This window comes from Phocoenobacter uteri, from assembly GCF_900454895.1.
Taxonomy (GTDB): domain Bacteria; phylum Pseudomonadota; class Gammaproteobacteria; order Enterobacterales; family Pasteurellaceae; genus Phocoenobacter; species Phocoenobacter uteri.
The window spans coordinates 1,554,019-1,611,689 of the sequence record NZ_UGTA01000001.1 but is presented as its reverse complement, the minus strand read 5'-3'; the positions used below and the strand labels follow the sequence as shown (position 1 = coordinate 1,611,689).

The following is a 57,671-nucleotide window of genomic DNA, read 5'->3' as shown; positions in this document are numbered from 1 at the left end:
CAAAATCTGACCGCTTTAATAAAAGAGAACATTATATGATTTGGTATAAAGCACTTTTTTCATTTGAAGGGCGTTTGAATCGTCAAGGTTTTTGGATTGGTTTTGGACTAAATTTTGTCTTTTTATTGATAATGGCGAATATCATTATTGGCACACAGGTTCTAACCACACTGACGGTTTTACCTCTTTTGATTTCTTTTTATAGCTTACTTGCGATTATTATCAAACGTTTACACGATCGAAATCGCTCGGCAAAAGAAGTGGCTATTCTTCTTACACCAATATTATGTTATGTCGCATCATCGGCAACCGAAGGTAAAATGGCGTGGGCATTGGGCGTGGTTATGCCTGTGTTTATTTGCACCGTTTTACTCTTAGAATGGGGTTGCTTTAAGAGTTTTCCAGAAGCCAATGAATATGGCGAACAAGGGCTTTCATTTAAGTTAAAATAAATTATGACAACAAAATTAAATTATCACAAAACGCATTTCATCACGAGTGCACCGGATATCGATCATCTTCCAGAAGATACAGGGATCGAAGTGGCATTTGCAGGGCGTTCAAATGCGGGTAAATCAACGGCATTAAACGTGCTAACAAACCGAAAAAGCCTTGCAAAAACCTCAAAAACACCGGGACGAACCCAGTTAATCAACTTATTTGAAGTTGAACCAAACTGTAAAATCGTGGATTTACCGGGGTATGGTTATGCGGCAGTGCCAGAGCAGATGAAGATCAAATGGCAAAAATCACTTGGGGAATATCTGCAAAAACGTGAATGTCTAAAAGGGATCGTGATCCTAATGGATATTCGTCATCCGTTAAAAGATCTCGATCAGCAAATGATCGAATGGGCAGTGGCCTCAAATTTACCGATTTTGCTTTTTTTAACCAAAGCGGATAAATTAAATCAAAGTCAGCGTAGCAAACAGTTAAAAATGGTGCGTGAGGCAATTTTACCGTTTCAGGGTGACATTGAAGTGCAATGCTACTCCGCATTAAAACGCTTTGGCATTGATAAATTAGCAGACAAACTTAACAGCTGGTTTGCGGAAAGTGAGCTTTCTGAACCAGAAGATTTAGACGTACAAACAGAGGAATAACAAAATGTATAATCAAGCAGAATTAGATTTAGAAACCAACGAAATTATCACCAATTTATTTAATGACGGAAGCGATCCAAAGGCACTTTATATCGTGGAACACCACATTGCTCACCGTGATTTTGATAAATTAGAAAAATTAGTGATCGATATTTTTAAATTGGGTTACGAAATTGCGGATGCGGAAGAGTTTGAAGAAGAAGACGGTTCAACTATTTTCTGTTGTGATGTAGTGTCTGAAATTGAGTTAAAACCTGAATTGATCGCAAAACAACAGCAAGAAATTTTACCTTTAATTGAAAAAGCAGGTGCTGAATACGAAGGTTGGGGAACTTATTTTGAAGATCCGAACGCACCTGATGACGAAGCCGATGACGTTGAATTCTTTGATGACGACGAGGAATAATAAAAATGGATTTTATCATTCAATTATTACACATTGTTATTAGCTTTTTTAGCTTCGTACTCATTTTGCGTGCGTGGCTAGAATTTTGCCGAGTAAGCCCAAGTTTGCCGATTTCACAATCGTTGATTCGCTTAACCAAAGCAATGGTGAATCCTGTCAGTAAAGTCATTCCAAATGTGCGTGGTAACATCAATATTTCTGCAATTTTAATTGCGATCGTCATCACTGCCTTATTCTTCTTTTTCTTTGTGCAGGTTCCAATTACCGCAGCGGTTGCCGTTGGTTTATTGAGTGTAGTTAAAACCTTTGGACAAATTCTATTCTTTACAACCTTAATTCGTGCTTTAATGAGTTGGGTAACGCAAGGGAATCATCCTTTAGATTACACTATTTCACAAATTACAGAACCTGTGTTAGGGTTAATTCGTCGTTTCTTACCAAGAACGGGGATGTTAGATTTTTCAGTGATGATTTTAGCTTTTATTTTATTAGGATTAAACCAAGCGTTTTATAATATTTTTGGTTTAATTTGGGCGATAGCATAATGATAAATTTTGTGAGAAAGCGGTTATATTTCTCACAAAATTTGCAAAATTGTGTGTAAACTACCCACTTAATCAAGATTTATGCAAATTTTTGAAAAAAAGGCTTGATTAGATTTCTAAAATCAGTATGATAAGCCCTCGTTGAATAGAGATGGGGCATTAGCTCAGTTGGTAGAGCAGCGGACTTTTAATCCGTTTGTCGAAGGTTCGAATCCTTCATGCCCCACCATCTCTCTCAAACCCTATTTAGGGGCATTAGCTCAGTTGGTAGAGCAGCGGACTTTTAATCCGTTTGTCGAAGGTTCGAATCCTTCATGCCCCACCATTTTTATCCTATCGGTTTTATCCTATTAGGGGCATTAGCTCAGTTGGTAGAGCAGCGGACTTTTAATCCGTTTGTCGAAGGTTCGAATCCTTCATGCCCCACCACTTATTTTCTAAACTTACAAAAAAATCTTAAAATTATACTATTTTTTGGTATAGTTACCGCTGTTTTTTATTATTAAGATATTATTATGTTTAAAAAAATTCTCTTTGTGGTTGTTGTCTTGCTAGGAATTATATCAGCCAGCATTTATCAATATTTTCAAGTGCTTAAACAGCCTGTTCAAGCAAGTAGTTCTCCTTTTCTGATTGTTGAAAGAGGCACATCAAGTAAGCGATTAGCGGATATTTTGGTGGAGCAAAAATTATCTAAGCCCTCAATGTTACTTCCTTACATTTTACGTTTTGATCCAAAGTTTAAACGCTTTAAAGCAGGTGTATTCTCATTAGAAAAAATTTCTACCTTAGAAGATTTATTAATTCACATTAACGGTACGCAAGAAGCACAACTTTCGCTACGTTTTGTAGCTGGTAGAACCTTTAACGATTGGCAAAAAGAATGGCAAGGGGCTGAATTTTTAAAACAGACGTTAAAAAATAAATCAGAGCCTGAAATTGCAAAATTATTAGGCATTGAGCAACCAAAATTAGAAGGTTGGCTCGCACCAAATACTTACAATTACATTCCTTATTCCACTGATCTTGCTTTGTTAAAACGTCTGTATAAAAGACAAAAACGCATTTTAGATAAAGCTTGGCAAAATCGTGATAAAAATCTACCGCTTAGTACACCTTATGAAATGCTGATTTTGGCATCTATTGTGGAGAAAGAAACCGCAAAAGCGGATGAGCGTCCACAAGTTGCGTCTGTTTTTGTGAATCGTTTAAGAATAAAAATGCGATTACAAACAGATCCAACGGTAATTTATGGGATGGGCGATAAATATCACGGCAATATTACCAAGCGAGATTTACGCACGACAACAGAGTATAATACTTATCGAATTGATGGTTTACCGCCAACTCCTATCGCAATGCCGAGTGAGGAAGCAATCAATGCTGTAGCACATCCTGACACGACGCCATATTTCTACTTTGTAGCAGATGGTACAGGGGGGCATAAATTTAGTAAAACACTAAAAGAGCATAACCAAGCCGTACAAGAATATTTAAAATGGTTGAGATCAAAAAAGGATAAATAAAATGATAAAAGGAAAATTTATTGTTATTGAAGGGCTTGAGGGGGCGGGAAAAACCAATGCTCAGCAAATTGTAATGGCAAGTTTACAAGCCCACAATATTGAATTTATTACGACCCGTGAACCAGGTGGCACACCGATTGCAGAAGCTTTACGTAACCTTTGGAAAGAAGGGATTGGTGACGAACATACCACAGATAAAGCCGAATTGTTAATGCTTTATGCAGCACGCACTCAGCTTGTGGAAACCATTATTCAGCCTGCATTGGATAAAGGGATTTGGGTTGTTGGGGATCGTCACGATATGTCCACTCAAGCCTATCAAGGTGGCGGGCGTGGATTAAGTGATGATTTACTTACATCAATCAAAACCGCGATTCTTGGTGATTTTGAGCCTGTTTTAACGGTCTATCTTGACCTTGATCCTACAATCGGTTTAGAGCGTGCTAAAGGACGTGGTGAGTTGGATCGCATTGAACAACAGCATATCGACTTCTTCCATCGCACTCGCACTCGTTATTTACAGTTAACAGAGCATAACCCTAAGGCAATAGTTATCAATGCAGCACAGTCCTTAGAGCAAGTGTCTGCTGACATTAAAACTAAGTTTGAAGCGTGGTTGCAAGAGAATCATTCAATGTTATAAACAAAAAATAGCCGTAAAAATATGATGGAATGCACCTCAAAAGTTGGATACAGCTTCTGAGGTGCTTTTTTATATGGGTAAGCGGTGATATTTTATTAAGAATTTGCAAAAATCTAAAATGCCAAATAAAAATCCTTCGTTAATAATTTAAACTGTTCAGTGTATTGATTATTTTCGTCGTAAATCGTGATGAAGAAGCGGTCATTTTTTTGTGGTTTTTTACAAAAATTTTGTTTAGCAAAAGTCACCACCATTCGTTTTGGGGCTTTGGTTTGTTTGGTGGTAATTTCCCACGTTTCACAACAATAAAGGTTACAATCAGGGGCTTGTTTCATCAATTTTTGTGCCATATCAACGGGTAAAATAAAACTGATTTTTCCTTGTTCTGTCAATAATTCTGACGCTTTTTGTAACCATTGAAAATGGCTTTGAGTATGCTCTTGGGTAATCGAACGGGCTAAATCTCGCTCGTTGGAACGGCTTGCCAAGCTATGCTCAAAGTAAGGCGGATTGGATACAATTAAATCAAATTTTTGTGTTGGTTTAAATTTGAGTAAATCTTGATGTTCAATTTGAATACGAGGATGCCAAGCACAGTTTTGGACGTTTTCAATGGATTGTGCATATGCATTTGGTTCAATTTCTAAACCGATAATCTTCGCTTGTGTTTTTGTACTGCGTTGCGCCAGCATAAGGGTGATCAAGCCTGTGCCAGTGCCGATATCCAAAATGTGTTCACAGTCTTCTACATCAGCAATACAGCCAAGTAAAATGCCGTCTGTATTAACCTTCATCGCACAGCGATCTTGTGCAATAACAAATTGTTTGAATTGAAATCCATTCGCTTTTTTCATTTTATAATTGGTCTATGATTAAAAGAACTATTTTACATTAGTATTTTAATGAGCATTGAATTTTTTTATGGAAAAAATATAATGGTAAGAATGATTATCATTTTTTAAATGGAGAAAAGAATGCTGAATAAAAAGCTCATTTTGAGTATAGTTTTACCATCTACCATCTACCATCTACCATCTACCATCTACCATAGCCAAAGAGACAACGCAACTAAATAATGTGATTGTTACTGCTGGTTACGCCGATGTTTATAAGGTTAGTCCAACCAAGAATGTGATCGTTATTGAAGCGAAAGATATTCAGGGAAAAGGTTATCAAAACATTGAAGAAGTTTTAGATGATATTCCGAGTATTAACGTGGGTAAAACAGGTTTTGGGGATATTGATATTCGTGGACAAGGCGAAGACAGTGCATCTAATAATTTGCAAGTGATGTTAGACGGTGCGCCAATTACGAATTTAGTGAACCATCCAATGCAGACCAATTATAATGTTGTACCTGTGGATAATATTGAAAAAATTGAGATTATTCCTGGTGGTGGATCTATTTTATATGGTGGTGGAAGTGCTGGGGGAATAATCAATATTACGACAAATTTGAAGAATATTCACAATATTAAGAAAAATATAAAAGTGAGTATTGGTACGAATAATAGGGATATTTCAGGGCATTTTGGATATCGTTTTAATGATAAATTATCAACACAATTTTCTTATACGAGATTAGAAAAAGATCTTTATTTTAAGGATACTTATCGCCATTCTGATTATATTACCGCAGGGCTAAATTATAAATTTAACGATAATCATAATGTAAGTTTGCGATATGGTGGGCTATTTGAGAAAGGGCAATTTATAAAGCAATTAAAATATGAAACCTTGAAAAATATAGGTAAAAATTATGTGCCTGAAAACAAAAAAATTACCGTAGGGCTGGATAACAATAACCATAAAATTGAGAAAATGGTTTCTGGTTATATGAATGCGGATCGTGATATTCATTCGGTTAATGCTACTTATACAGGGTATTTTAAGAATGTAAAATACAATGTAGATACTTTTTATAGTAAAGGATTTTTTACTAATACTTATGATGATTTAGTAATGGATCACAAAACGCTGGGTATGAAGCATAAGCTAGATATTTCCTATGGAAAAAATTCTCATTTTGCGGATAGTAGTATTTTATTTGGTGTTGATTTATTTAAACAAAGTGCAAAATTAGCTTACAACGATTATAGAACATTAAGCTGGAAAGACAAAACGTATGTAATTAGACCATTATCGTTTGAATATGATAAAACAACACTAGGGCTTTATGTTTTAAATAATTTACATTATAAGCAGATTGATTTTTCACAAGGAATACGCCTAGATAGAACTTTTTGGGGCTTTGATAAAGTTGCCGCAAAAAATGAAGGCAGTGCAGTTTCTCAGCGAAATAATCTTAATACTTCATTGGGTTTAGCTTATAACTATCGTGATACAGGCAAAGTCTATATGCGATATGAACGTTCTTTCACCTCACCAGATGGTTTGCAAATCACTGATGATTTTTCAAAGCAAGATATTATGCCAACAAAAGGCGAGGACACAATTTATGATATGTTCGAGCTAGGTTGGCGAGATGAGTTTGATTTTATCACAGCAGATATTACCGCCTTTTATACATCAACAGATAATGAAATGACGAGAAATTATGTAATGGATCCTATTTTAGGCTTTGGGCGTAAAAGTATCAATATTTTAAAAACTACGCGTAAAGGAATTGAAGTTTCATTATCGGAACAATTTGGCAATCTTACTTTAGAGCAAAGTTATGCTTATCTAAAAGGCAAGAGAGAATATAATAACCGAGCTAAAGATTTCATTAAGGCGAACTCGTGGATTGATTGGACAAATGCAGGTTTAAAAAAAGTACCAAAACATAAATTAGTCTTAAAAGCAAAATACGATTTTAATGAGCAATGGTCTGCGAGTGCAAAATATAATTATTCTGGAAAATACACGAATTTTACCGATGATAAAGAGTTAGGGGGAAGCAGAGGATTAAAACCAGAAGAAGCTTTTATTAGCTCTTATTCAACCGTTGATGTAAATCTAAGCTATAAAAATCTTAAAGGACTTTCTGTTTCAGCTGGAATTAACAACTTATTTAATAAAAAATATTTTGAGTATGTTGGCGAGAAAATCTATTCCGTGATGCCGGCTGAAGAACGCTCTTATTATTTAGATGTGAAATATAGTTTTTAAATATTATTTATAAAACAGCCCCAAATATTAACTTTTTTGGGGCTGTTTTCAATATTTTTTATTTACCCAAACATTGGCTAAAACTATTCGCCAATGACATTAAATAGTCCGTGTAAGCGGTTTTACTTAGGGGGATATTACCGCCCATAGGGTCTAGTTTGCCGATGGAAACGGTTGTGCCTTTACTTAAACGTTCCACAACTTTTGGTGTGAATTGAGGCTCGGTGAATAGGCAGGTTGCTTTGTGTTCACGGATATTTTGTTGTATTTCTCGTAACGTTTTTGCCCCAGGTGCAATGCTTGGGTTAATAGTAAATGAGCCAAGTGGTTTGAGATCGTAGGCTTGTTCAAAATAACCATAGGCATCGTGGAAGGTGTAATAACCTTTGTCTTTTACGGTTGCAAGTTGTTGATGAATCGCTTTATCTGTTTCTGATAAACGATGTTTAAATTGCATTAAATTTTCCGTTAATTTTGCTTTTTTATCAGGATGTTGCGTGACTAATTTTTGGTAAATTTGCTCTGCAATAAGACCGCTTACTTTTGGTGAAAACCAAATATGCCAGTTTTCATCGTGATGATGTGCGTGTTCGTGATTATGTTCATGTGCCTCATCCGCGTGTTGATCGTGTTGATGATGTTCAGCTTCGTGCTCGTGTGCATCGTGATCTTCTTCTTTTTTAGAGTGCTCAACAAATTCTTCGATATCCTTGATATCTTCTAAGGTTAACACTTTTTCAGCGGGCAATTTTTCGATACTTTTTTCTAAAAAAGTTTCCATTTCATCGCCAATCCATACCACAAGATCGGCTGAGTTTAATTTTTGCACGTCAGAGGGTTTTAAGCTGTAATCGTGTGGCGAGGCACTGATTGGTAATAAGACTTCCGTTTCTGTTACGCCGTCTGTGATCGCATTTGCGATAAAGCCAAGTGGTTTAACGGTGGTTAACACGCTCGCTTGTGTGGTGGCTGCGATGCTAAGAATCGCGAGACTTAAGGCTGTTTTCTTAAACATTTTTATTTCCTTATATGTTGGGGCGAGTTACACACGCCCAAATAAATGATTTAGAGAATATAGGACGTATGTGATACGCCCTACTGTATAAAAAGTGGTGCGATACTATCAGATGTAAATTAAAAAGCAATAATTTTTTTATGGTTATTTTTTTAATGTAATTTCGTTATACTGCGTGCAATATTTTGAGAAGGGCTGAAAGTGCGATGAATTATAAAAATTTGCGAGAGTTTTTGGATAAGCTAGAACAAAAAGGGTTGTTAAAACGTATTACCCAAGAAGTTGATCCAAACTTAGAAATGACAGAAATTGCTGACCGAACATTACGTAAAGGCGGTGTGGCATTGTTGTTTGAAAATCCCAAAGGCTATGATATGCCGGTGCTGTGTAATTTGTTTGGCACGCCTGAACGTGTTGCATTAGGAATGGGGCAGGACGATGTGAAAGCATTGCGTGAGTTGGGTAAATTATTGGCATTTTTAAAAGAACCCGAACCACCAAGAGGCTTGAAAGGCTTAATGGGACAGCTTCCACAATGGAAACAAGTGCTGAATATGCCGAGCAAAACCATCACAAAAGCCCCTTGTCAGCAAGTGGTTTTAACAGGCGATGAGGTTGATTTATATAAATTACCGATTATGAAATGCTGGCCTGATGATGTTGCACCTTTGGTGACTTGGGGGCTGACAATCACGCAAGGACCTTACAAAAAACGTTTAAATTTAGGCATTTATCGTCAGCAATTATTGGCAAAAAATAAATTGATTATGCGTTGGCTATCTCATCGTGGCGGTGCAATTGATTTTCAAGAATGGCAAAAAGAAAATCCAGATAAGCCGTTTCCTGTATCTGTAGCATTGGGGGCTGATCCAGCCACTATTTTAGCAGCGGTGACACCTATTCCTGATACCTTGTCAGAGTATGCCTTTGCGGGTTTGTTACGTGGGCATAAAACGGAAGTGGTGAAATCAATTTCTAATGATTTAGAAGTGCCAGCCAGTGCGGAAATTGTGTTAGAAGGCTATATTGATCCAAATGAAACCGCCCTAGAAGGACCTTATGGCGATCATACGGGCTATTATAATGAGCAAGATCACTTCCCTGTGTTTACCATTACGCATTTAACAATGCGAAAAGATGCGATTTATCATTCAACCTACACGGGTCGTCCACCTGATGAACCAGCGGTACTAGGCGAAGCGTTGAACGAAGTATTTATTCCTATTTTACAAAAACAATTCCCTGAAATTGTGGATTTCTATTTACCGCCTGAGGGCTGTTCATATCGTTTGGCGGTGGTCACTATTAAGAAACAATACGCAGGACACGCAAAACGTGTGATGATGGGGGTATGGTCGTTCTTACGTCAATTTATGTACACCAAATATGTGATTGTGTGTGATGATGATGTCAATGCACGAGATTGGAAAGATGTGATTTGGGCGATAACGACTCGTTGTGACCCTGCTCGTGATACCACAATGATTGAACACACCCCGATTGACTATTTAGATTTTGCTTCCCCTGTGGCAGGACTGGGTTCAAAAATGGGGATTGATGCTACGAATAAATGGCAGGGTGAAACCGATCGTGAATGGGGAACGCCGATAGTGAAAGCTCCCAATGTGGTGAAAAAAGTGGATGAAATGTGGGAAAGTTTGGGGATTGATTAGCCATCTTTTTATCACATAATAAATGTGTAAATTCTTGATAAAATATGACCGCTATATTTACGGCTTAATAATATGTTGAACATGTTATTTTGAGTCATAGCGGTATATTTAAGTTAATCTTTACTCATCCCTCTCTCTTTATGAAAAGATTTTTATTTAATTCTTTATCAAAAAAGCCACCGTATTGGTGGCTTTGATTTATTTCTCTTATCACATTAAATGTTTATTTAGAAATCAACACGGAATCCCGCATAGTAACCGTTTTGACGTTCACGAGGATAAGCATCTACGAGTTTTTTTGTTTTAGAGTCTTTTTCCTGATAAACATTTTCAGCTTTATTTGTCGCATACTCTAAATAAACACGGATTTTTTTGTTAAATTGGTAGTGAGTACCAACAGCAAAGCCCTTATTTTTCACATCATCAGCATAGGTTGTTTGACGATAAGATGTATAAATATCCCAAGGATAAGTAATTTGATATTTCAAACCAACTTGCAATGATTTTTGTGACGTTTTATCACCTTTTTTATATTCCTTATCTGTGTTGTCTTCTTTGTGATCTTTTACATAGTTATTTTTATCATAAATGTAATCAATACCAAATTCATAATCTTTATAGGTAAACCCGAAGCCAACACCTACACTATCAGTTGTTAAAAACTCTAGTGCTTTATTATGGCCATAAACAACATTTGTTTTCATTTTTAGGTCATCAATACGTTTGTAATATAATACACCAGCTTGATATTGAGTATTGTCGAAATTTTTGCCTTCTTTTTTCTCTTTTTTGTTATATTCAATTCTTTCGGCATTTTTATCTAAGATATAATCTGCTCCAAAAGTAAATCCATTCCATGGTTCACTTTGAATATGAATTGTTTTTTTACCGGATGTATTTAAGCCATGTTGGGTACGTCCGTAAGTACGGTAGGTTTCTCCACCTGGATTTTTTTGTCCCGCACGAGTAATGCCACCAAATCCTTCGGTAAAACCGACAGTTTTAAATTTATCTGCAATAGTGGTTTGGTTACCGAATGAGATTTCACCTAAGCCTTCTTTTTTCATACCGGCATAAAGGCGATGCGTACTTACACCATCACTAAAGCTGTCATCATATTTTGTTGATGGACGAAGTTGTAATGCACCAAAAGCAGAGTAGCCATCTTCAAAATCTTGGCTCACGTTAATCCAGAATTTTGAACCATCATCAAGTAAATCATTACGACTATTTTCTAATTTTGCGAATTTAACACGTAGTGAACCGTAAACGCTGACTTTTGTACCATCATTTTCATAAACAATAGACGCATTTGCAGCACTTGCAGCCAAAGTTGCAACAGTAAGGGCAATAAGTGTTTTTGAGAGTTTTTTCATAATAAAGACCTTTTTATAGTGTAAGTTAATAGGTGTGTATAATTTACAATCTAATCGGTTGATCTTCAAAGACATTTTGTCTATTTTGTGATTATGATCACAATTTTTTGTTTGTTTTGTGAACTGGTTCACATATTTTTTTTATTTTATTGTATAGAATGCTGTTTCTATTGAGGGGGATTGATTTCCAATCTTTTTATTTATTTGTTTATTTTTTAACATTAAGTGAGAATAGTATGCGTAAAAATTTATTATCATTAGCTGTTAGTAGTGCAATTTTAGTCACAGGTTGTAGTGTGCAACCAACTCAAGTTATTCCAAGCAGTATCCAGCAATTACAGGGGAGTGGTGCATTCTCGCCAATGGTTGATGTTCAGAATAAAATTTATCAATCAAAAGATACGTATCGTGTAGAAGGGGTGATTACAGCTATTCAGCATAAAAGTTTGGGTAAAGATCTTAAAGTCGGCTTTTTTATGCAAGCACCGAGCGATAATAATCCAAAAACATCTGATGGAATTTTTGTGGAAACGACAAATTTAGATGACTTGAAAGTGGGAAATTTAGTGAGTTTACAAGCAAGAGTTGCAGAAGATTATAAATGGACGAAACTGGTTGATGTGAGTGATATCAAGGTGTTAAAAACCAACGTTGATTTACCAAAACCAGAGGTGTTACGCCTTGATTCCTCTGATATGGCACAATCGCTAGAACGCTATGAAGGGATGCTAGTCCGTGTTGAAAAAAGTTCTGATTTATTCGTGACGAAAAATTTTGGTTTTGATTATGGTGCAAAACGCAATAATTTAGCACTTTCTTATAAGCACGCTCTGTTGCATCCAAATCAATTAACTGCACCAAGCACTAAGAAAAAAATAGATAATGAAAATGCCTTAGTAGTTGAATCTTTTGAAGCAGCACCTCGTGGCGAGATCGTTTGGTATCCAACTTTTGGCGAATCAAATGGAAAAGAAAGTTCAGATAATTACATCAGAATTAACGACTTAGTTGATGGTTTGGAAGGGGTGATTGGTTATTCTTATGGGCAATATCGTTTGTATGTAACCAATGAAGCAAATTCAAAAAACTTTATTCATACCCAAGATCGTCAAGCACAGCCACAGCTTAAGAAAGGTGGTGATTTACGCATTGCGAGCTTCAATGTATTAAATTATTTTAATTCGCCATACAGCAAAGTCAAAAATCCATTACACCAAAATCGTGGTGCGAAAACAGAAGAAGAATTCAAATTACAAAGTGGCAAAATTGCGACAGCCATTGCGAATATGAATGCGGATATTGTTGGCTTAATGGAAATTGAGAATAACGGTTTTGATCAAGGTTCTGCGGTTGAGGATTTAGTTAAACAAATCAATAGTAAAATTAAAGATCCAAAAGAGCATTATGCTTATGTAAAACCAAGTGATAACAGTCAGTTTATTGGTGGGGATGCGATTTCTAATCAGTTACTTTATAAGAAAGATAAAGTGACTTTAACAAATTATCGTATTATCAAAATGCCAACACAATATGCACCAGATATGCGTTATAAAGACGGATACCGTGATAAATTCTTCTCTGGTACGGTGCATCAGCGTGATACTGTTGCGGTGACATTTAAAGTAAATAAAACAAATAAAGACTTAACTGTTGCGGTCAACCATTTAAAATCAAAAGGATCTGCGTGTTGGGAAGATGTGCAAACAGGACGCTTAGTTGATGCGGATAATCAAGGATCTTGTGAAAATCTACGTGTAGCAGGGGCTGATGTGCTAGGGCAAGAGTTAAGCAAAATTCAGGGCGCGAAAGTGATTCTTGGGGATCTAAATTCTTACGGGAATGAAGATCCGATAATGGTTTTGACAAATCGTCATAATGCACCAAAAGATCACGTGATCAAAACGTCAGCTTATACTTATATTGGTAGCCGTGATGAAGGCACGCCGTTGTATGGAAAAACAGGTAAGGTGATTGATCATTCTTATGGTTACACCAATATTGTTGCTCAGTTACACCCAAAATCATACAGCTTTTCATTTAAAAATCATATCGGTACGTTAGATTATATTTTAGTGTCTAAAGATATGTTACCAAGCGTGGTAGATGCAACGGATTGGAATATCAATGCAGGGGAGTCCACCTTGTTTGAATATGCCAATAAGTATAATTGCAAAAATAGTAAGCAATGTTCACATCGTTACTATGATATTTACCGTGCATCAGATCACGATCCTGCGGTAATGGATTTAGATACGCGTAAATTAAAATAGAAAGAGAGTTCATAACCACCAGAAATGGTAATATCCATTTTTGGTGGTTTTTTTATACTTTAAAAGCAAGGTTTTTACGTTGTAAAAAAGTAGAGGAAATAGGCAAAAGTTTAGATATTGATTAAATTCGTTAAAATTATACAAACAAAGCGTATTGCTTAATAAGAATAAAACAGTAAAATTTAACAAAAATGTTACATTTGTCTCGGTTTCCGTGATTTATTATTGAATCGCATTCTTAGAAGTGTATAATTCCGATGTTGTATGATTGTGCGGTGGGCAACCACGATTTTTTATAAAGAGGCGTTGATGTCTGCTGTAATAAACCAAAGTAAACAAACACATTATAAGGCATTAAGAACAATAGTTATTTTATTCGTATTAAGTGCTTTTTTAGTGGCTTTTTTACAAATAAAATGGCTTGTTTCTCTGATTTTAGGGGGCGGTTGTGCGATTATGCCTTATGCTGTTTTTGTCTATTGGTTTTTTAATCATTCTGCAAAAAAAACACAAAATCTGACCGCTTTCTACAAAGGCGAAGCATTAAAATGGGGTGTGGCAATAGTGTTAATTATTGTGGCATTCAAAACGTATTCTCAAATGAATTTTTTGGTGTTTTTTTTAAGTTTCTTTTTAATGCTAATGTGTAATAGTTTATTACCATTTTTTTTCAGTCTGAAACAAAATGGAATAACAAAAACGAAAACTTCTTTTATCTCAAAAGGATAGGTTATGGCTGAAAATAGTTCTGCTGGATATATTACCCACCATTTGACTTACCTTTCATCAGGTGATTCATTTTGGAGTGTAAATATAGACACGCTCTTTTTTACTGTACTATCAGGGCTGTTATTCTTATGGATTTTCCGTAAGGTAGCAAAAACTGCCACAACAGGTGTACCTGGTAAATTGCAGTGTGCAGTGGAAATCGTCGTTGAGTGGATAAATGGTATTGTGAAGGAGAACTTTCACGGTTCAACAAAAGTGGTCGCACCGCTTGCTTTAACCATTTTCTGCTGGGTGTTTATTATGAACACCATTGACTTGATCCCTGTGGATTTTTTACCACAAGTTGCTAACTTATTTGGTATTCATTATCTAAGAGCAGTTCCGACAGCCGATGTTAATGCGACTTTTGGTTTAGCTATCTGTGTATTTTTCTTAATTTTATTTTATACAGTCAAATCAAAAGGGCTAAAAGGGTCTGTGAAAGAATATACTTTGCATCCTTTTAATCATTGGGCGTTTATTCCTGTCAATTTATTACTTGAAAGTGTAACTCTAATCGCAAAACCTATTTCATTAGCGTTGCGTTTGTTCGGTAATATGTATGCAGGTGAATTGATCTTTATTTTGATCGCTTTAATGTATATGGCTGACAACATTTTCTTACAATCAGCGGGTGGTGTGTTGCAAATTATATGGGCGATTTTCCATATTCTTGTGGTAACGCTACAAGCATTCGTATTTATGATGTTAACAGTGGTGTATTTAAGTCTTGCTAATAACAAGGCTGAACATTAATTTTTTTATTTTTACTTAAACAGGGCATCGCCCTTTCAACTTAATTGGAGAAAAACTATGGAAACTGTAATTAGTGCAACTATTATTGCTTCAGCAATCATGCTTGCTTTCGCTGCATTAGGTACTGCAATTGGCTTTGGTATCTTAGGTGGTCGTTATTTAGAATCTGCTGCTCGTCAGCCAGAACTTGCGAACTCTCTAATGACTAAAATGTTTATCGTTGCGGGTCTTTTAGATGCGATTGCAATGATCGCAGTAGGTATCGGCTTGTACTTCGCATTTGCAAATCCATTTACATCATTATTGGGTTAATAACAACAACTTTTATCCCCACTAATGAAGGAGGTATGTTGTGAATATAAATGCAACATTGATAGGTCAGATGATCGCATTTTCCATCTTTGTATGGTTCTGTGTGAAATATGTATGGCCACCAATTATTTCTGCAATCGAAACACGTCAGGGCGAAATTGCCGACGCACTTGCTTCTGCTGAAAAAGCAAAACAAGAGCAAGCTGATGTGAAAGAACTTGCAGAAAAAGAAATCTTAAAAGCGAAAGAAGAAGCACAACAAATCATTGATTTAGCAAATAAACGTCGTAATGAGATTTTAGACTCTGTAACAGTAGAAGCAGAAGCTGAAAAAGCACGCATTATTGAGCAAGGTTATGCAGAAATTGAAAGTGAGCGTAAACGTGTTCAAGAAGAGCTTCGTCAGAAAGTAGCTGCACTTGCTGTTGCGGGTGCTGAGAAAATTGTGGGTCGCAATATTGATGCTGCGGCGAACAATGACATTATTGATAAATTAGTTGCAGAACTATAATAAGGAGGGGCTATGTCGGAAGTAAGTACAGTAGCTCGTCCTTATGCTAAAGCGGCTTTTGATTTTGCTTTGGAGAATGATCAGTTAGATAAATGGCAGGAGATGCTGCAATTTGTGACGCTTGTTATCGAAAATGAGCAAGTAGCAGGTTATTTAAAATCGGCATCATCACCACAGCAAATCGCAGAGATTATTATTGGGATTTGTGAAAAACAGCTTGATCAATATGGGCAAAATTTCATTCGTATTATGGCTGAAAATCAACGTTTAACGGTGTTGTCTTCAGTATTAAAAGCATTTATTCAATTGCGATCAGAGTATGAATCAGTAAAAGATATTGAGGTTATCTCTGCAACAAAATTAAGTAAAGCTAATGAAACTAAAATCGCAACGGCGATGGAAAAGCGACTTAATTGTAAAGTGCGAATTGTATCTAAGGTGTCTAAAGAGCTAATCGCAGGCGTTATCATTCGTTATGATGACATTGTGATTGATAGCAGTAGTCGTGGACAATTAGACCGCTTAGCAAATGAGTTATGCTTGTAAGAGGAATAAAATATGCAACTAAATTCAACAGAAATTAGTGAGTTAATTAAAAAACGAATTGCCAAATTTGACGTAGTAAGTGAAGCGCAAAGCACAGGTACAATCGTTTCAGTAAGTGATGGTATCATCAAAATTCACGGTCTTGCTGATGTAATGCAAGGTGAGATGATTGAGTTACCGGGCAATCGTTATGCAATCGCATTGAACTTAGAAAGAGATTCAGTGGGTGCAGTAGTAATGGGACCTTACGCAGACTTAGCTGAAGGTATGACCGTAAAATGTACGGGTCGTATCTTAGAAGTGCCAGTAGGTAAAGGTTTATTAGGTCGTGTTGTTAATACATTAGGTCAGCCAATTGATGGTAAAGGCGAAGTGGAACACGATGGTTTCTCGCCAGTTGAAGTGATTGCCCCTGGGGTAATTGAGCGTCAATCGGTAGATCAACCAGTGCAAACCGGTTATAAAGCCGTTGACTCAATGGTACCAATCGGTCGTGGACAACGTGAGTTAATTATCGGTGACCGTCAAACAGGTAAAACTGCATTAGCAATCGATGCAATCATCAACCAACGTGATTCAGGCATTAAATGTGTGTACGTTGCGATTGGTCAAAAAGCATCAACCGTAGCAAACGTTGTACGTAAATTAGAAGAACACGGTGCGTTAGCAAACACTATCGTTGTGGTTGCAAGTGCGTCAGAATCTGCTGCATTACAATACCTTGCACCTTATGCAGGTTGTGCAATGGGTGAATATTTCCGTGATCGTGGTGAAGACGCGTTAATCGTTTATGATGATTTATCAAAACAAGCAGTTGCTTATCGTCAAGTTTCACTATTATTACGTCGTCCACCAGGTCGTGAAGCATTCCCAGGTGACGTATTCTATTTACACTCTCGTTTATTAGAGCGTGCTGCTCGTGTGAATGCAGAATATGTGGAAAAATTCACTAAAGGTGAAGTAAAAGGTAAAACGGGTTCATTAACCGCGTTACCAATTATTGAAACGCAAGCTGGAGACGTATCAGCATTCGTACCAACCAACGTAATCTCAATTACTGATGGTCAGATTTTCTTAGAATCAAGTTTATTTAATGCAGGTATTCGTCCAGCGGTAAACCCAGGTATCTCGGTTTCTCGTGTAGGTAGTGCCGCACAAACCAAAGTGGTTAAGAAATTATCAGGTGGTATTCGTACCGCACTTGCACAGTATCGTGAATTAGCAGCGTTCGCACAGTTTGCCTCAGATCTTGATGAAGCAACACGTAAACAGCTTTCACACGGTCAAAAAGTAACTGAATTATTGAAACAAAAACAATATGCACCAATGTCTGTTGCACAGCTTGCGGTGGTATTATTTACTGCTGAGTTTGGTTATCTTGATGATGTAGAACTTGAACGTATTGGTTCATTTGAAGCAAGTCTTTTAGAGTATGCAGAAAGTAATTATGCAGACTTTATGAAAGAGCTAACAAAATCAGGCGATTATAACGATTCAATCAAAGATCAATTAACTGAAATTGTTGAGAGTTTCAAAAAGAACAGTTCGTGGTAAGTTAAACTTTAGCGGAGAATAAAAATGGCAGGTGCTAAAGAGATAAGAACCAAAATTGCAAGTGTTCAGAATACCCAAAAGATCACAAAAGCAATGGAAATGGTTGCTACCTCTAAAATGCGTAAAACGCAAGAGCGTATGTCTGCGTCACGTCCGTATTCAGAAATGATACGTAAAGTGATCAGCCATATTGCGAAAGGAAGCATTGGTTATAAGCACCCGTTTTTGGTTCAACGTGATGTAAAAAATGTAGGATATTTAATTGTTTCTACGGATCGTGGCTTATGTGGCGGTCTTAACATCAACTTATTTAAAGCGACTTTAGGTGAGTTAAAAGCGTGGAAAGACAAAAACGTTAGTGTTGAACTTGGTTTAGTGGGTTCAAAGTCTGTGGCGTTCTTTAAACCAACAGGGTTAAAAGTAACAAGCCAAATTACAGGCTTAGGTGATAATCCACAAATGGAACAGCTAGTCGGTTCAGTAAATACAATGATTGAGGCTTATCGTAAAGGCGAAATTGACGCTGTTTATATTGCGTTTAACCGCTTTGTAAACACGATGGCACAAGAACCTGTAATTGAACAACTACTTCCATTACCAAAACTGGATAACGATGATCTAAGTAACAACGGATTATGGGACTATATTTATGAACCAGATCCAGAAGTATTATTAGATTCATTAATGACACGTTATCTTGAATCCCAAGTTTACCAAGCAGTGGTGGATAATCTCGCTTCTGAACAAGCAGCGCGAATGGTAGCAATGAAAGCAGCAACAGATAATGCAGGTACATTGATTGATGATTTACAATTAGTGTATAACAAAGCTCGTCAAGCAAGCATTACAAATGAGTTAAATGAAATTGTTGCAGGTGCTGCGGCAATTTAATAAAAAGAGGAACGGTAATGGCAACTGGAAAAATAGTCCAAATCATCGGTGCGGTAATCGATGTTGAGTTTCCACAAGATTCAGTACCAAAAGTATATGACGCCTTAAAAGTTGAATCGGCAGGTTTAACCCTTGAAGTTCAACAACAATTAGGTGGTGGTGTAGTACGTTGTATTGCACTTGGTACATCAGATGGTTTAAAACGTGGCTTAGAAGCAATCAATACAAATAACCCAATCCAAGTTCCAGTAGGAACACAAACCTTGGGTCGTATTATGAACGTATTAGGTGATCCAATCGATGAAAAAGGTGATATCGGCGAAGAAGAACGCTGGTCTATCCATCGTGAAGCACCAAGCTACGAAGATCAATCAAATAGCACAGAATTACTTGAAACTGGTATCAAAGTAATCGACTTAATCTGTCCTTTTGCAAAAGGGGGTAAAGTTGGTTTATTCGGTGGTGCCGGTGTAGGTAAAACTGTAAATATGATGGAGTTAATCCGTAATATTGCGATTGAACACTCAGGTTACTCTGTATTCGCAGGGGTTGGGGAACGTACTCGTGAGGGTAACGACTTCTACCACGAAATGACAGATTCTAACGTATTAGATAAAGTATCACTGGTTTATGGTCAAATGAACGAGCCACCAGGTAACCGTTTACGTGTTGCATTGACTGGTTTAACAATGGCAGAAAAATTCCGTGACGAAGGTCGTGACGTATTATTCTTCGTGGATAATATCTATCGTTATACCCTAGCGGGAACAGAAGTATCCGCACTTTTAGGTCGTATGCCATCTGCGGTAGGTTACCAACCAACACTTGCAGAAGAAATGGGTGTACTCCAAGAGCGTATCACTTCAACTAAGACAGGATCAATTACGTCAATCCAAGCGGTATATGTACCAGCCGATGACTTAACTGACCCATCGCCAGCGACAACCTTCGCTCACTTAGACTCAACAGTGGTATTAAGCCGTAACATTGCATCACTTGGTATCTACCCAGCCGTTGATCCATTAGATTCAACGTCACGCCAATTAGATCCACAAGTAATCGGTCAAGAGCATTACGACGTAGCTCGTGGTGTACAAGGAACATTACAACGCTATAAAGAGTTGAAAGACATCATCGCGATTCTAGGTATGGACGAATTATCAGAAGAAGATAAATTAGTGGTATCTCGTGCACGTAAGATTGAACGTTTCTTATCACAACCATTCTTCGTTGCAGAAGTATTTACCGGTTCAGCGGGTAAATATGTACCATTAAAAGAAACCATTCGTGGCTTTAAAGGTATCTTAGACGGTGAGTTTGATGACATTCCAGAACAGGCATTCTATATGGCTGGTTCTATTGACGATGTTATTGAAAGAGCGAAAAAAATGTAATTGTTCCCTAAACCAATAGGGCATAAGGAGAACAAGATATGGCGACTGAATTTGAACTGACTGTCGTAAGTGCAGAAAGTAAAATATTCTCAGGCAAAATTACAAGTGTTCGTGTTTCAGGGATTGATGGAGAATTAGGGGTGTATGCAGGGCATACCCCTTTACTCACCGCAATCAAACCGGGAATGGTAAAATACACACTTGCAGATAACAGCGAAGAAGCAATTTATGTTTCAGGTGGATTTTTAGAAGTACAACCAAATATGGTAACCGTACTGGCTGATGTAGCAATTCGAGGTGATGAGTTGGATCAACAACGTATCCTTGAAGCGAAACGTCAAGCAGAAGAAAATCTCGCAAAACAAAATAACGTGGACTTAGCGGCGAAACTTGCCAAAGAAATCGCAAAATTACGTGTTTATGAGCTAACAAATTCTAAGTTGATGAACAAACGTTAATTTTAAAAATAAAATCTGTATCTTAATGATGATATTGAGATACAGATTTATTTTCATTTTTGCAAATTTTAATAAAAATGTAACCGCTTATTTATAATAGTATGAATACACTTTATGCAAACATACTTGCACAAGCTCACTGGCAAAGTGATGACAGTACATTATCTGACTCACACAAAGATTGGTTAATGCACCAAGACTCCTTAACCTTGAAATTACAGCAACATTATAAAGATGTCACGGTAGAAATTCTTTCCCAAAACTGGTTTGCAAAAGATGAAAAAAATCCGACCGCTTATTGGCAACGAGATGTTATGCTACTCGGCGACGGCAACCCCATTATTTTTGCCCAAACCATTTTTCCTCAACAAACTATTGAAAATGTCGCCCAAGATATTTTAACCTTTGGTAATGAAGCTATTGGCTTATGGCTCTTTCCTCAAAATCCTCAACGTCTTAGCCTAGAATGGACACAAGACCCAAAAACTGGCTTGTATGCCCGTTGTTCAACCTTATTACTTGATGGCTATCCTTTAGAAATCAAAGAGTTGTTTTTACACGATTTTTCATTTCCTATGAGCTAAGTCTTAAAAATAAAGTGAACTTTTTTTATTTTGGCATTCTCTAACGCCCATTAAAACGTTACAATACCCACAATTTTTTACTTAAATAAAGGAATCCCTAATGAAAATTACTAAAAATACCGTACCAAGCATTGCTTACCAAGTTCGTACTCAAGAAGGTGTATTAGTTGATGAAGCACCAGTTAATCAACCGTTAGACTATTTACACGGTCATCAAAACCTTGTTGTTGGTTTAGAGAATGCGTTAGAAGGTAAAGCTGTTGGCGATACATTTGAAGTGCGTGTAAAACCAGAAGAAGGTTACGGTGAATACAATGAAGATATGGTACAACGTGTACCAAAAGACGTATTCCAAGGCGTTGATGAATTAGAAGTAGGTATGCGTTTTATCGCAGATACGGATATTGGCCCATTGCCTGTTGTGATTACTGAAGTGGATGAAACTGAAGTGGTGGTTGACGGTAACCATATGTTAGCAGGACAAGAATTATTATTCAGCGTTGAAATCGTTGCAGTACGTGCAGCAACAGAAGAAGAAATTGCTCACGGTCATATTCATCAGCACGGTGGTGGCTGTTGTGGACACGACCACGACGAAGAAGAACACGAATGTTGTGGCGGACACGGTCATTGCCATAGCGATGAAGAAAAAGCAGAAAAGAAAGAGAAAAAAGAAGGCGGTTGTGGCTGCGGTTGTAAACACTAAGACTGAGGGCTAGAAAATGGCAGACCGTAAATATTTCGGTACAGACGGTATTCGTGGCAAGGTTGGGCAATATCCTATCACGCCAAGGTTCATCTTAAAATTAGGTTGGGCTGCGGGTAAAGTATTAGCCAATCAAGGTTCAAAACGCATTTTAATCGGTAAAGATACCCGTATTTCAGGCTATATGATTGAAGCCGCATTGGAAGCGGGACTTTCAGCCGCAGGGCTTTCTGTGGCATTTACCGGTCCTATGCCAACCCCTGCGATTGCGTATTTAACTCGTACGTTTCGTGCAGAAGCAGGGATTGTCATTTCTGCCTCCCATAATCCTTATGACGATAACGGAATTAAATTCTTCTCATCAAATGGCGAGAAATTACCTGATGAAGTGGAAGAGGCGATTGAGGCAATGCTTGATGAACCAATGGATTGTGTGGATTCTGCGGAGCTAGGAATGGCAAGCCGAATTACCGATGCCGCTGGACGTTATATTGAATTCTGCAAAAGCACCTTCCCTTCACACTTAAATTTAAGTGATTATAAAATTGTAGTGGATTGTGCGAACGGTGCAACCTACCACATCGCACCAAATGTTATGCGTGAGCTAGGTGCAGAAGTGATTGAAATTGGTACTAAGCCAAATGGTATGAATATCAATAAAGGCGTGGGTGCAACGGATATAAAACAATTACAAGAAGCTGTGCTTGAACATAACGCCGATCTTGGTTTAGCTTATGATGGCGACGGCGATCGTTTGATTATGGTGGATCATCTTGGTAATAAAATTGATGGCGACCAAATCATCTTTATTATTGCTCGCGAGGCATTGCGTGCGGGTAAATTAAAAGGTGGCGTTGTCGGTACATTGATGAGTAATATGAGCTTAGAAAATGCACTGCGTACCCTTGCGATTCCATTTGTGCGTGCCAAAGTAGGTGACCGTTATGTGCTAGAACAGTTAAAAGAAAAAGGCTGGAAACTTGGTGCGGAAAACTCAGGGCATATTATTATCTTAGATAAAAATACCACAGGGGACGGCATTGTTGCGTCACTAGAAGTCTTAGCGGCAATGGCGGCTCAAAAACTAAGTTTAAATGAACTTGCTGAGGCAGTGCCACTTTATCCGCAAGAACTTATCAACATCAAGTTTAGTGGCGATACTGATCCACTTGCCAGTGAAGAAGTACAAAAAGTGACACAAAACGTGGAACAACGCTTGCAAGGTAAAGGGCGAGTTTTATTGCGAAAATCAGGTACTGAACCGTTAATTCGTGTTATGGTTGAATGTGCTGATGGTGAGCTTGCTCATAGCTGTGCAACTGAAATTGCAGAAGCGGTAAAACGTAATTAGTTGTAGGGGCGTATTGCATACGCCCTTTTATTTACATTTTTTTATTTGGGTGTATGCAATACGCCCCTACATTTGATGTGTTTAGAGGTTAGAAATAATGGATCAACTTTCAATGAAAAAACAAGCGGCACAAGCTGCGTTAAAATATGTAAAAGCGGATACTATCGTGGGCGTAGGCAGTGGCTCGACGGTAAACTGTTTTATTGACGCATTGGGTTCAATGAAAGGTCAGATTAAAGGTGCAGTGGCAGCGTCAAAAGAATCAGAAAGACGTTTACGTGAATTAGGTATTGATGTTTTTGACGCTAATGAAGTGTCAGGGCTTGATGTTTACATTGATGGTGCCGATGAAATTACCCCACAAGGTTATATGATCAAAGGTGGCGGTGCGGCATTAACTCGTGAAAAAATTGTCAGCTCACTTGCCAAAAAATTTATCTGTATTGTGGATAAATCAAAACAAGTTGATGTATTAGGTTCAACTTTTGCATTGCCTGTTGAAGTGATCCCAATGGCTCGTTCTTATGTAGCTCGTCAGCTTGTCGCACTTGGTGGATCGCCTGAATATCGTGAAGGAGTGGTAACGGATAACGGCAATATCATTTTAGATGTGTATAATTTTAAAATTATTGAACCGCTTAAAATGGAACATACTATCAATAATATCGCAGGTGTAGTCACTAACGGTATTTTTGCACAACGTTTTGCAAATGTAACAATCGTGGGAACACCAGAAGGTGCGAAAATTATTGAGTAATCACTCGTTTTCTTTTAATTAAATGTCTGAGGATATTAGAAAATAAATTTCTAATATCCTCGTTATTTTTATCTCTATGAAAAATAATAAAAAACTTGTAATGGCATATTTAGGGCTATTTTTAATGACCTCTATCATTGGTCTATCCCTAATGTTTATCAAAATCGCCTTAAATTATACCAACACCATAGATTTACTCGCCCATCGGTTTAGCATTGCCTTTGCGACCATTATGTTGTTGTGGCTTTTTAACATCATAAAAATCCCAAAACTAAATAAAAACAAACTCAAAACCTTGTTGCTTTTATCTATTTCTTATCCTTCGCTGTTCTTTTTATTGCAAGCCTATGGAATGGAATATAGCTCGGTATCAGAGGCAGGAATTATTTTTGCGACATCACCTATTATCACATTGATTTTCGCCCAAATATTCTTAAAAGAAAAAACAACCTTGTTACAAAAAATTGGAATAGCGTTATCCGTTATTGGGGTACTCTATATCGTCTTAAATAAAGGTAATTTTTCAGGAAATATCAATAATCTACAAGGTATTGTTTTACTTGTTTTCTCAATGGTTGCGTTTACCTGTTACATTATTCTTGGCAAAAGATCCACCACCAAACTTACTGCGATTGAAATTACCGTTTGGATAACTTTTATTGCTTGTGTGATATTTAATCTTGTTGCATTTTCTAGCCATTTACAAGCGGGTAAATTAGATCAATTTTTTGCACCTTTTGGGAATATGGATTTTGTTTGGTCAATTTTATATCTTGGTATCTTATCCTCGGTGTTAACCTCATTTTTAACCAATTATGCTTTGCCGTTAATTCCCGCGTCACAAATGGCGGTATTAAATAATCTTAGTCCAATTTTATCCATTTTAAGTGGCGTGTTGCTTTTAGATGAAAGGCTTTACCAGTATCATATTTTGGGCGGTGTATTTGTCATTATCGGAATTGTAATGACTCTTGTGTTTAGAAAAAGATAAAAGAGTGATGTTATAAGCGGTCATATTTTATTGGTTTTTTGCAATTTTTCATCATATCCAATATCGTTATGATTCGCTTTGTTTTATCTGGCATAGCTTTTTTATTTCTTTTTGTCTTTTCAATCTTTATTCGTTAAAATGAACAAAAAATAGCGAGTAATATAATGGCAAAACCACCTAAATCAGCAAAAACTAAAAAAGCTGCAAAAAAAACGCAAACACCTAAAAAGTTTAATTTTAAAAAATATATAGTAAGCACCTTGCTAAAACTTATATTTACTGGTTTTGTGTGTCTTTGTTTTTATAGTATCTATTTAGACAGTAAAATTCGCACTAAAATGGAAGGGCAAATTTGGCAGCTGCCCGCTGAAATTTATTCTAAGATTGATACGATTCGCACAGATGAGCATAAAAGTTTAGAAGAAATAAAACTTATTCTACTAGATAATGGTTATCGTGAAGTTTCTCAATTGGTGACACCTGGTGATTTCAAAATTGAAGGGAATCGCCTTACCTTGCTTCGCCGAGCATTTTCTTTTCCAAATAAGCCAGAAGCACAGCGTATTATTCGTCTTATTTTTGATCAAAATAATTTAGCTATTATTGAAGATTTAGTACAAGGACGAGTTATTAGTGAGTTTTTGATCGATCCTAAATTGATCGCAATGCTACATTCTGATGATGATGAAGATCGTCAGGCAATCCGCTTGCAGCATTATCCTCGTTTACTGATTGAAGCACTATTGCTAACAGAAGATAAGCATTTTTATGAACACGAAGGCGTGAGTCCTTTGGGGATTGCTCGAGCATTGATTACCAACTATAAAGCTGGTCGTCGAGTTCAGGGGGGGAGTACTTTAACACAGCAGTTAGTTAAAAATTTATTTCTTACCCGTGAGAAGTCTTTAGTTCGTAAAATAAATGAAGCTTTAATGTCTATTATTTTGGATTATCGTTACAGTAAGAATCGTATTTTAGAAACGTATTTGAATGAAATTTATCTGGGGCAAAATGGTAATTATCAAATTCACGGTTTTGCATTAGCAAGTAAATTTTATTTTGGACGTCCAATCAATGAAATTAGTTTGGATCAGCAAGCATTACTTGTGGGTATTGTGAAAGGTCCATCATTATATAATCCTTGGCGGAATCCCAATAATGCCCTAGAACGTCGTAATATCGTATTGAGCGTGTTATTGAAAAATAAAATTATCAATCAAGAATTATATAAAATGTTGACGGAACGTCCGCTTGGTATTCGTTCAAAAGGGAAAATATATCGCCAGCAACCTGCGTTTATGCAAGCTTTAAACCTTGAATTAAAACAAAAATTTGGTAAACAGATTTCTAATAAGTTGGCTGGCTCAAAAATATTCACGACCTTAGATCGTGCACAACAGCGTGTTGCAGAAATTGCGGTGATCAATGGGGTATCGCAACTTGAGCATTCACATCGTAAAGTAAAAGATTTGCAAGCGGCAATGGTGATCGCAGAATATAATACTGGAAAAGTGCGTGCAATAGTGGGGGGCGTTGAAACACAGTTTGCTGGATTTAACCGAGCTATCTCAGCTCAACGTCAGATAGGCTCACTCGTAAAACCCTCTATTTATGCGATTGCACTTTCAGATCCGAGCCGCTTTCGTCTAAATACACCTATTGAGAATAAGCCGATTACGATTAAAGTGAAAGGTAGCCCAGATTGGAAACCTCGTAACTACAATAAACGTTTTAGTGGCTCTGTTATGTTAATGGATGCGTTGGTTCGCTCAATGAATATTCCAACCGTTAATATTGGTATGCAAGTAGGGCTAGGCAATGTGATTGCAACCCAAAAAGCAATGGGATGGGATGAGGCAAAAATTCCGCCTTATCCATCAACCTTACTTGGCTCTTATACGATTTCACCTTATGAGGTCACAAAATCTTATCAAGTACTTGCAAATGCAGGAAAGAAAATTCCGTTAAGCACCATTGATGCTATTTTATCTAAGAATGGGAAAGTTATTTATCAAACAGATATACATCAAGCGACTCAGATTTTACCACCAGAAGCGAGTATTCAAACACTATATGCAATGCAGCAAGTTGTAAAAAGAGGTACGGCTCGTAGTTTGCAAAAAGAGTATAGTTATCTAAATCTAGCAGGGAAAACGGGTACCACAAATAATGCCAGAGACACTTGGTTTGTCGGAGTTGATGGAAAAAATATTACTACAGTTTGGCTTGGGAAGGATAATAATAGTGATACCTATTTAACGGGTTCGAGTGGGGCTTTATTTATTTATAAACATTATCTCAAACGTGCACTTGCGACACCATTTAAGCTTCCAGAATCTTCTCATATTCAATGGGTTGGTATCAATGAATACGGTAGTTGGGATTGTTATAGCAATAATAAAATTCCAGTATGGGTCACGCAAGGGCAAAATTTCTGCCACCAAGCACCAGCACCAGTTAAAAATGCTCAGCCTAGTGTATGGGATGCTCTTTTGTTGAATCATTAAATAAAAAAACAGCACCTATAAATTGATATAGGTGCTGTTTATCACATCAATTTTATTTCTTATTTCCAATATTTATCCACTTCAGCACGAATAGCTTCGGCAGTTTCTCTGCCTTTTTCGCCTACTAATGCACGACCTGCAATAAATACTTTCGCATTGGTAATTTCTTTGAATAAATGAATTTCTCGTGGCACGATTCCGCCAGTGATGGAAAGCTCTAAGCCTAAATCAGCCAATTTTTTCATTTTTTCAATGTCTTCTTCTGTCCAACCTTTACCTGCTAATTCTGCATCACGAGAGCGGTGATAAATCGCTTGTTTTACGCCTAAATCAACCCATTCCTGTGCATCTTCAAATGTCCAGTTTCCGTAAATTTCAATTTGAATTTCTTTTTTAACTTTTAAATCAGGATTTGCTACGTTGAAATCATCAGCGACTTTTTTACACGCTGCTTTGGTTGCTGGGTGAGCAGCTGCTGAAACGGTTAGCCAGTCTGCCCCTGCTTCAAATGCCATTTTTGCTAAAATTGCACCGCCATCAGTGGTTTTTAAATCACACACTAAAATGTGATCTGGGTGTAATGCACGTAAGGTTTTTACCGCTTTCATTCCTTCAGCACAAGCTAAAATCGTGCCTACTTCGATAATATCAACGGTTTTTTCTGCCGCTTTTGCGTCTGCAACGGCTTTTTCAAGACTTAATGAATCTAATGCAATTTGTAATAATGGTTTTGACATTTTGTGTTCCTCTATTTGTTTAATGCTTCATCAATAACGTTATATACATCTTCGTTGTTCTGGCAACGTAATATTTTTGCTAAATCTACGCCTGTTTCACTATCAGGATCTTCGTCTTCTAGCACTTGGGTAATTTCCATAATGCCTTGCATATGTTCATCTGATGAGCTGCCTGATAAAGTAATAAGTACCTTTACACCTTCCTCTTCGCCGTCAAAGAAAACGGGCTCAGTGAGTGTGACTAAGGCAAAAGCGGTTTTGATTACACCTTCTTCAGGGCGTGCGTGTGGCATTGCTAAACCAGGTGCTAAAATAATGTAAGGTCCCATTTCTTTGACTTTGCTGATGATGTTGTCATAGTAACGAGGTTCAATAGCTCCAGAGGCAACGAGCATATCTGTTCCAATCTTAATTGCGTCTTCCCAACTCGTTGCTGTTTGATTTAATTTTATTGAATTATTTTCAATAAGTGATTGTTTTAAATTCATAATTAGATTTCCTAATAAAAGTGAAAATTTGTAAAACTTAGAGAATAAATGACCGCTTACAACAGCGTGCAAGCGGTCATTTTCTTAATTAGTTTTGATGTTTTTTGATTAACTCAACCAATTCATCCCCAAATGAATTTGGATTAAGCATATTTTTCACACCTAAAACAGAGACTTTGTCGCCACCATTGATTTCATTCGCAAGGTGTTGTGAAGACACCACGATATCCACGTTAGCCAGTTTACCTTTATAATCGGTTACTGCACAAGAATCCATTTCATTTGGAATACCACGTTTATCAAGGTAGTTTTTAATTTTCATTTTCATCATCATTGATGAGCCTTGACCTGAGCCACATACTGCTAAGATACGGATTGCTTTTGTACCACTTTGTGTATTTTCAAATACACTTTCAGTTGCTACTTCTTGTGTATCTTCTTCAACCCCGTAACCATAGTATTGATCTAATGTTTTACCTGCTGCTTTTGCTGCTGCTTCATCAGTACGTAATTGTTTTGATGCGAAGAACATATAAACAAGAGATAATGCGATGATTACAAAGAAGAAGAATGGAACAGAAACAATACCTTGTAATACTGGTGGCCAGAATAATGCCCAGTCAGCCATACCCATCCAACCATTAAATACAGTACCTTGAGTTGCAAGTAAGTGGATTACCCAAGCTGAACCTAAGATTTCGATCATACCCATTACGAAACAGATTTTCATAACCGCTTTCCAACCACCGAAACGGTTTGCAAATACCCCGATTGTTGCATTTGAGAAGAACATTGGGATAAAGCCTGGAATGATAAGTACACTTGCGTCAAAACCTAGTAATAAACCTACTGCAACGAATTGACCGATTGCACCCCACATAAAACCGAACACCATTGCGTTTGGTGAGAATGCATAAATTGCCGCACAGTCAATCGCTAATACTGCATTTGGAATAACACGTTCAGAGATACCTTTAAATGCTTCTGAAAGTTCTGCAACGAACATACGTACACCTGTTACGATAATTTGAATCGCAACAGCAAATTTAAGCCCTGTTTCAAGGATGTAAATTGACCAGTGTGTTTTTCCTGCCATTCCTTGTAAAGTATCTAGACCGAATGAAAGTAAGATAATACCAAAGAATACCGTCATTACGATTGCCGTTGCTGAAACGCTATCGTGGAAAATATGTAACCATTTTGGTAGGTTCATATGTTCAACGCTGTCGTCTTTATCCCCTAATTTTGGTGCAAGTTTTACTGCAACCCAAGAGGCAATTTGTTGTTGGTGTCCGATTGAGAATCCTGCTCCACCTGTCACAGCTTGTGTTGCTTGATACATAATGTTAGATGAGATACCCCAGTAGAGTGCCATTAGCACACTGGTGTAAATAATAGTTTCCCACATTGATGCACCGATAATCATATAGAATACCGCCACTAATCCTGCTTGTTGGAACATAATGTGTCCAGTAAGCATAATAGTACGAATACCAGTTAAGCGTCTGAATGCAACTAAAAGAATATTTAAGGCTAATGCACCTAGCACTGCATAACCCACCCAAGCATAATTTTCACCCATAGTGGTGATAGTCGCTTGCATTGCTGTATATGGATCAACAATCGCACCTTGTAATCCGTGTACTTCATTCAGTTTTAAGATGATTGGTTTGAAACCTTGAACAAGCGTCCCCGCACCGACTTGCACAAGCATAAAACCTGCAATTGTTTTTATTGTTCCTTTAAGAATAGTCGTAGTGTCTTTTTTCAATAAAATGTAACCAAGACAGGCTACGATACCTAATAAAAGAGGTGCTTTGGATAGCACTTGGTCTTTTAGAAAGATTAGAATTTCTGTAATAAATTCCATAATCAATACCTCTATGAGTAAAAAATAATAGTTTGGATGATTAGCGATTTTCCGTAATCATATTTATTATGATACAGAAAGCCCTAGATTGCATAATCATTATTATAATACGCCTGAGAAAAAGATGAATAAAGATTGTTTTTGATTATTTGTGAGCGAGATCACATTTTATTTTTAAGGTGTTTTCAATAAGTAGGTTATGTTTTAGGTTATTATTTGTTATGTAAAGTAGAAAAATGGTTCTTTTTTCAAGAAAAAGAAGAAAAGTTTGAACTATGTCACACTTTTGAAAAAAAAGATTGAATAAAACTTTGTGATTATATATGATTGCTTTTGATTTCTTATTGTTGTTTTTATTAGGAGTAAATTAAATGTCAAAAGTACAAGATATCACAAGAGAAAGCTGGATTCTTTCAACATTTCCAGAGTGGGGAACTTGGTTAAACGAAGAAATTCAAGCAGAAGTCGTGCCAGAAAAAAGTTTTGCGATGTGGTGGTTAGGTAACTGTGCAATTTGGGTGAAAACCCCAGCAGGCGCTAATGTCGTAATGGATTTATGGTGTTTCCGTGGTAAAAATACCAAAAAAGTAAAAGATATGGTTCGTGGACACCAAATGGCAAATATGTCAGGGGTGCGTAAATTACAACCAAACTTACGTAATATCCCAGTTGTTATTGATCCGTTTGCGATTGAAGAATTAGATTTCTTATTAGCATCACACTATCACAGTGACCACATTGATATTAACGTGGCGGCAGCTGTGATTAACAACCCTAAATTAGATCACGTTAAATTCATCGGACCACAATACTGTGTGGATATCTGGGTTAAATGGGGTGTGCCAGAAGAGCGTTGTATTGTTGTTAAACCAGGCGATACCGTGAAAATCAAAGATATGGAAATTCTTGCATTAGAAGGTTTTGATAGAACCTGCTTAGTGACTTTACCAGTGCAAGGTGCAGAAGAAAATGGCGGCGAATTAAAAGGTCTTTGCCCATCAGATGAAGAAATGGATAAAAAATGTGTGAACTACATCTTCAAAACACCAGGTGGTAACATTTATCACGGTGCGGACTCACACTATTCAACAATGTTTGCTAAACACGGTAAAGAAAACAAAATCGATGTTGCATTAAATAACTACGGTGAAAACCCAATTGGTATTATGGATAAAATGACCTCAATCGATTTACTTCGTATGGCGGAAGCACTAAGAGCAGAAGTGGTTATTCCAGTGCATCACGATGTGTGGACAAACTTCCAAGCAAGTACTGATGAAATTTTAGCATTATATAGAATGCGTAAAGATCGTCTGCAATATAAATTCCATCCATTTATTTGGGAAGTAGGCGGTAAATACGTTTATCCTCGTGATAAAGATTTAATCGAGTATCATCACCCACGTGGCTTTGATGATCACTATGAAGAAGAGCCAAACGTACCATATAAATGTATTCTTTAATATTGTTTAAAACCACCTCTTTTTGAGGTGGTATCCTTTCTTATTGTTCATTATAATTAGCAAAAATTTTAACCAGAGACACAGATATGAATGAAAATTATAGACACCAACAACTGCTAAAATTAGTTAATGAACGAAAATATTTAGCGACATCTGAAATTATTGATTTACTTGGTATTTCTCCGGCTACCGCACGTCGAGACATCACAAAACTGGATCAACAAGGACGATTAAAAAAAGTACGGAATGGCGCGGAGTCTCTGAGTGCGACGTATTATTCTATCAATTCACCGATCCTGAAAAATAACATCAATAATTTAGAAGAGAAAAAACGTATTGCCATTGCAGCCAGTAAATTGTGCAAAGAGGATACGAGTGTCATTCTTACTTGCGGTTCAACGATGTTGATGTTGGGTAAGAGTTTGAGTGGTCGAAATTTGCAAATTATCACAAATTATTTACCGCTTGCAAATACATTGATTGAGCACGACCACCATAATGTTGTGATTATGGGGGGGCAGTATAATAAGAATCAAGCGATTATGCTTTCTTTGAATACCAGTGCAGATGATTATGCCGCAGATATTCTATTTACCAGTGGTAAAGGGCTTTCCCAAGAAGGCTTATATAAAAATGATATGCTGATTGCAAATTCTGAACAGAAAATGCTAGAAAAAGTCGAAAAACTGGTTGTGTTGCTAGATAGCTCTAAGTTAGGTAAACGGGTTGGAATGTTGTTTGCTGAATTAAAAAATATCGATCTTTTAATTACAGGAAAAGAGGCTGATCCGAAGATTATTGAAGAATTAACGAAGCAAGGGTTAAACATTATTCTTGCTTAAACGTAAAACTTTAACAGGATAACAGAATGAGAAAACATAAATTAGGGATCTATGAAAAAGCCTTGCCAAAAGATATCAGCTGGCAAGATAGATTATCTATTGCAAAAGCCTGTGGATTTGATTTTGTCGAAATTTCTATTGATGAAACAGACGAGCGTTTAGCACGTTTAGATTGGACAAAAGAACAACGCTTAGAGCTAGTAAAAGCGATTATTACTACGGGTGTGACTATTCCATCAATGTGCTTATCAGGGCATCGCCGTTTCCCATTTGGTAGTCGAGATGAAGCCACTCGCAAAGAAGCTTATACGGTGATGGAAAAAGCGATCCAATTAGCCGTTGATTTAGGCATTCGTACCATTCAACTTGCTGGTTACGATGTTTATTACGAAGATCAAGATGAAGGCACAATCCAACGTTTCCAAGAAGGACTTGAATGGGCAGTTACTCTTGCTGCAAGCAATCAAGTGACCCTTGCGGTAGAAATTATGGATACCAAATTTATGAGTTCAATTTCTCGTTGGAAAAAATGGGATCAAATCATAGACTCACCTTGGTTTACCGTTTACCCTGACATTGGCAACCTTTCAGCGTGGAATGATAACGTTGAAGAAGAGCTAACCTTAGGGATCAACAAAATTTCAGCATTACATTTAAAAGATACTTACAAAGTTACTGAAACCTGCAAAGGACAATTTAGAGATGTACCATTTGGTGATGGTTGTGTGGATTTTGCAAAATTCTTTAATATTCTCAATAAATTAAATTATCGTGGTGCATTCCTAATTGAAATGTGGACAGAAAAAGCCGAAGAGCCAATCGCAGAAATTATCAATGCACGTCGTTGGATTGAACAAAAAATGCAAGAAGGGGGCTTTCAATGTTAGAAGCGTTAAAAGAAAAAGTCTTAAAAGCAAACCTTGAATTACCAAAACATAAATTAGTCACATTCACTTGGGGCAATGTGAGTGAAATTGACCGTGAAACTAATTTAGTAGTCATCAAACCATCTGGCGTAGAATATGATGAAATGACCGCCGATGATATGGTAGTGGTTGATTTATTCACTGGCAAAGTGGTGGAAGGAAAATTAAAACCATCATCAGATACGCCAACGCACCTAGAACTTTATCGTCAATTCCCAACGATTGGCGGAATTGTACATACTCATTCACGTCACGCAACGGCTTGGGCACAAGCGGGTGAAGATTTACTGGCTCTTGGTACAACACACGGTGATTATTTCTACGGTACTATTCCTTGCACACGTAAAATGACTCCTGCTGAAATTGCGGGTGAATATGAGTTAGAGACAGGAAAAGTGATTGTGGAAACTTTCCAAAAACGCAATATTCAAGCGGATCAAGTCCCTGCGGTTATCGTGCATTCACACGGTCCATTTGTGTGGGGCAAAGACGCTAATGACGCGGTGCATAATTCCGTCGTGTTAGAAGAACTAGCTTATATGAATTTTGTTGCCACCCAAATTCGTCCAAATATCCAATCAATGCAACAAGAGTTACTGGATAAACATTATCTGCGTAAACACGGTGCAAATGCGTATTACGGGCAATAATATTATGTAATAAGCGGTCTAATTTTGACCGCTTATTGCAAGTTTTTATTATTAGTTTTATGCTATATCCAATAGCATAATGTTTAATGAGGCTAATAATGAACAACAATATAGCTCCAAATGCTCTTACTCAACAAAAACAGCAAATTTCTGCTGAAATTGATAAACAAGCTAAACTTATCGAAAAGCAACGTGAAAAAATCAATCAGCTTCCTCTATTTATGGAAGATCCAGAATCTGTCACACGATATACAACAGAACAAGATTATTTAAGTCTACTTCTTGATCAACAAGCTAATAATTACGATCGTTTAGCGGATCTAATGGATATAGAAACAGAGCTTATTGAGCAAGAAATTACTAGATTGGAACAACTGGAACGAGAGCAACAATATCGACAAAGCCCAAAAAGTAGTTGGGGAAATTTATTCCTCATATCCTACCTTTTAGGTTTTTGGAATACAGATTCAAATGATATTGAACGAGATGATTTTTAAGTGGTTAAATTTTTGTGAGAATTTGCAATGTATATTGCAGTGAGATCGTGAATAAAAGTGCAAAGGTTATTTTTGATATTAGGCTTTATTTTTTAGTGTTCTTATTATTTCCCAATTACTTTCAAAACTAATTGTGAAATAGCACAAATGTCTTGTCGTTCGTTATAAAGTGTAATATCCCAAATATGCTCAACATTATCTGCGGCGACTAATTGTGTTTTCGCAGTCACTTTGCCTTGTTTTACAGGCTTTAAGTGCTGAATAGTGAGTTCTTTTCCGACGGGGATTTGATCTTTTTTACAACATAATAAGGCGGCAGCTGAAGCAACGGTTTCAGCCAGTGCGGCAGAAACACCACCGTGTAATAACCCAAAAGGCTGGGTGGTACGCTCATTCACTTCTAGAGTCGCTGCTAGCCAATCTGTACCGTAATCGGTAAATTCAATGCCTAAATGAGAAACTGCACAATTTTGACAAAGAGCATTAAGTTCTTGAATATTCGGGGTTGTTTTCCAAATCATAATTGATGTCCATTTATTGAATAATTTTGTTGTTCCACATTACTTCAAACCACTGTTGGGTTTTTTGGTAAATTTCGGAATAATTTAGACCGCTTGTTTGTGTTGTAATACGCTGTAAGTATATACGATCTTGGTCGCGATCGTTACTGATTAACTTATTTAAATAATTTTGGGTAAATTCTTCGTTATTTTCATCTGCTTTTTCTTTAAAAAATCCTTCCAATTCCTGAGAAATTCCCCATTTTAGCTCACTAAATGAGTATAAATAATCTTGAATGTATTGATTCAATAACTGTGCTGCAAGTTCATTATCCACAGGATTAAAAGTTAATTTTCCTACTTTATTTTGAGCTTTTTTCGGTTTGAAGAAAAAGATAACTGTACTATTTGGATATTGAAGTTGCAACATTAAATGATACAGCCAAGCTTGAATAATATCTTTATCTCGTAAATCGCCCACTCTGTAAAGTACAACTTGGTTATTTTGAGAAAAATGAAGATTTGCATTTAATATCAAAAAGTTATTTGTATATTCTAATGTTTTTGTCTCATTTTTCTTGGTTAAATAAGGTTCCATCGCATCATAAAGAGGTTGTAGCTCCTCGATTAGTTGTGTTTTACTAATTTTTCCAAAAGCATTCACAGGCAAGCTACCTTTATACTTTTCTTTTTCAAAAAAATCATCAAAATTTTGCTGGTTCGTTGTTAAAAGTTGATCATTGAGTTGATATTTCTCTAAATTAGAAAGGATAAAAGGTTCACTTTCTACGCTGTTATTTTCTGTTGAAGAGAAGTGGATACCCAAGTGATGATTAAAGAAGTATTTGATTGGTTGTTGTAAAAATCGAATTAAATCATCAAGATCAAGTTGAGTAATTTCAGCTTGGTGGTTAATAGATGTTAAGAAATCAGGTTGAATTTGTTGCGGTGTTAATGTATCCAACCAATGTTGTGCATAAGAAGCGTTCGAGTTCTCTTTGAAATTATCAGGACTGAAAGGCGTCATTGGATGATGAATAACATTTTTTTCAAAGAAATTTTCTGGCTGATTTTTCGAGAGATAGTCACAAAGTTGTGAAACTAAAACAGAAGGTAATTCAGCCTGATTTTTTGTTAAATTTTGCCCTACATAGCTGATATAAAAAATATCTTGAGCAGAAAGCAAGGCTTCTAAAAATAGATAGCGATCATCATCACGTTTTGCACGATCCCCTTTTTGTGGGGCGTAGTTCATTAAATTGAAATTATTTTGATGATATTGACGAGGGAAGTCTTTTTCATTCATTCCAAGTAAGCAAACTACTTTAAATGGAATTGCTCGCATTGGTAACAGGGTTGCAAAATTAACCCGTCCTGCTAGAAAATTAAGTTGGACTTTATTCTCTTCTAATTGATCGTTTAATAGACTGATAATAATCTCATCACTGATATTTTCATCAAACTGGCAAGCGGTGATATTTTCAGTAATTTTTGCAATTGCATTATGAAGTTGTAATAGGCTATGGGTATTAGTTTCATCTTCAAAATAAAAATCATTGAGAAGTTGTAGTAATGCGGTTTGCCACTGCTCCATTGAATGTGACTCACTAATAAAAGTAATCCAGTCTGATAATTTGCAAATAAATTGATTTAATTGACCACTTATTTCAGCATTTAATCCGTAGCTTTCATCCACTGCAACACTTTCTTGCCAAACACCATTTTCTTCTTTTAGTGCTGAACCGAGCAATAAACGGTTTAAACCATTTTCCCATGAATTATAATTTTGCCAGTTACTATGGTTGAGGACTAAACCCGAACGAATCCCTGCTTGATTGATCCAGTAGCGTAGTTGTTCAATCTGACTTGTTGAAAATTGGTAACGTTTTTGGATAGCAGTAATGTCTAATAGTGCTAATATTTCTTCACCACTAAATTTTGCTTCTTTTATTTTTAGCAATGAGAGAAAACTATGAATAATTGGATCAACCGCTTGTACGCTTTGATCGCATAGACAGTATGGAATATAACGAGGATCCTGACGTTTAAATTGCTCAAAAACGGCCGTGATATAAGGGGCATAAAAATCAATATTTGGCGACATTACAATAATATCTTTTGGCAATAGTTCAGGATTTTGCTCAAAAAGATGTAGTAATTGATCGTGTAATACTTCTACCTCACGCAACGGACTATGGCAAGAATGAATTTGCAATGAGCGATCTGTTTTCTGAATATTAAACGTATAATTATCTTCTAAATCCAGCAAGCTTTGTTGAATTTGTGCCAGTAAATGAGAGTTGTCTTGTATCGGTGAATGATAAAAAGAATGCTCATTATTTTGAAAATCCATTAAGGTGTTGAGAAAATCACGCCCTTGTTTTCCCCAAGTTGCAAGCAAGCTATTTCCTTCGGTAATGACTTGAATACTTTTTTGAGAAAGTGCCATTTTATCAAGGGTTTTTTGTTCTAAAATATTTCCCCAATAATATTGACTTGGATTTAAGAAAAAGAGATGAACATCACAATATTGGCTTAATTTTTCAAGGGTATCAAGCTGAGAAATAGGAAGTGATGAAATACCAAAAATAAAAATACGCTCAGGCAATTTTTGTTTTTCGAATTCAGTTAAATTTTCTAATTTATCAAAGAAGAACTGTTGAAAATAAGCACGGTGTGAGGTATTAAAAATCGCTTCTGTGGTTTTTTGTTTTAATTGACCTACAAGTGCATTCCATAGCTGACTTTGCCACTGAATTTCGGTTTGAATATGTGTTTTTAAATCGTTGCTTAAAGTCGGGTTTTGTTGAATGATTTCATTTAAAACATCACTATTTTTATTGTTTTCCCAGCAGATTAACCAATGGGGACGATAAACCAAATATTGGTCGAATAAATCAGCAACGGCTTTGGCAAGCTGATAGAGCTTATATTGTTCTGCATTCTCGCCTAAGTAAAGACGTAATGCTTTAAATGCCTCTTGTTTTACGAAATTGGGGATAAGTTGCATAATCTCCCAAACGGTAAGATGAGGGGCGAAAATATTTTCTTTTGGAAGATTTGGTAATAAATTACGGTATTGTTGCCATAAAAAACGAGTAGGAAACGGAAACTCAAGGTTAGCAGCAATACCTTGCTCCTGAGCGATTTCCATTTGTAACCATTGAGCCATCCCACTACTTTGTACCAAAATAGTGTCAGCTTCAAAAGGGTTGGCATTAGAGCGTAGTTTTAAAAGACGCAATAAAAATTCTTTATGGATTTCAAGTTGATTTGAATAATAAACCGTAAACATAATATTCTCTTTTCACAATCTGTGACGATTGTCCTATTATTTGATCCGAGTTTCAAGGGGTTAATTGAAATTCACCAGTGGGGTATTCTACTTGAATCTCATTTTGAAAACAGCCAATCTTAAAATGAATGTTATTTTGAAGCACCATTTTTTCACAAGGTTGCCCGATGGTAGTTAATATAAGTTGATTTTCGGCTATCTGCATAGCCTGTAATTGTTGATGATTTTGTTGTTGTTTTTGATGGGCATAATTTTGCCATTTGGTGTAGCTCAGTACTAAAATAATACTGATTAACAGGGCAGTGTTTAGGCTTATAAAACTTTCTGCTTTGAAGATGTTAGGCATTACTCTTTCTCGTGTAATAAATGTTGTGAATGTGGGATATAACGCCAAAGTGCATATTTTTTCTGAATATTTTTAATGACCGTTTTGTTATACGATAAATTTCGTTCTTCACGCTGATTATCATAAGAAGAATAGAGCTTGCCGTAGAATTTTTTTCCTGTGATATCAAAAAAATAATTCGTAATCAGAATACCGTAAAAATTTCGTGTTAATTTTCCATCTATTGGATTCATTGCGATCACAATGCTTGGATTAGAGCGTGATGTTTTCGGTAAATCGGCTAATGATTGAATATAAATAATACTATTTTGATAAGATGCAATATCTAAATATTGATGAATATTATTAAAGGAAATATATTTTTTTGTGGTTGGTTTAATTTTAAAGATAGTCTTTTTTTTGCAAAAAAGTGCAAAAATTTGACCGCTTATATTTATTTTTATTTCCTCTTTTTTATAAAACTGGCACAAGGTATTTTTATCTTGATGTCGGGTTTTCATCAAATTAAATTTTCTTTTTAAATATTGATGATAATAATTTTGTGTGATTTTCTCCGTGCGAATAAGATTATCTTTCGCAATAAAAATCACGACCAATATGCTCACTAATAGCAACATAGAAATAAGTCCAACTGAGGCGTTAATTTGTTTGTTCATCATTTAGAATATAAATATAAGAATGGCTGGTGTAGTGGTGTTTATTCTTCATTAAGGTTAACGTAATTTTTAAAATATGATTTTCTTTTAACCATAAAAAATGTAGTTTTGTTACTTTAAAATTGTTTTTTTCTGTTAATTTTGTCCAATAACCTTTATCACAAGAATTGAGAATTTGTTTACATTGTATAGCTGAGCAATTATTTTGTTTTTTGCTGATATTTAGCATATACATTTCCTGATTTTTTAGTTTAAAACCAAAAATTTCTTCGGCGATACGTGTTGTCATATTATGCAAGGAGGTGCGACATGGGCTCTTTTTTGTCCGCCTTTTTCCAATGCAACCATCTTGATTCAGATCGTAGAAAAAAATCAGGCAATTTTCTAGCAAATTAACGGTTTTCAGCTGATTTTTAAATAAATCATAATTGCTATTTTCTCGGTTTAATCCTTGAAAAGAGATATGTTCAATATGAGGTTTTAATGAATTTAGTAGCTGATAAGATTGTTGCTGTAAAAATAATATCGTTTGTAATTTTTTTGTATTTTTGTAGCTATTTTGGTAAAAAAAGCTCAGAGAAAAGAGGATAAGTAACATTAAGCTCGATGAAATAATAAATTCGATTAAGGTTATACCTCTCATCTGTTTAGTAACGACGACAGCGGCTGTTTTTATTGGTCGATAGGGCATAGATGATTCCACTTGGTTTGAATTGTAAGATTTGATTTTGCAGATTCACAGCAATTTTTAGGCATTTTTCTTCTGAGTGAGCCCTTTTTCCATCAATGCTTAAAAAGATTCTTGGATATAGTAAACGTGTTTTTAGCTGTGATGTTTTAAAGGTATTTTTATATAACAGAAATTCACTAAATTTATTGCAATTTTGCAAATTTAAACAGTTACATTTTTGGTTACGGCGACCTTTCTTTTTAATCGCAATCGCACACCATTGCTGACTTTTCAGGTCTTGGGACAATACTACTGAATAGCTTTTTTTATGATAACGTGCTCTGGTTTGGACTTGGTAAATAAAAGCGGTAAATTGAGAGAGTTCATTTTCAAGTTTTATATTATCTTGTAATTTAAAAATAGCAGGTAAAATGAAATGAACGCTGATAACTAAAATCGTTAAAGTCACGAGTATTTCAATTAAGGTAAATGATTTAAACGACGTTGGGAACATAAAAAATCCTTGTTATATGAGAGGGCTAGACTAGAATTTTTTATGTATGAAGTAAATTGAACATTCTATTTTTTGCGATTGAGATCGCAAAAATAGATAACCATTTTAGAGATTGAATTTATAGCTTAAAGCCAGCGTCTCACTTTTTGTTTATAGATACGATATTCATCGCCAAAGATTTTCTCTAAATAGTATTCTTCTGGGATAATTTGAAAATAAGTGATGTATCCACAAAATAGAACTATTCCGCTTAAAGAGAGCAGGTTTCCTAACCATATTCCCCAAGCCCCAAGATACAATGCTAAGCTTAAATACATTGGATTACGTGTTATTTGATAAATACCTGTTGTGATAAGGGCTGAACTATTTTGGGGAGTAAAAGGGCTAGCGGTCGTTTTTTGTTTAAAAAATGCAAATAGGCTGAAAACATCAATTATAACACCTATTATGGTAAGCAAAATAATCACACCGATATCGATATGACATTGAAAAATCTCCATATTAGGCATTAGTTTCATTAGCAATGCGGTGAATAAGAAGAGTATTGGTGGGGGAATTTTTAGTGCCATTATATCCTTTCCTTAAAAAATAAAAGAGCAGAAATTTCTGCTCTTTTCATTGTTATTGCTGTAACGCTTTATCTATTTTTTCAAATAAATCACTCGCCAGATTATCAATTTCTAATAAACGTTTTAAACTGCGACGCATTAAGGTTTGACGTTGATTATCATAACGAGAAAATTGAATTAACGGTTCGATTAAACGAGAACCAACTTGTGGATTGATTTCATTTAATTTAATTAAAATTTCAACTAAGAAACGATAACCAGAACCATCAATAGCGTGGAATAAACGAGGGTTATGTGAGCAGAAACCACCGATCAATGAACGTACTCGGTTTGGATTTTTAAAGTTGAAACTACGATGTTCTAGTAAGCTTTGTACCACTTCCAACGCATTTTCATCAGGGCGACTGCCTTGAATCACAAACCATTTATCCATTACTAAGCCATCGTGATGCCATTTTTGTTCAAAATCATTTAATAGTTCATCTCGACACGCTAGCTCTGCTTTGGTACTTAAACTTAATGCAGCTAAGGTGTCAGTCATATTATTAGCAAAATCATAGTGTGATTTAACGAGTTCATTGCCTTGCGAAGTGAAAGCAAGATAAGATAAACAGGTATTACGCAATGCACGTTTTGCAATATCTGTGGCATTAACCTGATAAGTAAGGGTTTGATTTTTATAGTAAAGATCCAATAAATCATTTTTCAATGCTGCTGCAATCGCACGTTGCATAAAGCGATGTGCAGAAAAAATACCTTGAGGATCAATAACTTTGAATAACTCAGCAAACTCTGTTTCTTTTGGTAATGCCAGCATTAACGCTGTGAGCATATTGTCTTTGGTGTCTGCTAGTACGAATTTTAATGCTTCAATAATCGTTTCGGATAATTGTAACGGTTCATTTTGCTGATAACGGATTAAATTCTCGTGTAATTCATTGTTAAACAAGGTTTGCATTGTATTCCAACGCACAAAATCATTTTCCGCATATTTTAATAACACCAATAATTGCTCATTGGTATAGTTATAATCTAAACGTACTGGTGCTGAAAAATCACATAATAGTGCAGGAACAGGCTGATGTTTCACATTATGGAATTCAAAAATTTGATAATCTTCTTTTACATCAAGCACATCACTTACAGGCTGAGATTTATGTAATAATTTCAGTTTTTTGCCTTTTTCTTGTGAATAAAGTTGAATTTTTAGTGGAATATGTAAATTCAATTTATCTAATTGATCTGCTGTCGCCTCTGTATTCTGAGCGATATGCAAACGATAAACGTAATTTCTTTCATCATATTCATCACTAATTGTTAATTCTGGTGTACCAGATTGACTATACCAACGGCGGAATTGGGTTAAATCGATCTCAGAGGCACGTTCCATTGCAGAAACGAAATCTTCACAGGTTGCCGCAGTACCATCATTTTCTTTTACATATAATTGCATCCCTTTTTGGAATAACTCTTCACCCAATAAAGTATGGATCATACGGATCACTTCTGCCCCTTTTTCATAGACAGTGACCGTATAAAAGTTATTCATTTCAATGACTTTTTCAGGGCGAATAGGGTGTGCCATTGGGCTTGCATCTTCTGCAAATTGAACAGAGCGGAGCAAGCGTACATCTTCAATACGTTTCACTGAACGAGACCATAAATCAGCGGTAAATTCTTGATCTCTAAATACCGTTAAACCTTCTTTTAAGCTTAACTGGAACCAATCACGGCAAGTAATTCGGTTGCCCGTCCAGTTGTGGAAATATTCGTGTCCAATCACACTCTCAATATCAATGTAATCGGTATCCGTTGCGGTTTGTGGATTAGCTAGTACGTATTTAGAGTTAAATACGTTCAAGCCTTTGTTTTCCATTGCTCCCATATTGAAGAAATCAACGGCAACAATCATATAAATATCTAAATCGTATTCCAAACCAAAACGTTCTTCGTCCCATTTCATCGCACGTTTTAAGCTTTCCATTGCCCAAGTTGCACGATCTAAATTGCCACGATCCACATAAATTTCTAATGCAACTTCACGTCCACTCATTGTAACAAAAGTATCTTGTAGCAAATCAAAATCGCCCGCGACTAACGCAAATAAATAGCTTGGTTTTGGATAAGGATCTTGCCATTGAACCCAGTGACGACCGTCATCTAGTTCGCCTTGTGCAATACGGTTACCGTTTGAAAGCAAGAAAGGAAATTGTGTTTTGCAAGCGGTGATTTTTGTCGTATATTTTGCAAGTATATCAGGGCGATCAAGCATATAAGTAATTTGGCGGAAACCTTCAGCTTCACATTGCGTACAAATGCCTTCACCAGACTGGTATAACCCTTGTAATGACGTATTTTTTGCTGGATTGAGCTTCGTTTTGATTTCTAATACAAATTGCTCATCAGAAGAATTTGAAAGATCTAAAGTCAATGAGTTTTTATCTTGTGTGAAAGATTTAAAGTCGGAGTCGTTATATTTTAGGGATAAAAATTCAAAACTATGTCCGTCTAAACGCAGTTGAGTTGCTTGTGGATTTTTACGTACCACAGTTAAAAGAGAGGTTACGATTGTTTCATTCGAATCGAGTTGAAAATCAAGATTGATTTCACTCACAGTAAAATCAGGAACTTGATAATCTTTTCTATATTTTGCTTTCGGTTGCATACAATTTCCTTAGAAAATTAGATTACAAGGTCTAGTTTAATACATTTATAAAAAATTACAAAAAATTTCATAAAAGTAACCGCTTATTTTTGTTTTTTGCTTTCATCATTGCCCCTGATAGAATAGAATATAGTCACTTGGTTCACTTTACTTTTTGCACAAAATGAAAATAAACTTCCCAACTTATTTAACGCTTTTTCGAGTGGTTTTAATCCCACTTTTTGTGATTGCTTTTTATCTTCCTTTCAAATATTCACCAGAGCTTGCAACTTTCATCTTTTTTATTGCAGGTTTAACGGACTGGTTTGATGGTTATTTAGCACGTAAGTGGAACCAAACGACACATTTAGGCGCATTTTTAGATCCTGTTGCCGATAAAGTGCTTGTCGCCGTCGCATTAGTTTGCGTTGTTGAGTATTACCACACTTGGTGGATTACTATTCCAGCAGGTATTATGATTTCTCGTGAAATTATTATTTCCGCTTTGCGTGAATGGATGGCGGAAATCGGCGAACGTGCTAATGTCGCGGTATCGTGGTTAGGTAAAGTCAAAACAACAGCACAAATGTTAGCTCTTGGTGGTTTATTATGGCGTTTTAATTTTGCAATGGAAATTGCCGCTTTCATCGCCCTTTATATTGCCTCAATTTTAACAATTTGGTCAATGTTGCAATATTTAAAAGCCTCAAAAAATAGTTTAATTAAATAGTAAGCTAAATTTTGAAATACAGTGCCAATGCATTATGCATTGGCGAAAAAATATTGTTATTGATCTTCTGCTAAAAACGAATGTAATTTTTCCATCATTTTTGCTGATCCTACAAAAAGCGGTACACGTTGATGAAGCTCTGTTGCTTTAATCTCTAAAATACGTTGCTCCCCATTAGTTGCTAATCCACCCGCCTGTTCTGCTAAAAACGCCATTGGATTTCCTTCATATAACAAACGCAATTTTCCATTTGGATAATGGGTTGATTTTGGATAAAGATAAATGCCTCCTTTTAGCATATTACGATGAAAGTCCGAAACCAACGATCCTACATAACGTGCTGAATAAGGGCGTTTTTCCGCTGGTACGTCTTCTTGACAATATTTAATATAACGTTTCACTCCTTGTGGAAATTTAATATATTGCCCCTCGTTTACTGAATAAATATAACCTTGCTCTGGAATTTTAATATCAGGATGGGAAAGGCAAAATGTGCCAAGTGAAGGATCATAAGTAAAGCCATTTGTGCCATTACCTGTGGTATAGACGAGCATTGTAGATGAGCCATAAACCACGTAGCCTGCGGCAACTTGCTTATGTCCTTCTTGTAAAAAATCTTCTAGGGTGACGGGTTCTCCAACGGGGGTGACACGTCTGTAAATAGAAAAAATTGTACCCACCGCAACATTCACATCAATATTTGATGAACCATCTAAGGGATCTGCAAGCACTACATATTTTGCATTGCGAGCGTGTTCGTTATCAAAAATAACGATATTTTCCTCTTCTTCGGAAGCAAATCCCGCTACTTCACCGCGAGCTAATAACGCTTTTTTCATTTTTTCGTGAGCAAAAATATCCAGTTTCATCTGGCTTTCACCCTGCACATTTTCTTCGCCAGAAAGCCCGATAATATCATCGGTTAAACCTGCTCGGTTGATATCACGATGAATAATTTTAGCAACTAAACGAATCGCGGCTAAGATACTACTTAATTCTCCTTTTGCATTTGGATATTCTGCTTGCTTTTCTACAATAAATTCATCTAGTGTTTTCATAAAATCATCTCGTTAAATGAAAAAATTATACAATTTATTAACATTTTTGAGCCAAAAAAATTATGAAACTGTGATGTTGGTCACAAAATTTTTTTTGCAAAATCTTCTTAAAATATGACCGCTTATAATTATAAAATTTGAGGAAAATAATAATTTCCCTCTTGATTTTAAAGAAGATAAAACATAAATAGGTAGTTGTCCCACGATAAAAATGACATAAATGACGCACAATCTTGTTATTTTTTTGAACCGTGCTTAAAAATAAGAGTCTTAAGTGCACTTTTAATACGAAGTTGACAATGATATAAAAAATTAAGAAGGAATATTAGATGAATAAAAAAATCCAAAAAACATTATTAGCCTCACTTGTGCTAGGTGCAACAACGTTAACTTTTTCTAGCCCGAGTTATGCAAACTCAATTTTAGACGCGATTACGAAATCAAATGATAGGCAAACAGTGAGCCTTGCACCAATGCTTGAGAAAGTAAAACCAGCGGTTGTGAGTATTGAAGTGGAAGGAAAGACAAAAGAGCAGCCAATGCAACCTAATCTACCTGATGAATTCAGATTTTTCTTTGGGGATGACTTTTTTGGTAATCGTGGCGAACGCTCTCATAAATTCAGAGGGTTAGGCTCTGGTGCGATTATCAATGCTGAAAAAGGTTATATTCTAACCAATAATCACGTAATTGATAAAGCAGAAAAAATTACTGTTTTATTGGAAGATGGACGTAAATTTAAAGCCAAATTAGTGGGTGCAGATCCGATGTCTGATGTCGCTTTAATTCAAGTTGAAAATCCAAAAAATTTGACTGAAATTAAATTTGCAGATTCAGATAAGATTCGTGTCGGAGATTTTACTGTTGCGATTGGTAATCCATTTGGCTTAGGTCAAACGGTAACTTCAGGAATTGTTTCGGCACTTGGGCGTTCAATGGGCGATTTAGATAAAAGCTATGAGAACTATATCCAAACCGATGCAGCGGTTAATCAAGGAAATTCAGGTGGACCTTTAATCAATTTACAAGGCGAGTTGATTGGTGTGAATACTGCCATTATTTCCCCAAGCGGTGGTAATGCAGGGATTGCCTTTGCGATTCCAAGTAATATGGCACATAACTTAATCAATCAAATTGTGGAATTTGGACAAGTTAAACGTGGGATGCTTGGTATTAAAGGCGGCGAATTAAATGCTGATTTAGCCAAAGAATTTGGTGTTGATGCACAACAAGGTGCGTTTGTCAGTGAAGTATTACCAAATTCAGCAGCTGAAAAAGCGGGCATTAAAGCAGGCGATGTGATCGTAAAAATGAATGGTAAAAAAATTGCTAACTTTAATGAAATGCGAGCAAAAATTGCAACATCAGGTGCGGGTAAAGAAATTGAGCTTACTTATTTACGCAATAATGAAAGCAAAACCGTAAAAGTGAAATTGCAATCAAGTGATGAGAATGCTCAAATTGGCTCACAAGATTTATTACCTGAATTGAAAGGAGCTAAGCTTAGTAATCATAGTGAGGGAAGCACTAAAGGGGTTGAAGTTACAGAAGTAGCAAAAGGCTCAATGGCTGAATTACGAGGTTTAGAAAAAGGCGATATTATTATCGGCGTAAACCGTCAAGCGGTCAAAAATGTGGGCGAATTACGCAAAATTATTGAGAAAAAACCAGCGGTAATTGCGTTACATATTTTACGAGAAGATACTAACTTATTTATTATTATTCAATAAGTTAAAATAATAAGAATGGTCAAAACATTGTTTGCTTTGACCATTTTTTTATCTTTTATTTATCTTAAAAATAGAACAACTCTAAAATATCCGTTATTTAGCTCGTTGTTATAATGAGGTTTTTTCCTTTATAAATGCTATATCATTTGGCTTTTCGCCATATTTATTTGGTTCCGATGAGCTTTCTCTAATCAAACTTGCTAAAGTAAGTGTATTTATACCGATGATATTCCAACCACTTTTCCCTAGATCATGGAAACGTCTAGTCATCACTGCCAACATGGGTAATAAACCGCTAAGCAGATAGATAAAAAGAAGTTGTATAAGTGTTTTTTCATGAAAAAGCGCACATAGTCCCATTAAGCATAAGAATATCATGCCGTGCATTAGTATAAATGAACGATAATATTCAACACTCGCTCTGCCTTTAAAATTCGCATAATTTTTAAATTCGTGTAAATAAACACGGAACATTATTTTGATATTTATGTTATTCATCGCGATAAAAACAAAAAGGATTAAGTCTAATCATATTAAACTTAATCCTTTATTTTGACAATCTTACCTAAATAATTTTAGGTAACATTTTTATTATAGAGAGCGTGTGAACGTACGTGTAATTACGTCTTGTTGTTGCTCTTTAGTTAATGAGTTGAAACGCACCGCATAACCTGAAACACGAATAGTTAATTGTGGGTATTTTTCAGGGTTTTCCATTGCGTCTAATAACATTTCACGGTTCATTACGTTTACGTTTAAGTGCTGACCGCCTTCTACTTCTGCTTCGTGGTGGAAGTAACCGTCCATTAAGCCCGCTAAGTTACGTTTTTGAGCAAGGTCATCTTTACCTAACGCATTTGGTACGATTGAGAATGTATATGAAATACCGTCTTTCGCATACGCAAATGGTAATTTAGCCACAGAAGTTAATGACGCTACCGCACCTTTTTGGTCACGTCCGTGCATTGGGTTAGCACCTGGACCGAATGGTGCACCTGAACGACGACCGTCTGGGGTGTTACCTGTTTTCTTACCGTAAACCACGTTAGATGTGATAGTTAATACTGACTGAGTAGGCACAGCATTACGATAAGTTTTAAGTTTTTGAATTTTCTTCATGAAACGTTCAACTAGGTCACAAGCAAAGTCATCTACACGAGAATCATTGTTACCGAATTGTGGATATTCACCTTCAATTTCAAAGTCAACTGCGATACCATCTTCATCACGAATTGGTTTCACTTTTGCATATTTGATTGCTGAAAGTGAGTCAGCTGCAACTGAAAGTCCAGCGATACCACACGCCATTGTACGATATACATCACGATCGTGTAATGCCATTAGTGACGCTTCATAGCTGTATTTATCGTGCATATAGTGAATGATGTTTAACGCAGTCACATATTGTTTTGCTAACCAATCCATAAAGGTGTCCATACGCTCCATTACTTCGTCAAAGTCTAATACTTCAGAAGTAATACGATCAAATTTAGGACCAACTTGCATTTTGCTGTTTTCATCAACACCGCCGTTGATTGCATAAAGCATTGTTTTCGCTAAATTTGCACGTGCACCGAAGAACTGCATTTGTTTACCCACAACCATTGGGCTTACACAACACGCAATTGCATAGTCATCGCTGTTGAAGTCTGGACGCATTAAGTCATCATTTTCATATTGAACTGATGATGTATCGATTGACACTTTCGCACAGTATTCTTTAAATGCTTTTGGTAACTGTTCAGACCATAAGATGGTTAAGTTTGGCTCTGGTGAAGGACCCATTGTGTACAATGTGTGTAACATACGGAAGCTGTTTTTTGTTACCAATGTACGACCGTCTAAGCCCATACCACCAAATGTTTCTGTTGCCCACATTGGGTCGCCAGAGAATAATTGATCATATTCAGGTGTACGTAAGAAACGCACCATACGTAATTTCATTACTAGGTGATCCATTAACTCTTGTGCGTCTTGTTCTGTGATTTTACCTGCTTGTAAGTCACGTTCGATATAAATATCTAAGAAAGTAGAAGTACGACCGAATGACATCGCCGCACCATTTTGTGATTTAACTGCAGCTAAGTAACCAAAGTATAACCATTGGATTGCTTCTTTTGCACTTGTTGCAGGGCCTGAAATATCATAGCCATAAGTTGCAGCCATTTGTTTGATTTGAGAAAGTGCTTTGTATTGATCTGCAATTTCTTCACGTAAACGGATTGTTGCTTCTAAATCTTCACCGTTTTCTAAACGCTCTTGTAAAGAGTGGAATTGAGCAAGTTTATCCGCCATTAAGAAGTCGATACCGTATAGTGCAACACGACGGTAGTCACCGATAATACGACCACGACCGTAAGCATCTGGAAGACCTGTGATGATACCTGATTTACGACAACGTAAAATATCTGGTGTATAAACGTCGAATACCCCTTGGTTATGGGTTTTACGGTATTCAGTAAAGATTTTTTTCACTTGTGGATCTAATTCACGACCATAAACTTTACAAGAACCTTCCACCATTTTAATTCCACCGAATGGAATGATTGCACGTTTTAATGGCTTATCAGTTTGAAGACCAACAATTTGCTCTAAATCTTTATCAATATAACCTGCTGCGTGAGAGGTAATGGTTGAAGGAAGATCAGTATCAAAATCAAGAGGTTCGTGAGTACGGTTCTCTTCTTTGATGCCTTCCATTACTTTTGCCCAAAGAATGTTAGTTGCTTCAGTCGCACCTGCTAAGAAAGACTCATCGCCTTCATAAGGTGTGTAGTTTTTTTGAATAAAGTCACGTACGTTTACGCTTTCTTGCCACTCACCTGCTGCAAAACCTTGCCACGCTTGTTGTTGAGTTTCTGTCATCTGAGTCATCGTTAAATCCTCTATAATTAAAGATAAGTTAAAATTGAAGCGGTCATATTTTATGAAAAATTTGCAAAAACTAATCTAAATTTAACCGCTTGTTAATTTGAAATTCCGTTATTTCTTAATGCTTTCTAATATGTAAAAACCATTGAACCAAACCAATAAAGAATGATCCGCCTACAATATTTCCCAATGTTACAGGAATAAGATTATTACCAATAAAATGCCCAACGGTTAAATCTGCAAATTGTGCAGGATCAACACCAATCGCCGTCCAAAATTCAGGACTTGCACAATGCTGAATTAAAATCCCCATTGGAACCATAAACATATTTGCCACACAGTGCTCAAAGCCTGAAGCCACGAACATTGCAATAGGTAAAATTAAAATTAACGTTTTATCTGTTAAACTTTTACCCGCATAAGACATCCAAACGCCTGCACACACCATAATGTTACACATAATGCCAAGACTAAATGCTTCAATCCAAGTATGGTGTAATTTATGTTGTGATACTTTTAAAATGGTTAAGCCCCATTGACCGTGATCTGCCATATATTGCCCTGCAAACCACATCAACGCCACAATTATTAAGCCACCCACTAAGTTGCCCGCATACACGATGCCCCAGTTTTTAAACATCTGAGAAAAAGAGATGCGATCGCTTGCTTTTGCGATAACAGTGAGAGTGGTAGAAGTGAATAAATCGGTGCCAAAGACGACACAAAGCATTAAGCCAAGCGAGAAAACAATACCGCCAAGTAAATTAGCAATACCCCAAGGCACATCCGTTGCCCCAGTTTTGACTGTGGTATAAAAAACAAATGCGATTGCAATAAAAGCACCAGCAAGAATTGCAGAGATAAACGCATATAATGGTTTTTTAAGTGCTTTATAAACTGCACCATCTAGGGCAATTTTTGCCATTTCAACAGGAGAATACATCATAATAATTCAACTAAAATTTGAAAGTTTATAAGATTTGTTGAAGTATAACCTTTTCATTTGGTCGATTCAAAATGAATTTAGTAAAGTTATCCTAGATCAATTAAATAGTCTCACTGGTGTTAATTTTTTGTTAAATTTGTTTTATTTGGCTGGCGTTTTGTAACAAAAAATGCATAACTAAATTCTATTTAATATACTATATTGTGATTTTTAATTTTTATTAGAAGTAAGTACTTATTCGATAAATTTGAGAAAATAATCACTTAATCAAAAATCAACTATGGATCAACACAATACATAATGTTAAAATTGGTCTGCTTTTTCGTTCAGACCGTGAACAAAATCATTTTATAAAACGGTGTGAGGAAAAGCATAACTGGTTTGAGTTCTATTAAAATTGCTTGAAAAGGCTTGAAATCAGTTAAATTTTCTTTACACTATACATTTTCGCAGTTAAGCGAAGTCATAAATAGGAAACAAAAAATGAGCATTGAAGAACGCGTAAAAAACATTATCGTAGAACAATTAGGTGTGAGCCTTGAAGAAGCTAAACCAGAAGCATCATTCATTGATGATTTAGGTGCAGACTCTTTAGATACTGTTGAATTAGTAATGGCTTTAGAAGAAGAATTCGATATCGAAATTCCTGATGAAGAAGCAGAGAAAATTACTACTGTTCAATCTGCGATTGATTACGTTCAAAACAATCAATAAGATTACAAATAAAGGCGATCAAATGATCGCCTTTATTTTATGAAGAGCTTTATAAAGTGTTTTATCTAAAAGCTTGTCACTGAATTTTCTTGTTCCAATGGATCATCACCATATTTATTTTCCCCTTCCGTTCCTTTTAAGCACGCAAAGACGAATAGAACAATTAACCCAATAACTGGAATGAATGTAATTAACATCCACCAGCCGCTACGGTTAATATCGTGTAAGCGTCTTACACTAACCGCAATGCTTGGAATTAAAATAGCTAAAGAATAGATACCGCCTAAAATGCCAAGCCCACTGTTATAATCTATAAATCCTATAAGGTTGTCTAGAATACTCAGTATAAAACTGACTACTGTACTAAACAAAATAAAAAACCAATATTCTTTACGTCTTGCACGGCCGTTAAAGACGGCATATTTTTTTAGAACTTCAAGATACCAATTCATTTTTTACCTCTTTGTAAAATGTGTAAATTATGCAACAAATCCGACCGCTTGATAAACCTCTTTCAAGGTTCGTTGTGCTTTTGCTCTCGCTTTTTTTGCACCATCACGGTAAATTTTTTCTAATAATTCCTCATTATTACGGAAATGGTGGAAACGTTCTTGTAAATCAGTCAGCAATGTAGACACTTCATCAGCAACCGCTGTTTTTAAATGACCATACATTTTACCTTCAAATTCCGCTTCTAATTCAGGAATCGTTTTACCTGTGATTGCCGATAAAATATCTAATAAGTTGGATACACCTGCTTTATTTTTCACGTCATAACGCACCACAGGTGGCTCATCGCCATCAGTCATCGCACGTTTAATTTTCTTCGCGACGGCTTTTGGATCTTCTAATAAACCAATCACATTTTTACGGTTATCATCTGATTTTGACATTTTTTTGGTTGGTTCAAGTAATGACATTACTCTCGCCCCTTGCTTCGCAATAAAGACTTCTGGCACTTCAAAAATGCCTTTCACAAGATTACCTTCTGCGTCTTTTTCACCATAAAGTGAATTAAAACGATCGGCAATATCACGGGTAATTTCTAAATGCTGACGTTGATCATCGCCCACTGGCACTTGATTTGCTTGATATAACAAAATATCTGCCGCCATTAAAATAGGATAAGTAAATAAACCAACATTAACATTTTCTTCGTAGCGAGCTGATTTATCTTTAAACTGCGTCATTCGGTTCATTTCACCAAAGTAGGTGTAGCAATTTAACGTCCACGCTAATTGAGTATGCTCTGGCACGTGAGATTGAATAAAAATAGTGCTTTTTTCAGGATCAATGCCACACGCAAGATAAAGAGCTAGCACATCTAAGGTTGCTTTACGCAATGCTTCTGGATCTTGACGAACCGTGATGGCGTGCAGATCCACAATGCAATAGAGACAATCATAGTCATCTTGCATTTTAACCCATTGACGTAATGCCCCTAAATAATTGCCTAATGTAAGCTCACCTGATGGCTGAACGCCACTAAATACGACTGGTTTTTTTGTTGTCATTTTAAATTCCTATTTCTTCCTGTTTTTATATTATCTTGTTTGTCCGTTATTTGAGGGATAAAAATGTCCTTTTGTATTATAAAAATATCAAATGAGACTTATTCTTTTAGAAAAGAAAAAAGTGAGGTAAAGAAGTCTGCCCTACTTGGCTAAAAGCCTATGATGTAGATAATTCAAACCTCACCAAATCCACTAAAACTCAAATAGTATCACGGGGAATTTTTCCACCGATACTCCTGAATTAACAAGGTAAAGTATGATTTATATTATATAGGTATTGATATTGCAAAAGCAAAGTCTGATTTAATTTTTATAGAAAATAATCAAAAATTTTATTGAGATTCTGATTCTTGATATAAAGGTTTTTTGGCTTATCATTCGTTAACGTTGAACATTTAAAAGAGGCACAGTTTATTGAATTTTTATAGTAATAAATTGAAAATAAAAAACAAACCTAAAAATGTATCTACTTGATTCTTAGGCTTGTTTTGATAATGATTTGGTTTTTATAAATTACAACCAACCTTTATATTTAAAGTAGCAGTAAGGTGCAACCGCAGCAACCACCATTAAACCAATCGCTAATGGGTAGCCATAAGCAAAACTTAATTCCGGCATATTGGCAAAGTTCATACCATAATTTGATGCCACTAATGTTGGCGGTAGGAACATTACGGATACCACCGAGAAAAGCTTGATAATACGGTTCTGTTCAATGTTGATAAAACCCATTGCCGCTTGCATTAAGAAGTTCACTTTTTGGAATAGTGATTCGTTATGCGGTTGCAGAGATTCAATATCTCGTAAGATTTCACGAGCCTGTTCAAGCTGGTTTTCAGGTAAACGGGTTTTACGAATTAAGAAACTTAATGCACGTTGGGTATCCATTAAGCACAAACGTACTTTTGAGCTGGCGTCTTCAAATTCAGTTAAAGAAGAAAGGGCTTCGTCTAAATCTTCCCCTTGCGTTCCTTCTAGCACGACACGGCTTAATTTTTCTAAATCGGCATAAATGTCTTCGATGACATCGGCGAGCTGTTCGACTTTGGTGTCGAGCAAATCTAATAATAATTCGTAAGCATTGCCATCGGTTAATTTTGTGGTACGAGTACGCATTCGGTATAAACGAAATGCGGGTAATTCACGCTCACGTAATGTGAATAAACGCCCATCACGAATCGTAAATGCAACGGATGCCATATCGGCATAATCTTCTTCATCTAAACAGTAGAAAAAGGTGTGTAAATGCAGACCGTCTTCATCTTCAAAAAAACGTGCTGATGCTTCTAAATCTTCTAATTCACGTTCTTCGGCTAAGGTTTGTGAAAGTCCACGCTCTAGAACTCGGCGTTCTTGGTCACTCGGATCAACAAGATCAATCCAGATTGCACTGTTTAGATTGTGTTGATCCGTTTCATCAACTCTTGTTAAGCGAGAAGCCTCTTCTTTTAACATAAAAGCTTTAATCATTTCATACTCCTTATGGGAGAGTGAACATAGAATGGAACAGACTTACCCGACCCTCGTCGGTAAGCCTTGAGGCAATTTGGACGAGAAGTGTTTAGTTTAGGTAAGTTGTATGATATTGACTAGAAAAGTCCCTATGACTGTCCAAAATGTGTTTCCTCAAATAAAAAATTGCGTAAATGGTAACGATTAAAGGGGGGTTAGTCAAGGTAAAATGAAGTCAGAAATGGAAACAGAGCGGTAATTTTATATGCTTAACAAGTACTTAAATTTAGAGGAGCTTTTGTTAGACAAAATAGCAATTCTATTTTATGTTGAAAAAGTGAATTTTATGTTTTGTTATGATGAGCTTTCAATAGTTGAAATTAGAATTAACAAAGGATACTATGCTGAGCCAATGATTTTATAAGCGGTTAAATTTAAGTAAAAATTTGCAAATTTTTTATTTAAAAAGGAATAACAAAGAAGGAAATAAAATGAATATACTGATAAGCAATGATGATGGAATCCACGCAAAGGGAATCAATATTTTAGCAACAACACTGCGTAATGCAGGGCATAATGTGACGGTGATTGCACCAGATAGAAACAGAAGTGCGGCATCAAGTTGCTTAACCCTCGTCGATCCGTTAAGAGTAAAACAGTTAACAGAGCAAAATTATACCGTTGTAGCAGGAACACCCGCAGATTGTGTTCATTTAGCGTTAAATGGTTTGTTTGAAGAAGAATTCGATTTAGTGGTTTCAGGCATCAATCACGGTGCAAATTTAGGCGATGATGTTATTTATTCAGGCACTGTTGCAGCTGCATTGGAAGGACGTCATTTGAAATATCCTTGTATTGCGGTTTCTTTGGTTGAAAAAAATGATTCAACTTATCTTTCTGCTGGTGAGCATAATTTTGAAACAGCAGCTCAGGTGGTATTGGATATTTTACAAAAAATGCAGCCAGATTTAGTTGCACCAAAACAGATTTTAAATGTGAATGTGCCGAATGTGAATTATGATCAATTACAAGGGATCGAGATCACGCGTTGTGGACATCGTCTTGCTGATGCAAAGATCGTGGAGAATAAAGATCCGCGTGATGCGACGGTTTATTGGATCGGACCAAGTGGTACACCTGTGGATAATGGTGAAGGTACCGACTTTTTTGCTGTGAAACAAAATAAAGTGTCAATCACGCCGATTCAAGCAGATATGACGGCTCATCAATCTATTTCAGCGTTGAAAGAAAAGTTTTAAATGAAATTATTTGGCACGATTTATGACAAGGTAATGATGTGGTCATCCCACCGATTTGCTGGATTATGGCTCACGGTGGTGAGTTTTTGTGAGGCAATATTTTTTCCTATTCCACCGGATGTTATGCTGATTCCGATGTCAATGAGTAAACCGCATTTAGCTACACGTTATGCGATTTATACCACTCTTGCTTCTGTATTGGGGGGGATGATTGGTTATGGCATTGGATTTTATGCTTTTGAGTGGGTGCAACAAATTATTATAAATTGGGGGTATCAAACTCAATTTGATAAGACGATGATTTGGTTTGAACAATGGGGAATTTTAGTTGTCTTTTTAGCAGGATTTTCGCCTATTCCTTATAAAATATTCACGATTTGTGCTGGTGTAATGCAAATGTTCTTTTTCCCCTTTGTATTAACGGCAACAGTTTCTCGCTTTTTACGTTTTTACCTTGTCGCAAAGTTATCGGCGTGGGGCGGTGAGAAATATGCACAAAAAATTCGTAAATCCATTGAAATCATTGGTTGGGGAGTGGTATTCTTAGGGATTATCGGTTATTTTCTCTATCAATTTTTTAAATAAAAGAGGCAACAAAATGAAAAAATTACATTTAGTATTTCCAATTATGGCATTAACTTTAGCGGGTTGTACAACCTATACGCCAGCAGAAGAAACTGTTCCTGTTGTTGAAACAGCAAATGCAGGCTGGCAGAATACTGTTGAAGCAGTAGAAGAACCTGTTTATCAAGCACAGCAACAACCAGTGTATCAAGAAACAACAGAGGTCGTGGAACAAGTTCAAGAAGTTGGTACTGCGTTTAATATTCCTCGTGGCGTTGACGGTAAACCTGATTATAGCCAAATTATGAAAGGTTCTTATACAGGCAATTCTTATACAGTGCAAAAAGGCGATACATTATTTTTCGTTTCTTATTTAGCCGGTAAAGATAAAGCTGAAATTGCACGTTTAAAT

Annotated in this window: 56 protein-coding genes and 3 tRNA genes (1 of these 59 running past the window's edge); 38 read left to right on the top strand and 21 right to left on the bottom strand. The window is 36.3% G+C overall.

Translation table 11 applies throughout. The features are described 5' to 3' along the window. The first annotated feature begins 35 nt into the window (after nt 1-35). From DYE60_RS07355 to tmk, 9 genes are all read left to right on the top strand, one after another. Nucleotides 36-452 (top strand): DUF805 domain-containing protein, encoded by a 417-nt coding sequence (locus tag DYE60_RS07355; RefSeq protein WP_115315976.1) that lies wholly within the window; start codon nt 36-38, stop codon nt 450-452. Between the two features lie 3 nt (nt 453-455). Next, nucleotides 456-1,103: a ribosome biogenesis GTP-binding protein YihA/YsxC gene (yihA, locus tag DYE60_RS07350; RefSeq protein ID WP_115315975.1), complete on the top strand. Its 648-nt coding sequence runs from the start codon at nt 456-458 to the stop codon at nt 1,101-1,103. Between the two features lie 4 nt (nt 1,104-1,107). After that, nucleotides 1,108-1,509, top strand: coding sequence for a ribonuclease E inhibitor RraB (gene rraB / locus DYE60_RS07345; protein ID WP_115315974.1), 402 nt, complete (start codon nt 1,108-1,110; stop codon nt 1,507-1,509). A gap of 5 nt (nt 1,510-1,514) precedes the next feature. Further along, nucleotides 1,515-2,054, top strand: coding sequence for a YggT family protein (locus DYE60_RS07340; protein WP_115315973.1), 540 nt, complete (start codon nt 1,515-1,517; stop codon nt 2,052-2,054). Nucleotides 2,055-2,207: 153 nt separating this feature from the next. After that, a tRNA-Lys gene (locus tag DYE60_RS07335) sits at nt 2,208-2,283 on the top strand. Nucleotides 2,284-2,303: 20 nt separating this feature from the next. After that, nucleotides 2,304-2,379 (top strand) — tRNA-Lys (locus DYE60_RS07330). Between the two features lie 28 nt (nt 2,380-2,407). After that, nucleotides 2,408-2,483: transfer RNA gene (locus DYE60_RS07325), tRNA-Lys, on the top strand. 86 nt (nt 2,484-2,569) lie between these two features. Then, entirely contained in the window at nt 2,570-3,580 is a 1,011-nt protein-coding gene (mltG, locus tag DYE60_RS07320; protein WP_115315972.1) for an endolytic transglycosylase MltG, read from the top strand. 1 nt (nt 3,581) lies between these two features. Beyond that, nucleotides 3,582-4,223, top strand: a complete 642-nt coding sequence (tmk, locus tag DYE60_RS07315; RefSeq protein WP_172460384.1) for a dTMP kinase — start codon at nt 3,582-3,584, stop codon at nt 4,221-4,223. A gap of 113 nt (nt 4,224-4,336) precedes the next feature. On the opposite strand, the gene DYE60_RS07310 is transcribed toward tmk, so the two are convergent. Next, a complete protein-coding gene (locus tag DYE60_RS07310) occupies nt 4,337-5,077 on the bottom strand; it encodes a tRNA1(Val) (adenine(37)-N6)-methyltransferase (protein ID WP_115315971.1) in 741 nt (246 codons plus the stop codon). 223 nt (nt 5,078-5,300) lie between these two features. Here DYE60_RS07310 and DYE60_RS07305 point away from each other — a divergent pair, with 223 nt between their 5' ends. Then, nucleotides 5,301-7,334, top strand: coding sequence for a TonB-dependent receptor (locus DYE60_RS07305; RefSeq protein WP_218563623.1), 2,034 nt, complete (start codon nt 5,301-5,303; stop codon nt 7,332-7,334). Between the two features lie 58 nt (nt 7,335-7,392). Here the strand turns inward: DYE60_RS07305 and znuA are convergent, their stop codons facing one another. Next, nucleotides 7,393-8,349 (bottom strand): zinc ABC transporter substrate-binding protein ZnuA, encoded by a 957-nt coding sequence (gene znuA, locus DYE60_RS07300; protein WP_115315969.1) that lies wholly within the window; start codon nt 8,347-8,349, stop codon nt 7,393-7,395. 206 nt (nt 8,350-8,555) lie between these two features. Between znuA and ubiD the strand changes: the two genes are divergently transcribed. Next, the gene (gene ubiD, locus DYE60_RS07295; protein ID WP_115315968.1) at nt 8,556-10,022 is read left to right on the top strand and encodes a 4-hydroxy-3-polyprenylbenzoate decarboxylase; all 1,467 of its coding nucleotides are present in this window, start codon (nt 8,556-8,558) and stop codon (nt 10,020-10,022) included. A 227-nt stretch (nt 10,023-10,249) separates the two neighbouring features. On the opposite strand, the gene DYE60_RS07290 is transcribed toward ubiD, so the two are convergent. Then, nucleotides 10,250-11,398, bottom strand: coding sequence for a porin (locus tag DYE60_RS07290; protein WP_172460383.1), 1,149 nt, complete (start codon nt 11,396-11,398; stop codon nt 10,250-10,252). 236 nt (nt 11,399-11,634) lie between these two features. Between DYE60_RS07290 and DYE60_RS07285 the strand changes: the two genes are divergently transcribed. The 16 genes from DYE60_RS07285 to mrcB all read left to right on the top strand — a co-directional run bounded on the left by DYE60_RS07285 (nt 11,635) and on the right by mrcB (nt 27,754). Continuing rightward, a complete protein-coding gene (locus tag DYE60_RS07285; RefSeq protein ID WP_172460382.1) occupies nt 11,635-13,668 on the top strand; it encodes an ExeM/NucH family extracellular endonuclease in 2,034 nt (677 codons plus the stop codon). A gap of 309 nt (nt 13,669-13,977) precedes the next feature. Next, nucleotides 13,978-14,397: an ATP synthase subunit I gene (locus DYE60_RS07280; RefSeq protein WP_172460381.1), complete on the top strand. Its 420-nt coding sequence runs from the start codon at nt 13,978-13,980 to the stop codon at nt 14,395-14,397. Nucleotides 14,398-14,400: 3 nt separating this feature from the next. Further along, entirely contained in the window at nt 14,401-15,192 is a 792-nt protein-coding gene (gene atpB / locus DYE60_RS07275) for a F0F1 ATP synthase subunit A (protein WP_115315964.1), read from the top strand. Between the two features lie 57 nt (nt 15,193-15,249). Beyond that, nucleotides 15,250-15,504: a F0F1 ATP synthase subunit C gene (gene atpE, locus DYE60_RS07270; protein WP_115315963.1), complete on the top strand. Its 255-nt coding sequence runs from the start codon at nt 15,250-15,252 to the stop codon at nt 15,502-15,504. A 40-nt stretch (nt 15,505-15,544) separates the two neighbouring features. Next, nucleotides 15,545-16,015, top strand: coding sequence for a F0F1 ATP synthase subunit B (gene atpF / locus DYE60_RS07265; RefSeq protein WP_115315962.1), 471 nt, complete (start codon nt 15,545-15,547; stop codon nt 16,013-16,015). Nucleotides 16,016-16,027: 12 nt separating this feature from the next. Further along, the gene (gene atpH / locus DYE60_RS07260) at nt 16,028-16,561 is read left to right on the top strand and encodes a F0F1 ATP synthase subunit delta (RefSeq protein WP_115315961.1); all 534 of its coding nucleotides are present in this window, start codon (nt 16,028-16,030) and stop codon (nt 16,559-16,561) included. A 12-nt stretch (nt 16,562-16,573) separates the two neighbouring features. Then, nucleotides 16,574-18,115 carry a F0F1 ATP synthase subunit alpha gene (gene atpA / locus DYE60_RS07255; RefSeq protein WP_115315960.1) on the top strand — a complete coding sequence of 514 codons (1,542 nt, stop codon included), beginning with the start codon at nt 16,574-16,576 and terminating at the stop codon, nt 18,113-18,115. 24 nt (nt 18,116-18,139) lie between these two features. After that, nucleotides 18,140-19,006, top strand: a complete 867-nt coding sequence (atpG, locus tag DYE60_RS07250; RefSeq protein ID WP_115315959.1) for a F0F1 ATP synthase subunit gamma — start codon at nt 18,140-18,142, stop codon at nt 19,004-19,006. A gap of 17 nt (nt 19,007-19,023) precedes the next feature. Then, nucleotides 19,024-20,400 carry a F0F1 ATP synthase subunit beta gene (atpD, locus tag DYE60_RS07245; RefSeq protein WP_115315958.1) on the top strand — a complete coding sequence of 459 codons (1,377 nt, stop codon included), beginning with the start codon at nt 19,024-19,026 and terminating at the stop codon, nt 20,398-20,400. Nucleotides 20,401-20,438: 38 nt separating this feature from the next. Further along, nucleotides 20,439-20,858 carry a F0F1 ATP synthase subunit epsilon gene (locus tag DYE60_RS07240; protein WP_115315957.1) on the top strand — a complete coding sequence of 140 codons (420 nt, stop codon included), beginning with the start codon at nt 20,439-20,441 and terminating at the stop codon, nt 20,856-20,858. A 101-nt stretch (nt 20,859-20,959) separates the two neighbouring features. Further along, nucleotides 20,960-21,442 (top strand): chorismate--pyruvate lyase family protein, encoded by a 483-nt coding sequence (locus DYE60_RS07235; RefSeq protein WP_115315956.1) that lies wholly within the window; start codon nt 20,960-20,962, stop codon nt 21,440-21,442. A 100-nt stretch (nt 21,443-21,542) separates the two neighbouring features. After that, nucleotides 21,543-22,148, top strand: a complete 606-nt coding sequence (gene slyD, locus DYE60_RS07230) for a peptidylprolyl isomerase (RefSeq protein WP_115315955.1) — start codon at nt 21,543-21,545, stop codon at nt 22,146-22,148. A 16-nt stretch (nt 22,149-22,164) separates the two neighbouring features. After that, a complete protein-coding gene (gene glmM / locus DYE60_RS07225; protein ID WP_115315954.1) occupies nt 22,165-23,499 on the top strand; it encodes a phosphoglucosamine mutase in 1,335 nt (444 codons plus the stop codon). A 97-nt stretch (nt 23,500-23,596) separates the two neighbouring features. Beyond that, nucleotides 23,597-24,256 carry a ribose-5-phosphate isomerase RpiA gene (rpiA, locus tag DYE60_RS07220; RefSeq protein ID WP_115315953.1) on the top strand — a complete coding sequence of 220 codons (660 nt, stop codon included), beginning with the start codon at nt 23,597-23,599 and terminating at the stop codon, nt 24,254-24,256. Between the two features lie 76 nt (nt 24,257-24,332). After that, the gene (locus tag DYE60_RS07215; RefSeq protein WP_115315952.1) at nt 24,333-25,247 is read left to right on the top strand and encodes a DMT family transporter; all 915 of its coding nucleotides are present in this window, start codon (nt 24,333-24,335) and stop codon (nt 25,245-25,247) included. Between the two features lie 164 nt (nt 25,248-25,411). Then, the gene (gene mrcB, locus DYE60_RS07210; RefSeq protein WP_115315951.1) at nt 25,412-27,754 is read left to right on the top strand and encodes a penicillin-binding protein 1B; all 2,343 of its coding nucleotides are present in this window, start codon (nt 25,412-25,414) and stop codon (nt 27,752-27,754) included. 59 nt (nt 27,755-27,813) lie between these two features. Here the strand turns inward: mrcB and DYE60_RS07205 are convergent, their stop codons facing one another. The 3 genes from DYE60_RS07205 to DYE60_RS07195 all read right to left on the bottom strand — a co-directional run bounded on the left by DYE60_RS07205 (nt 27,814) and on the right by DYE60_RS07195 (nt 30,849). Beyond that, the gene (locus tag DYE60_RS07205) at nt 27,814-28,491 is read right to left on the bottom strand and encodes a 3-keto-L-gulonate-6-phosphate decarboxylase UlaD (RefSeq protein WP_115315950.1); all 678 of its coding nucleotides are present in this window, start codon (nt 28,489-28,491) and stop codon (nt 27,814-27,816) included. A gap of 11 nt (nt 28,492-28,502) precedes the next feature. Further along, nucleotides 28,503-28,979 carry a PTS sugar transporter subunit IIA gene (locus DYE60_RS07200; RefSeq protein ID WP_115315949.1) on the bottom strand — a complete coding sequence of 159 codons (477 nt, stop codon included), beginning with the start codon at nt 28,977-28,979 and terminating at the stop codon, nt 28,503-28,505. A gap of 88 nt (nt 28,980-29,067) precedes the next feature. After that, complete coding sequence (locus DYE60_RS07195; protein ID WP_115315948.1) at nt 29,068-30,849, bottom strand: PTS ascorbate-specific subunit IIBC; 1,782 nt, start codon at nt 30,847-30,849, stop codon at nt 29,068-29,070. A 371-nt stretch (nt 30,850-31,220) separates the two neighbouring features. Here DYE60_RS07195 and ulaG point away from each other — a divergent pair, with 371 nt between their 5' ends. The 5 genes from ulaG (at nt 31,221) to DYE60_RS07170 (ending at nt 35,227) form a co-directional block, all read left to right on the top strand. Next, nucleotides 31,221-32,312, top strand: a complete 1,092-nt coding sequence (ulaG, locus tag DYE60_RS07190) for an L-ascorbate 6-phosphate lactonase (protein WP_115315947.1) — start codon at nt 31,221-31,223, stop codon at nt 32,310-32,312. 86 nt (nt 32,313-32,398) lie between these two features. Then, nucleotides 32,399-33,154, top strand: coding sequence for an HTH-type transcriptional regulator UlaR (gene ulaR, locus DYE60_RS07185; protein WP_115315946.1), 756 nt, complete (start codon nt 32,399-32,401; stop codon nt 33,152-33,154). Between the two features lie 26 nt (nt 33,155-33,180). Next, nucleotides 33,181-34,041 (top strand): L-ribulose-5-phosphate 3-epimerase, encoded by an 861-nt coding sequence (locus DYE60_RS07180; RefSeq protein ID WP_115315945.1) that lies wholly within the window; start codon nt 33,181-33,183, stop codon nt 34,039-34,041. Continuing rightward, nucleotides 34,035-34,730, top strand: a complete 696-nt coding sequence (gene araD / locus DYE60_RS07175) for an L-ribulose-5-phosphate 4-epimerase (RefSeq protein WP_115315944.1) — start codon at nt 34,035-34,037, stop codon at nt 34,728-34,730. The genes DYE60_RS07180 and araD overlap by 7 nt, the downstream gene beginning before the upstream one ends. Nucleotides 34,731-34,828: 98 nt before the next feature. Beyond that, nucleotides 34,829-35,227, top strand: a complete 399-nt coding sequence (locus tag DYE60_RS07170; RefSeq protein ID WP_115315943.1) for a hypothetical protein — start codon at nt 34,829-34,831, stop codon at nt 35,225-35,227. Nucleotides 35,228-35,331: 104 nt separating this feature from the next. Here the strand turns inward: DYE60_RS07170 and DYE60_RS07165 are convergent, their stop codons facing one another. The 8 genes from DYE60_RS07165 to pepN form a co-directional block, all read right to left on the bottom strand. Then, nucleotides 35,332-35,748 carry a hotdog fold thioesterase gene (locus DYE60_RS07165; RefSeq protein WP_115315942.1) on the bottom strand — a complete coding sequence of 139 codons (417 nt, stop codon included), beginning with the start codon at nt 35,746-35,748 and terminating at the stop codon, nt 35,332-35,334. Between the two features lie 13 nt (nt 35,749-35,761). Next, nucleotides 35,762-39,022, bottom strand: a complete 3,261-nt coding sequence (gene recC / locus DYE60_RS07160; protein WP_115315941.1) for an exodeoxyribonuclease V subunit gamma — start codon at nt 39,020-39,022, stop codon at nt 35,762-35,764. Between the two features lie 52 nt (nt 39,023-39,074). After that, nucleotides 39,075-39,368: a DUF5374 domain-containing protein gene (locus DYE60_RS07155; protein ID WP_115315940.1), complete on the bottom strand. Its 294-nt coding sequence runs from the start codon at nt 39,366-39,368 to the stop codon at nt 39,075-39,077. Next, on the bottom strand, nt 39,368-40,027 hold the full coding sequence (locus DYE60_RS07150) for a DUF2572 family protein (protein WP_115315939.1): 660 nt from the start codon (nt 40,025-40,027) through the stop codon (nt 39,368-39,370). Before DYE60_RS07150 ends, DYE60_RS07155 begins: the two co-directional genes overlap by 1 nt. After that, complete coding sequence (locus tag DYE60_RS10225; protein ID WP_172460379.1) at nt 40,008-40,313, bottom strand: hypothetical protein; 306 nt, start codon at nt 40,311-40,313, stop codon at nt 40,008-40,010. Before DYE60_RS10225 ends, DYE60_RS07150 begins: the two co-directional genes overlap by 20 nt. A 358-nt stretch (nt 40,314-40,671) precedes the next feature. Then, nucleotides 40,672-41,208 (bottom strand): pilus assembly FimT family protein, encoded by a 537-nt coding sequence (locus DYE60_RS07140; protein ID WP_115315937.1) that lies wholly within the window; start codon nt 41,206-41,208, stop codon nt 40,672-40,674. A 125-nt stretch (nt 41,209-41,333) separates the two neighbouring features. After that, nucleotides 41,334-41,777, bottom strand: coding sequence for a methyltransferase family protein (locus tag DYE60_RS07135; protein ID WP_115315936.1), 444 nt, complete (start codon nt 41,775-41,777; stop codon nt 41,334-41,336). Nucleotides 41,778-41,829: 52 nt separating this feature from the next. Beyond that, entirely contained in the window at nt 41,830-44,442 is a 2,613-nt protein-coding gene (gene pepN, locus DYE60_RS07130) for an aminopeptidase N (protein ID WP_115315935.1), read from the bottom strand. Nucleotides 44,443-44,605: 163 nt separating this feature from the next. Between pepN and pgsA the strand changes: the two genes are divergently transcribed. Then, nucleotides 44,606-45,151, top strand: a complete 546-nt coding sequence (gene pgsA, locus DYE60_RS07125; RefSeq protein WP_115315934.1) for a CDP-diacylglycerol--glycerol-3-phosphate 3-phosphatidyltransferase — start codon at nt 44,606-44,608, stop codon at nt 45,149-45,151. A gap of 56 nt (nt 45,152-45,207) precedes the next feature. Here the strand turns inward: pgsA and fbp are convergent, their stop codons facing one another. Then, nucleotides 45,208-46,209 carry a class 1 fructose-bisphosphatase gene (gene fbp, locus DYE60_RS07120; RefSeq protein WP_115315933.1) on the bottom strand — a complete coding sequence of 334 codons (1,002 nt, stop codon included), beginning with the start codon at nt 46,207-46,209 and terminating at the stop codon, nt 45,208-45,210. Nucleotides 46,210-46,538: 329 nt separating this feature from the next. Here fbp and DYE60_RS07115 point away from each other — a divergent pair, with 329 nt between their 5' ends. Next, nucleotides 46,539-47,939, top strand: a complete 1,401-nt coding sequence (locus DYE60_RS07115) for a DegQ family serine endoprotease (RefSeq protein ID WP_115315932.1) — start codon at nt 46,539-46,541, stop codon at nt 47,937-47,939. A 108-nt stretch (nt 47,940-48,047) separates the two neighbouring features. Here the strand turns inward: DYE60_RS07115 and DYE60_RS07110 are convergent, their stop codons facing one another. The 3 genes from DYE60_RS07110 to focA all read right to left on the bottom strand — a co-directional run bounded on the left by DYE60_RS07110 (nt 48,048) and on the right by focA (nt 51,753). After that, complete coding sequence (locus DYE60_RS07110; protein WP_115315931.1) at nt 48,048-48,437, bottom strand: DUF805 domain-containing protein; 390 nt, start codon at nt 48,435-48,437, stop codon at nt 48,048-48,050. Nucleotides 48,438-48,530: 93 nt separating this feature from the next. Beyond that, nucleotides 48,531-50,813, bottom strand: coding sequence for a formate C-acetyltransferase (gene pflB / locus DYE60_RS07105; protein ID WP_115315930.1), 2,283 nt, complete (start codon nt 50,811-50,813; stop codon nt 48,531-48,533). 115 nt (nt 50,814-50,928) lie between these two features. Then, the gene (focA, locus tag DYE60_RS07100; RefSeq protein ID WP_115315929.1) at nt 50,929-51,753 is read right to left on the bottom strand and encodes a formate transporter FocA; all 825 of its coding nucleotides are present in this window, start codon (nt 51,751-51,753) and stop codon (nt 50,929-50,931) included. A gap of 486 nt (nt 51,754-52,239) precedes the next feature. On the opposite strand from focA, the gene acpP reads away from it, so the two are divergent. Then, on the top strand, nt 52,240-52,470 hold the full coding sequence (gene acpP, locus DYE60_RS07095) for an acyl carrier protein (protein WP_115315928.1): 231 nt from the start codon (nt 52,240-52,242) through the stop codon (nt 52,468-52,470). Nucleotides 52,471-52,535: 65 nt separating this feature from the next. Here acpP and DYE60_RS07090 read toward each other — a convergent pair whose 3' ends face one another. The 3 genes from DYE60_RS07090 to corA form a co-directional block, all read right to left on the bottom strand. Further along, a complete protein-coding gene (locus DYE60_RS07090) occupies nt 52,536-52,922 on the bottom strand; it encodes a DUF805 domain-containing protein (protein ID WP_115315927.1) in 387 nt (128 codons plus the stop codon). Between the two features lie 27 nt (nt 52,923-52,949). Continuing rightward, the gene (gene trpS / locus DYE60_RS07085; protein WP_115315926.1) at nt 52,950-53,984 is read right to left on the bottom strand and encodes a tryptophan--tRNA ligase; all 1,035 of its coding nucleotides are present in this window, start codon (nt 53,982-53,984) and stop codon (nt 52,950-52,952) included. Nucleotides 53,985-54,497: 513 nt separating this feature from the next. Beyond that, nucleotides 54,498-55,454 (bottom strand): magnesium/cobalt transporter CorA, encoded by a 957-nt coding sequence (corA, locus tag DYE60_RS07080; protein ID WP_115315925.1) that lies wholly within the window; start codon nt 55,452-55,454, stop codon nt 54,498-54,500. Between the two features lie 473 nt (nt 55,455-55,927). On the opposite strand from corA, the gene surE reads away from it, so the two are divergent. The 3 genes in view from surE to DYE60_RS07065 are tightly spaced (at most 13 nt apart) and all read left to right on the top strand, a layout consistent with a single transcriptional unit that may run on beyond the window. Then, nucleotides 55,928-56,695 (top strand): 5'/3'-nucleotidase SurE, encoded by a 768-nt coding sequence (gene surE / locus DYE60_RS07075; protein ID WP_115315924.1) that lies wholly within the window; start codon nt 55,928-55,930, stop codon nt 56,693-56,695. Next, nucleotides 56,696-57,280 carry a YqaA family protein gene (locus tag DYE60_RS07070; RefSeq protein WP_115315923.1) on the top strand — a complete coding sequence of 195 codons (585 nt, stop codon included), beginning with the start codon at nt 56,696-56,698 and terminating at the stop codon, nt 57,278-57,280. A 13-nt stretch (nt 57,281-57,293) separates the two neighbouring features. Continuing rightward, a protein-coding gene (locus DYE60_RS07065) for a LysM peptidoglycan-binding domain-containing protein (protein WP_115315922.1) crosses the window boundary here: on the top strand, nt 57,294-57,671 show its 5' portion. Its footprint extends 54 nt past the window's final position; the window shows 378 of its 432 coding nt (coding positions 1-378); it begins with the start codon at nt 57,294-57,296; its stop codon lies beyond the right edge, outside the window.

What these genes read in the sequence shown, in the direction of transcription:
- DYE60_RS07280 (WP_172460381.1), top strand. Translation starts at nt 13,978, where the DNA reads ATGTCTGCTGTAATAAACCAAAGTAAACAAACACATTATAAGGCATTA.
- trpS (WP_115315926.1), bottom strand. Translation starts at nt 53,984, where the DNA reads ATGACAACAAAAAAACCAGTCGTATTTAGTGGCGTTCAGCCATCAGGT.
- pepN (WP_115315935.1), bottom strand. Translation starts at nt 44,442, where the DNA reads ATGCAACCGAAAGCAAAATATAGAAAAGATTATCAAGTTCCTGATTTT.
- acpP (WP_115315928.1), top strand. Translation starts at nt 52,240, where the DNA reads ATGAGCATTGAAGAACGCGTAAAAAACATTATCGTAGAACAATTAGGT.
- atpH (WP_115315961.1), top strand. Translation starts at nt 16,028, where the DNA reads ATGTCGGAAGTAAGTACAGTAGCTCGTCCTTATGCTAAAGCGGCTTTT.
- tmk (WP_172460384.1), top strand. Translation starts at nt 3,582, where the DNA reads ATGATAAAAGGAAAATTTATTGTTATTGAAGGGCTTGAGGGGGCGGGA.
- DYE60_RS07195 (WP_115315948.1), bottom strand. Translation starts at nt 30,849, where the DNA reads ATGGAATTTATTACAGAAATTCTAATCTTTCTAAAAGACCAAGTGCTA.
- DYE60_RS07170 (WP_115315943.1), top strand. Translation starts at nt 34,829, where the DNA reads ATGAACAACAATATAGCTCCAAATGCTCTTACTCAACAAAAACAGCAA.
- araD (WP_115315944.1), top strand. Translation starts at nt 34,035, where the DNA reads ATGTTAGAAGCGTTAAAAGAAAAAGTCTTAAAAGCAAACCTTGAATTA.
- corA (WP_115315925.1), bottom strand. Translation starts at nt 55,454, where the DNA reads ATGATTAAAGCTTTTATGTTAAAAGAAGAGGCTTCTCGCTTAACAAGA.
- DYE60_RS07070 (WP_115315923.1), top strand. Translation starts at nt 56,696, where the DNA reads ATGAAATTATTTGGCACGATTTATGACAAGGTAATGATGTGGTCATCC.
- DYE60_RS07135 (WP_115315936.1), bottom strand. Translation starts at nt 41,777, where the DNA reads ATGGCACTAAAAATTCCCCCACCAATACTCTTCTTATTCACCGCATTG.
- fbp (WP_115315933.1), bottom strand. Translation starts at nt 46,209, where the DNA reads ATGAAAACACTAGATGAATTTATTGTAGAAAAGCAAGCAGAATATCCA.
- atpG (WP_115315959.1), top strand. Translation starts at nt 18,140, where the DNA reads ATGGCAGGTGCTAAAGAGATAAGAACCAAAATTGCAAGTGTTCAGAAT.
- ubiD (WP_115315968.1), top strand. Translation starts at nt 8,556, where the DNA reads ATGAATTATAAAAATTTGCGAGAGTTTTTGGATAAGCTAGAACAAAAA.
- DYE60_RS07165 (WP_115315942.1), bottom strand. Translation starts at nt 35,748, where the DNA reads ATGATTTGGAAAACAACCCCGAATATTCAAGAACTTAATGCTCTTTGT.
- DYE60_RS07340 (WP_115315973.1), top strand. Translation starts at nt 1,515, where the DNA reads ATGGATTTTATCATTCAATTATTACACATTGTTATTAGCTTTTTTAGC.
- DYE60_RS07090 (WP_115315927.1), bottom strand. Translation starts at nt 52,922, where the DNA reads ATGAATTGGTATCTTGAAGTTCTAAAAAAATATGCCGTCTTTAACGGC.
- yihA (WP_115315975.1), top strand. Translation starts at nt 456, where the DNA reads ATGACAACAAAATTAAATTATCACAAAACGCATTTCATCACGAGTGCA.
- atpD (WP_115315958.1), top strand. Translation starts at nt 19,024, where the DNA reads ATGGCAACTGGAAAAATAGTCCAAATCATCGGTGCGGTAATCGATGTT.
- DYE60_RS07140 (WP_115315937.1), bottom strand. Translation starts at nt 41,208, where the DNA reads ATGTTCCCAACGTCGTTTAAATCATTTACCTTAATTGAAATACTCGTG.
- ulaG (WP_115315947.1), top strand. Translation starts at nt 31,221, where the DNA reads ATGTCAAAAGTACAAGATATCACAAGAGAAAGCTGGATTCTTTCAACA.
- DYE60_RS07235 (WP_115315956.1), top strand. Translation starts at nt 20,960, where the DNA reads ATGAATACACTTTATGCAAACATACTTGCACAAGCTCACTGGCAAAGT.
- rpiA (WP_115315953.1), top strand. Translation starts at nt 23,597, where the DNA reads ATGGATCAACTTTCAATGAAAAAACAAGCGGCACAAGCTGCGTTAAAA.
- DYE60_RS07285 (WP_172460382.1), top strand. Translation starts at nt 11,635, where the DNA reads ATGCGTAAAAATTTATTATCATTAGCTGTTAGTAGTGCAATTTTAGTC.
- DYE60_RS07200 (WP_115315949.1), bottom strand. Translation starts at nt 28,979, where the DNA reads ATGAATTTAAAACAATCACTTATTGAAAATAATTCAATAAAATTAAAT.
- ulaR (WP_115315946.1), top strand. Translation starts at nt 32,399, where the DNA reads ATGAATGAAAATTATAGACACCAACAACTGCTAAAATTAGTTAATGAA.
- DYE60_RS10225 (WP_172460379.1), bottom strand. Translation starts at nt 40,313, where the DNA reads ATGACAACACGTATCGCCGAAGAAATTTTTGGTTTTAAACTAAAAAAT.
- DYE60_RS07290 (WP_172460383.1), bottom strand. Translation starts at nt 11,398, where the DNA reads ATGAAAAAACTCTCAAAAACACTTATTGCCCTTACTGTTGCAACTTTG.
- DYE60_RS07205 (WP_115315950.1), bottom strand. Translation starts at nt 28,491, where the DNA reads ATGTCAAAACCATTATTACAAATTGCATTAGATTCATTAAGTCTTGAA.
- mltG (WP_115315972.1), top strand. Translation starts at nt 2,570, where the DNA reads ATGTTTAAAAAAATTCTCTTTGTGGTTGTTGTCTTGCTAGGAATTATA.
- DYE60_RS07110 (WP_115315931.1), bottom strand. Translation starts at nt 48,437, where the DNA reads ATGAATAACATAAATATCAAAATAATGTTCCGTGTTTATTTACACGAA.
- surE (WP_115315924.1), top strand. Translation starts at nt 55,928, where the DNA reads ATGAATATACTGATAAGCAATGATGATGGAATCCACGCAAAGGGAATC.
- recC (WP_115315941.1), bottom strand. Translation starts at nt 39,022, where the DNA reads ATGTTTACGGTTTATTATTCAAATCAACTTGAAATCCATAAAGAATTT.
- DYE60_RS07310 (WP_115315971.1), bottom strand. Translation starts at nt 5,077, where the DNA reads ATGAAAAAAGCGAATGGATTTCAATTCAAACAATTTGTTATTGCACAA.
- znuA (WP_115315969.1), bottom strand. Translation starts at nt 8,349, where the DNA reads ATGTTTAAGAAAACAGCCTTAAGTCTCGCGATTCTTAGCATCGCAGCC.
- DYE60_RS07240 (WP_115315957.1), top strand. Translation starts at nt 20,439, where the DNA reads ATGGCGACTGAATTTGAACTGACTGTCGTAAGTGCAGAAAGTAAAATA.
- atpA (WP_115315960.1), top strand. Translation starts at nt 16,574, where the DNA reads ATGCAACTAAATTCAACAGAAATTAGTGAGTTAATTAAAAAACGAATT.
- pflB (WP_115315930.1), bottom strand. Translation starts at nt 50,813, where the DNA reads ATGACTCAGATGACAGAAACTCAACAACAAGCGTGGCAAGGTTTTGCA.
- glmM (WP_115315954.1), top strand. Translation starts at nt 22,165, where the DNA reads ATGGCAGACCGTAAATATTTCGGTACAGACGGTATTCGTGGCAAGGTT.
- atpE (WP_115315963.1), top strand. Translation starts at nt 15,250, where the DNA reads ATGGAAACTGTAATTAGTGCAACTATTATTGCTTCAGCAATCATGCTT.
- mrcB (WP_115315951.1), top strand. Translation starts at nt 25,412, where the DNA reads ATGGCAAAACCACCTAAATCAGCAAAAACTAAAAAAGCTGCAAAAAAA.
- focA (WP_115315929.1), bottom strand. Translation starts at nt 51,753, where the DNA reads ATGTATTCTCCTGTTGAAATGGCAAAAATTGCCCTAGATGGTGCAGTT.
- DYE60_RS07355 (WP_115315976.1), top strand. Translation starts at nt 36, where the DNA reads ATGATTTGGTATAAAGCACTTTTTTCATTTGAAGGGCGTTTGAATCGT.
- DYE60_RS07215 (WP_115315952.1), top strand. Translation starts at nt 24,333, where the DNA reads ATGAAAAATAATAAAAAACTTGTAATGGCATATTTAGGGCTATTTTTA.
- DYE60_RS07180 (WP_115315945.1), top strand. Translation starts at nt 33,181, where the DNA reads ATGAGAAAACATAAATTAGGGATCTATGAAAAAGCCTTGCCAAAAGAT.
- DYE60_RS07155 (WP_115315940.1), bottom strand. Translation starts at nt 39,368, where the DNA reads ATGCCTAACATCTTCAAAGCAGAAAGTTTTATAAGCCTAAACACTGCC.
- slyD (WP_115315955.1), top strand. Translation starts at nt 21,543, where the DNA reads ATGAAAATTACTAAAAATACCGTACCAAGCATTGCTTACCAAGTTCGT.
- atpB (WP_115315964.1), top strand. Translation starts at nt 14,401, where the DNA reads ATGGCTGAAAATAGTTCTGCTGGATATATTACCCACCATTTGACTTAC.
- DYE60_RS07115 (WP_115315932.1), top strand. Translation starts at nt 46,539, where the DNA reads ATGAATAAAAAAATCCAAAAAACATTATTAGCCTCACTTGTGCTAGGT.
- pgsA (WP_115315934.1), top strand. Translation starts at nt 44,606, where the DNA reads ATGAAAATAAACTTCCCAACTTATTTAACGCTTTTTCGAGTGGTTTTA.
- rraB (WP_115315974.1), top strand. Translation starts at nt 1,108, where the DNA reads ATGTATAATCAAGCAGAATTAGATTTAGAAACCAACGAAATTATCACC.
- DYE60_RS07150 (WP_115315939.1), bottom strand. Translation starts at nt 40,027, where the DNA reads ATGATGAACAAACAAATTAACGCCTCAGTTGGACTTATTTCTATGTTG.